This window comes from Methanolapillus africanus (assembly GCF_032714475.1).
Taxonomy (GTDB): Archaea; Halobacteriota; Methanosarcinia; order Methanosarcinales; family Methanosarcinaceae; genus Methanolapillus; species Methanolapillus africanus.
This window is the reverse complement of sequence record NZ_JAWDKD010000003.1, coordinates 115,343-163,211: the sequence shown is the minus strand read 5'-3', so window position 1 is coordinate 163,211 and position 47,869 is coordinate 115,343. Positions and strand designations below refer to the sequence as shown.

Genomic DNA, 47,869 nt, shown 5'->3' with positions numbered 1-47,869 from the left:
ATACATTTGGATCAAGGAAATCAAAACAATGCGGACAAATAATCGTTGACAGGGTAACGCATTAGGTTTGTATCAATCTGCTGAAAGACAAATCAACAAAAGAAATGATGGATAAAGCGCTTGAAAGCCTGAAACAGCTGCCGGCAGAATTCAGAAAAACAATAACATTCGATAATGGAACCGAGAATGCAGGACATGAATTGCTAATAAAGGAATTAGATATTGAAACTTATTTCTGCCACCCATATCATAGTTGGGAAAAGGGAACGGTTGAAAACACAATTTCATTAATTAGAAGATATTATCCGAAAACTACAAATTTCTCAAAGGTAAGTTGGGAAGAATTAAAAAATTTAGAAAATAGGCTGAATAATAGGCCAAGAAAGTGCTTAAATTTCATGACTTCTTACGAAGTCATGAAATTATGCACTTCTTGATTGAAGATAAGAAAGATAAAAAAGATGAATGATTTCATCTTTTTTCATTTCTATTTTTAGATTTGAATCTATTGACTCTGTTTTTAAATTACAGTTTGCACCTACAGTTAACTATTTTTAAATTTCAATTTGCACCTACAGTTCACTATTTTTAAATTCCAATTGCATCTGCAGTTCACTTTTTAAGTTACAGTTTGCACCTACAGGTGACTGTTTTTAGGTTGCAGTTTGCACCTTCTGTTTCCAACAATACAGTTGTTTACTTGTTCCGGTTCTGCATCTGCCGTTTCTGACAAGATACATATCACTTTGCTCAGTTTTCCGGTTCTGTTTCCAACTGTACCTTCCCATCCGGCGATATCCGCTTAAACAGACGCTTTGCGTCTGTTTAAGCGGAATGGCTTACATGATAAGAAGAAAACAAACGGACGGTTACAATTGAAAATATAAAAAGAAAATATTGGATGGCTTATTTGAAAAAACGAAAAGAAAAAATGATCGCCATAACGCGCGCGCATGCCGCCCGCAATAACAAAAAAGGAAAAAAGAGGTTTTGAAAAAGATTCAAAACCGTCTGTTTCTGTTTTAGTACAAATCCTTCATGGCTTCCGCCGCAAAGTCGTCGACGGCGCCGGTGGCTTCGACAATGCCCAACGTGAACAACACGAATTCGAGTTCGGTCATCGTGTTCATGATGTTGAGCGGTGTGGTGGAACCCATGGATCCGACTCTGAAAATCTTGCCTTTCAAGTGGTCCTGGCCGCCGGTAATGACGATGCCGCGTTTGCCGAGCGCTTTTTTGATTTCTTCGCCGTCGACGCCGGCCGGGGCCTTCATGGCGGAAACGGTGTTGGAGTACGCGCTGTATTGGTTGAGCGTCGGGAACATTTCAATGCCGATCGCAGTCATCGAGTCGCGGACGGCTTTGGTCATCAAGTAGTGGCGGTTGATTCTGTTTTCAATGCCTTCTTCTTTGACCATGCGCAGAGCCTCTTGGAGTGCGTAGAACAAAGAAACGGCCGGCGTGTACGGGGTTTCTTTGAGTTCTTTGTTGGCGCTGTTGCGGTAGGCCAAAAGGTCCAGATAATACGGACGGGTGGTGATATTTTTCATTTCCTCGGCCGCGCGTTCGCTGACGGCGGCAATGGAGAGCCCCGGCGGTGCCGCCAGACATTTTTGAGAACCGGTCACGGCCACGTCGACGCCCCACTCATCCATAAGAACGGTGTCGCCGCCAAGCGAGGACACGACGTCTAAAATGAAGTAAGCGCCGTATTTCTTGGCCAACTTTCCGATTTCAGGCGCCGGGTTGCGGATGGCGGTTGAGGATTCGTTGTGAATCATGGCGATGGATTTGATGTCGCCGGCTTCCAATGCCTCTTCGACTTTGCCCAAGTCGACGGATTGTCCCCACTCGAATTCGAGCGGAACAAGGGTGCCGTATTTGCCGGCCAATTTCTTAAAGCGCTGGCCGAACTTTCCGTTTTCGATCGCCAAGATCTTGTCGGATTTGTTGTTCAAAGAACCGATGGCGGCTTCCATGCCGGCGGTTCCGGAACCGGAAATAACGGAAATGTTGTCCGCTTTCGTGTTGAAAAGTTCGGCGGAAACGGATTGAATCTCGCCGTACATGGCGGAAAAATCTTTGCCGCGGTGGTTGATCATCGGCTTTGCCATCGCAAGCAAAACGCGGGAAGGAACGGTAACGGGGCCGGGCATCATTAAAAGCTTTTCATCTGTTCGAATCGTCATAAAAAACAACCTGATTGATTTTATTTGAATTTGAGAGTTGGTTATACCATTTCAAATCTGAATAGAAATTTAAGAGAAGGAATAAAATGTTTTTCGTTGCTTTGTCAATTTTGAACAATTTTAGAACATACGTCAAAAAATAATTGTCAACAAAATTGAAAGCATGAAATTAAATTGTAAAATTAAAATTAAAATTTATAAAATAAAACACTCACCCGTTAATAATTTTCATAATATCGCTTTTGGTAATCACGCCGGTCACGACGCCTTTTTCCATCACCAAAACCGCCGGGCTGCGTTCCAAAATGTGGGAAACGGTTAAAACAGAAGCCGTTTGCGGAACCGTCGGGAACGACTCTTCCATCAAATCCGACACAATCATGCCGGTCAGCGATTTTTTGACCGCGATTGTCCGAACGACCGCACCTTCCGACAAACTGCCGACCGGAACGCCGTTTTCAATCACCGGCAATTGAGAAATGCCGTGCGCGTTCATGGTCATGACCGCTTCTTCCAGCGGCTGGTTGGGACGCACCTGAATCACCGGGAAACTGATGATGTCCTTGGCAACGATTTGCTGCTCCTTTTTGGCTTCTTCAAAAGCCGCCAATATTTTCGCAACGGTCGACAACCTCGGATCGACGTCGCTCATTTCAATCCGCGCAATCAAAGGCTGGCTGACCCCGGCGCGCTTGGCCAAATCGCTTTGCGTCAAACCGAGTTCAATCCGCTTCTTTTTCAAATCTTCCGGCGTAGGAATCTGCATAATCTGTTATTACTTCAAGTAATAGTATATAAGAATAATTCAATAAATTAAACATGAATAATCAACCGGCTTGAAACCAGTCAATTACTCAAATACAAATATGTTTTTAAATTAACAGTTTTATTTTTGTTTTTTCTGATTGTTCCGTTCGTTCTCTTTTTTGGCGTCTTCGTCCTTTTGTTTCTGAACAATTCCGTCAATGAAACTTTGATCGGCATAGGCAATCTTCGTCCCGAATTTAATGACTTTGTCATAATCATCCCAATTGGAGACCAAAAAGAACTGCCCGTTCTTTGATTGAACCTTAACGACACCGTCTTTTTTATCGATGACTTTCACAGATTCATCTGTAAATTTTTTAGGGATTGCAGTTATTTTTCCTTCAATCTTTTTATATTTGATTTTGCTGTCATTTGGAAGGCTTTTCTTTACGAATTCATCTCTGTTGGAATCATTGTCTCTGATTTTTCGGAGTTCGGAGAGGTCTAACTCTTTTTCATTTGTGATCTCAATCCGGTCTTCGACTTGAAGAGGTTCTTCTTTGAAACCAATTTTTATTTTTGGATCGAATTGAATCAACTTATGATTTCCAGCCGGAATTTTTTGAAGTTCTATGTTTGATTTGAATTCACCCATCCTTTGGGAAATTAGGTTCTCAACAAGCCTCTTAAATTGCTTCGTCTCATTTTCATTCAGCAAAATGCCGACTTCAAATCCGGAATCTAATCCCAAATTTGAATAATTCGACGTCATGATCATTGATTTCACCGAATCCGAAATAATGAACTTACAATGCACCCTCGTTGAAAAATTGTACAACTCGGCACCTGCTAAAGACAAGTCCATTAAGGAATCAAAGGATTTTTCTCGGCACAAAATCTTGACATGAACGCCTCTTTGAATAGCTGTTTTTATTTCACTCATACAAGCGTGGTCTTTATCAAAACTCCATGAAGACAAGATGATTTCTCTTTGAGAGGATTGAATCAAACGAATCAAGTTTTCCCGAAGAGTATTCTTTCCTTTGCAAGTGCATGGATGTGTAATTTTTTGAACATCAATTTCTTTAAAGGGAGAGGATGAAATCAAGTGAAGCGTCTTATCATCGCGAATCATTTCATGTCCTGCTTCATTCCAAAAACCTTCCACGAACTGAGTGAAAAAGGATTGAAGGTCCCTGGCATCATTCATAGTTAACGCTAATTCAATATTTTTTCCACTCATGGCATCTTTTGTAAAATTACAAGTTGCAAAAACTCCTTTTGGATTGGAACCCTTCGGATCGAAAAGAGCGAACTTTGCGTGGAAATGAGGGGAAGTGCGAACCAAAACTTTGCCAGCCAATTTGTCCAACAACTTTTTGTGTGATTCAATGATTTCCTTTTTATTTGTCCCATCTTCAAATTCATCTTCCTTTTCCACGCTTAACTCTTCTTCTCGGGCCGTCAACAGGTAGACCCGAACACCTCTTTTTGATGCTTCAAGGAGAGCGTCCATAAATATTCCGTCTTCGATTAAATAAGATGAAACACAAATGATGTCTTTCGCTTCTTTTGCATTATCTGCCAGTGATTTATCCAAATTTAATGCCGTCGACGTTACGAACAAATTCCGAGATTCCATTGTTAGAGATGGAAAAGCCGACAAGTCTAGACTTGTCGAATTGACCGACATCAAGATGTTATTGATTTTTTCATTTACATTCTCTTTTTCAACATCAATAATAATCGGCATAATTTCTGTAACCATATTTCATCCCCCCGTTTACTCCAAACTTAAATCTGATACTGCAATCACATGCCAGAAAACATCATCTCTTTTCGAAACATCTTCCCGTTTATGGAATTCGATGTAACCTTCATAATCCCAAATGGAATCTCGGAGAGTTTTAGGATCCATATTTTTTGAACATTTGCAAATAACGTCAATTTTTTGTTCAGTAATTTTTTTGAATAATTCACGTGTCACATACCCATTTTTAACTTCGTTTTGAATTTCACGGATAATCCAAGCAACGGCTACATTATGGTTCTTTGGAACAACTTGAATTTTATTAACTTCTGAAATGCGATATGTTCCATATTCATCAAAAAATATGTCACCGCCTTTTAATTTCATAGTCAATGAACCCGAAACACGATCCAAAAGCTCTGCAGTAAAACAAACAGACTGATCTTTAGAGGAATAAGTCAATCCGTTTAATTTTGCCAATTCTTCAACAACCATGCTGTATTCGATTGGAAAATTGGCGTGGAAGGAACTCTCAATCTTATCGCTTTCCTTCTTCCCCTTCCCTTTCTTCTTTTGAAGAAGAATTGACTTATTCCCGTTTTCTCCAACCATTATTTTGACAGTGATTGGTTCACCTTCGGTTTCTTTACATCCATTCTCAAAGACTTCTTGGACCTCCACGACTTTTCCATCTTGAAGAGGAAGATAAATTTTTTTCTTGACCCATTGGTCGGTATTTGGAACGATAACGGTTTCATTCATTTTCCCTTTGAACAACTCTTTGTCCTTGCTCCTCTGTGCCATTTCTTGAAAACCACTCTGTACATTTGCTTCATCAGGAACGCAACCGATAAGGGAATTTTCAAAGATAGGGTCCTCGGAGACAATGATTTCGTAAATTCCCTGATGTGGAAGCATCACGTTTCCGGTTTCCACCATTTCCTTTGAAAACGGAGTTAAACAGAACCCGGAAGATTCTTTTGTGATGAGTTTGTATTCTTCCATCATTGCCAACAGTCTCTTACCAAAAGGGTGACTTGCCGGTTTCTCAGCCTTGAAGTATTCCGAATTGACTGTATGCCAATCAACGTTGTATCTGCTGTCAACAAACATTAAAAATGGCAATATGTCTTTATTCCGGTCTTCTGCCAACTCATTAATAATCATATTCACCCGATAGATTTCGTGTTCAACTTTGTGAGTTAATGTAAATTCAGTCATGATTCATCCTCCTTATATCGAATATCTTCCCCTAATGATTGCATAAAATTTCCTAAAATATCGCGACGCCCTTTGTAAAAATCTTTATCGGCGTAAACAATTAAATAGTGCCTGGCACGAGTGATAGCAACATTTAACCGGTTCCTGTTGTCCAAGAATCCGACTCCACCGTGTTTTCTGGAACGGACAAAAGATAATAAAACAATGTCTGCTTCATGTCCTTGAAATCGGTCGACATTTGCAACGACGACTTCGAGATTGAAATCTTTCAAATCGAAAAATTTACGGCCACCGGGCTGCTCCTTTCTCATTAAGTTTGCCAAATGCATCTCCTGCTTTCTGTAAAATGTTAAAATGGCAACACTCCATGGACCATCCTCTTTCGGATGCTCTTTTGTCCATTTTTTAATCTTCTGCAGCTCCTTCATGATTGCGTCAGCTTCGTTCATATTGATATTTCCGCTTCGTTCTTTGCACACGCAATTTCGAATGAAGGAATGCGAACCATATCCGATCTCACAAATTTTTCTGTGTTTCATTTCTCCGCCATCAATGAGCGCTTTATTATCATAGACATGTTCTCGCGGGAATTCGGAGATTTGAGGATTCATCCGATGTTGATAACTCAACTCAACCATTCGATTTTTTAGAGTTTTTTCAGGCAGACCTGTATACAAAATAATATCTTTTTTATTTCCATCATTGTTTCCAAATCCGTGAATCAACAAATCAATAATAGAGGGAATTTCTATTTTTTGAAGATTGTTGATCGATTTATCCAATTCCTTTCTGCAATATTCTATATCAGTGAGATTAAATCCCGGGAAGAGCATTTTTATATCCTTTTTCAGATAATCGTGTTTTTTGTCATTTCCGGAACTGGACATCTCATACATTCTGGAAAGCCTCCAAACAATCTCCCCTTCCCAGTCCCGATCCGACATACCAAAGACCTGATTCCTTCCTTTTTCAGCAAAGAAATTTCGCTGGTAGGTCCATGAATTCGAGAGGATGAGTTCTTTTTCTCCGACGATTTCGGAGAGAGGAGGTAAGAGATTTTTGATTTGATCGAATAAACTCTGCTTAACAAAAACAGCTTTTGAAACCATAATTTGCCGAAGAACATCTTCCGGAATAGGGTGGCTATCAACAACAGTTGTTAACGGGAATGCGTTCTCATCTTCCAATTGTTGACTCAAATATTGTATTTGTTCCCGAATTTGATCAAAATAAGGGCAGTCATCGTCCAACACAATCACTTTGCAATAAAGATCGGGCTTTGATCCGTCTTTTGATCTGTTTTCAGATTTTTCTTTTGAATTGAAAACGTTTAAACAAACGTCTCTTAACTCCGGAGAAAAACGGAGATCATCACATCTGAATCCTAAGCTGCTTATCAAAAAATCACTGTTGACATAAGGCGCCAGCTGTTTCGGATCCCCTGAAATGACCCATTTTTTTGCATGTAAAGCCGGAATCAAAAACTCTTGAAACGTCGTTTTTGAAGCTTCGTCCAAGATCATGACATCAAACGGCGGCAAATAACTGTTCTTCTCCTTAATCATAGGAGCCTGTAAAATACCAAAGGTTGTCCCGCAAACAAGATTTGATGTATCTAATATCACATTTTTGATAACATCATTACCATCTTTACTCTTCAAACTTTGATGCAGCTCTTCCTCAAAAGGTTCAAATGTTCTCTGAGAAGAAATGGTTTCTAATTTCTTCAACCACCGGTCTTTTGTAGAATGGACCACAGAATCCAAGCGGTAACCGGAAACTTTTTCTGAAACGACTTCTTCCCGGCCAATCCGGATCGGGACAATACCCAATTCTTCGTTTAAATTATTTTCAACAATTCTTTCTAAAACATTGTCAACGGCAACGTGAGTCGACGCAACGAGCAAGATGCGCTTTCCCTCGGCAATCAGTTGAGAGATTAATTCGATCAACGTTGCTGTTTTTCCACTTCCGGGAGGACCAACCAATATTGAAAAATCCGGAGAATTCAAAGCTTTCTCAACGAATTCTTTTTGTTCATTTGAACCATCTAAATCCTTCAAAAAGTTCCACTTTTGAACCCGGTCACTTGAAACGTCTCCCCAATGAGCATGTTTTTCATCCAAAAGCAAATTAATAAGGGGTAAATGGTATGGATGCGGCATCCCCACTAACCTTTGAATAGATTCTTTTTGCTTCTTAAGCTGGTAAACATCTGTTCTAATATCCAAAATCTGTCTTTTTGGACTGCCTTTTATGGTCATGGTTTCTTTCTTTTCATCTGTTCCCCGGATGATGACTTTATCGTCACCATCATAAACAGAACCGGAAGACGAATATAACATAGCCAATATTTTTTCGGTAATGTCATCTGAAGATTTATTTTCCACCAGGCCGGCATGAACTTTCAAATCACCCATTTCTGCCTGTTTATTTTCTTCAGGCCTTACATAAGCTTCCAAATTTTCCAATGTTGTTTCAAGAACTTCGAAATTTTTAAATGAAACCATCTCGCTGGATTCATTCAGACATTTCAATTCAGCCGGCAGCCGTCCCTTTATATGGACAATATGAGACTCCGATTCATATTTTATAACTTTCAGCTCTTTGTTTGCTTTTTCCAATTTCTGGATCGTCGGTTTCACCTTGGATTCATCAAAAGTAATCCGAAACTTAACGGATTCAACCGCATATGTAAATTGATACTGCTCATTTTGTCTTTTGTCAATCGCTTTTTTCAAATACCATTCATGGTCTCTCAATGTCAAGAAAGCACCATCTTTCATATGTGAAGCTTCACGATCACTCACGCCGAACCCGGCATAATACAAGGCATCTACCATCAAAATCCCTCTTTAAAATAAAATTCAACATCTTTCAACGTCATTTCCGGACTCAGTTTCTCAAAAGTGTCAATAGGAATAATAAAATCTGCATCCTTATTGAGAACATAATTGCATCTCAGTCCTTTGATAAAAGCAACAATGCCGAGAGAAATCGCCATCAAGTTCGTCCCGCCCGTCAAACCGGCGATGATTTCAATATCATCCGACGGATACTCATCAACAATTCTCAACATCGACTGAATCATCTCGTTCACAGACGTTTCCGTGAATGGATCGACAAAAACCATATCCAAAACATTGACACCGGTTTCTTTTAAATGGCCGGCATAGGAAATCGTGTCTTCTTTCATTTGAACGGATGAAAAAAGAATGACATTTTCAATATTAAGTGACATTATTGCCTTTTCAATGTGTTCTTTGGAAATGCCGACATTGAGCAAATAAATTTTAGAAATATTGGAATATTGTTCAGACATTCCAGTCATATATTCCACCCCTCCTAAAATATTTTTTTATATCCATAAAATTAAATTTATTTTCATTTATTATATGTAAAAAATCTAAATATTCCAAGCGTCCGTTGATATTCGTCTGGATTTTTCCATCCGGACTGATCATCAAATAACTGCCGATCATGTCCTCATTGTCTTCAAAAACCGGACGGTCGCCGTTTCGAAGAACGAGATCCAAATGTTTTTGAACAAATGTGCGGAACTCATCATCTGTCGGACAAAGATATTTTGCATCAGCGTTTGCATTTTCCAGAATAAGCATCCGGAAAACTTTCCATCTTTGAGGAGACAACTCGCCGATCAAGCCATGCATGTTTTCATCCCAATTCAGAGACGTAATCGTGCTGTTAATTTTCAGATTCAAGCCGGTCGAATGAATCCAAGAACAACATTTTTTGACGCGTTGAACGTGGTTTCCAAATCCTCTTCCCAATTGAAGTTCCGTTTTTTCACATCCGGAATCAATAGAAAGACCGATCCAATCCAAGTATTTAGCCATCAAAGGCACGTTTTTTTCCGTCAAAAACGAACCATTGGTCTGAAGCGTTGTCGTAAACCCATAGTCCTTAGACAGTTTGAGAATTCGGTCAAAATCCGGATGCATTTGCGGTTCCCCGCCGACAATATTGAGTTTCTCAATTCCGATCTCACAAAGCGTTTGAAGAATTTCCTCCTGCATTTTATGATCTCTCAAGTCTGTGCGCACCTCTTTGGCAAAGCAGAATTGGCACTTGTAATTACATTTAGAGGTGATGTGCCAATTTGCTGAACGTATTGTCGAGTTCATAATCCCTAATAGAATTAAAGAATAGATTATAATTTTTATAAATAATTTAGTAAAAATATAAATTATTTAATGAAAAAATATATAATATACAAAGAAAGTAAACAATAAATACAAAAAAGACATACAATATGAACATGACTGAAATTAAAAAAAAATATATTCATATCATGTGCGCCGGAAACGCCCTTCCGACAACATATCGAGAAGCTCAAAAAGAATATCCGATTCACCGCGTTGTTATTTTCAATGATTCTACATTCAAAAACAAAAACGAAGATATTGAAAAAAATATTCTTGAAACCATGGATTTGTGTAAAGGTAACAGAATAGAAGTGGAAAGAGTAGATTTGGGAAAAATAACAATTGATGATGTAATGGCTGAATTTTTGAAGATCTATTCGAAATACAATGATTACAAATTCATGTTTAATATAACCCCCGGAGCAAAACCTCTCGCCCTATGTTTATTTTATGCTTCAATTTGGATTGAAGGAGACTGTTATTATATTAGCGAAGGAAAAAAAGATACAGCTCCTGAAATCTTAAAGTTTGAAAGACCACAAATTCACTTAAAAGAGATAGAAAAAAATCCGAACTATGTGACAATTTTATCATTTTTAAACGAGAAAAAAGATAAAGAAGCAGATATGCAAGAAATATTGAGATACATCGGATACAAACATGGAGATAAAATTGTAGAAGGGCAATATCAACCAGTCAAAAGTGGAGACAAAACAAAAAGATATGTTTCAATAAAAATGATTACGGATTGGACTAAAAATTTAGAATTATGGGGACTCGTCACAAAAGAGAATATAGATGGAAGAACTAAAAAAGTTTGTTTAACCAGAGATGGGCGATTTACAATCAACTTTTTAAAAAATACAAATAATAAAGAGGAAAAATAATTCAACCTCATTTATAATTTATATCTCATAATCTATAATTCAACCTACCAATAAATTAATATTAAATCAAAAGACATTATTAAACCTCTTTGAATACATTCTGTTTAAACCCACCATCATCTTTTTTGAACCGTGAAAATCCATGCCCGAACCGAAAAACGCATCGAAATTCGATATCAATGACATCCCGAGCCGTGCTTCCAATTATTTCAAAAAATCATTTACCTTCGATTTAAAATCCGGATTCATCACAGCCATTGTGGCGCTTCCGCTGGCCATCGGTTTTGCGATCGCGTCGGGCGTCGAGCCGTACATGGGCGTTTACACGGCGATCGTCGCCGGATTTTTAGGTTCGCTTTTGGGCGGTTCTCAATTTTCCATTACCGGGCCGACCGGCGCCATGGGCGTCGTCGTGTTGGCCGCCATGACCAAATACGGCATGGAAGGACTCTTTTTAGCAACACTTTTGGCCGGCTTGATTCAAATTCTGCTCGGCATCTTCAAAGTCGGCAAATTGGCAAAGTTTATGCCGCTGCCGATTATGTCCGGATTTACCGGCGGCATCGGCCTATTGATCGTCTTCGGTCAAATACCAAATGCGCTCGGACTAACGATTCCGGTGCATGAATATTCATACCAAACTCTTTTTGACGTTTTGCAGCACATCGACGGCGTCAGTATCGTTGCGATTCTCATCACCATCGGAACCGCCATCATTATGCTTTACATGACTCGGTTTACGAAAAACCGGAAATACCTCTCCTCCGTGCCGCCAACCATCGTCGCTTTGATTATTTCTCTCTGCCTGGTTTATTTCTTCGGCTTGGATATTCCGACAATCGGCGCCATTCCGACCAAGCTGCCCACCTTTTCCTTCTTTAATATCACCTTCGGTTTGGCGATGAACGTTCTGCCCTATGCGGTCACGCTCGCTCTTTTGGGAACGATTGAATCCCTCATGTGCGCCGTTGTCTGCGACGGCATGACGGCGACCAAACACAACAGCGACCGCGAACTGATGGCGCAGGGCGTCACCAAAATCATCACGCCATTTTTCGGCGGACTGCCGTCGACAGCTGCCGTTTCCCGCAGCGTCGTCAATATCCGCGAAGGCGCAAAAACACGTGCCAGCGGAATGATGCACGCCTTTTTCATTTTAATATTCATGGTTTTTTTCGGGTCGCTCGCCCTTTATTTGCCTAAAGCGTTCGTCGCCGGCATTTTGATTTGCATCGGCGCCCGCATGGTCAATCTTCACGAACTCAAACTGATTTACAAAAACGACCGGTTTGAGGCGGCGATTTTCATCATCACGATGTTTTTGACCGTGTTCACCGACTTGATTTTTGCCATGGAAGTCGGCATTCTCCTCACCATGGTGAACTTCCTCTACGACATGACAAAAGCCACCAGTATTGAAACCGTTGAAGAACACGACTCTGACGACCGTATTCATGAAATCATGAACCTCAACGAGCAATACAAAGAAAAATTGGCTATTTACACCATCAACGGACCGTTCTTCTTCGGCGCCATGAACGTTTTCGACCACAAGGTCAACGCCATCCTGCCGACCAAAAAAGACGTGATCATTATCCGAATGCGTTTTGTTCCGTACGTGGATTCAACCGCCACCATGCGCCTCAACGATTTCATCGAAAGCCGTCACAAGGAGAAACGGTATGTGATTATTACCGGACTTCGGACGGTTGTGAAAAAGAACCTGCTCCGGAATGAAACATTTGAAAAACACGTCCGGCAAAAAGAAGTTTACTTGTTCGACAGCACGGAAAAAGCCGTCGAATACGCCAAAGCCGAATTGTTCCCGCTTTTGGACAAACGCGAACCGAAGAAGATTCAAGTGACCGAAGAGACTGAGAAAACAGAATCGGACGCAATAGAAAGTGAAACCGCAGGCAGCAAAGAAACCGGCGCCGAATACAGCGGAAAAACAGCCGCGGAAATAAAAAATTCGGAAAACGTTCAGGAAGCTGAAACCGAAGCAGTCGACGGAACAAAACCAAAAGTCAAAATCGAATACGACCCCGAAGCGGAAATGTCGAAAAAGAGTGAAAACCCGGCCGGCCTTTCCGAAGATGATTTGGAAGACTTGTTGGACCGGCATTAACAGTCATAAACCCTGAATTTAAAAATAAAGCCCGGTTAAAATAAAGCCCGATTAAAATAAGTCCGATTAAAATAAATCCGATTAAAATAAATCCGGAATTTAAAATAAGAGTTGACGGGATTATTTTTATATAACATGAACAAAATTTGAGTATCCGTAATCTTATTTTAAGATAATTAATTTTTTAATTTTGAACATTTTTAAATTTTCGTCTTATCATTTCAAAAAAGATGTTGGTCGATTCTTTTGCCTGAGCATGCCGGTTCGGTCTTTGATGAAAAAAAAACCATGGCAGACCGCCTTTTTGCGCTGCGGAAATCTTCCAAAAAATATTTCGCTAAAATATACACGCCGAATGTCAAAACCGCACTTATCGCAATCGTCATTGGCGTCGTGACCGGTGTTCTGATCGGCATTTACTCTCTTTTGCTGCACGACCTCACCAACACGTTTTTTGGCGTGAACTCCATTTTTGAACTCTTCGGAATACCCGTCTGGTGCATCATTTTTATTCCGATGCTCGGCGGACTCGCGGTCGGCCTTCTCAACAAATATTTCCTCAAAACACGGTACGGCGTCGACAGCGTGATTGAAGCGGCGGCGCTGCACGGCGGAAAACTCAAAGCGAAATACGCAATCGTTGAAGCATTCGCCTCCGTGATCACCATCGGAACGGGCGGTTCGGCCGGCAAGGAAGCGCCCGGCGTTTTGATGGGCGCCGGCGTCGGTTCTTTGGCGGCGAAAGTCTTTAATTTGCGCGGCAAAAGCCTCCGGACTTACTTGGGCTGCGGCGCCGCTGCCGGTATTTCGGCCGCATTTAACGCCCCGCTGGCCGGAATCGTTTTCGTCGTCGAAGTCATTTACGGAGAACTCGAAGCCAAAACATTTATCCCGATTGTGATTTCGGCCATATTCTCCACCTTCGTTTTTAACGTTTTTTTCGGAACGGACACCATGAGTTTTCCGAATTACGTCATGCTGAATCCGTTTAAAGAAATCTGGCTGTTTCCGATTCTCGGCATTGTCGCCGGCGTTGTTTCCATCTTTTTTATCAAATGCTTCTATTTTATTCGGGAGCGGTTCACCGACTTGAAAGTTCCGGTCTACTTGAAACCGGCCATAGGAGGATTGATGGTTGGCATCGTCGGCCTTTTTTACCCGCAAGTTTTCGGTCTCGGACACACATTCATCGTCGAAGTCGTCAATGACCCGTTCTCGTTTACCATCGGACTCCTGCTGGCGCTCGTCGTTTTAAAAACGCTGGCCTTCTCCTTCACAATCGGTTCCCGCGGCGCCGGCGGTTCGATCGTTCCGTCTATGTTCGTCGGCGCGATGCTCGGCGCTGCTTTCGGTCTCGTTTGCGAGCAATTCATTCCCGGACTGACCGTTCAGCCGGGCGCCTACGCGCTCGCCGGCATGGGCGCCGTTTTTGCCGGAACATCCAATTCCACATTTACCGCCATCATTCTGCTGATTGAAATGACGCAGGATTACAGCATGATTTTGCCGTTTATGTTCGCCTGCGTTCTCAGCAACGCCATTGCACGCACCGCCAATCCGGATTCCATCTTTACGGAAATGCTTAAAAGAAAAGGATACACCATCCGCGGCGGCCGCGAAGTCGACGTTATGGAATCCATTGTGGTCAAAGACGCCATGCGGTCATCTGTTCAGACGGTTTCCGAAGACAACACCATCGAAGGACTGTACGCCGTGATCCAAAGCAGCACACACACCGGATTTCCGGTCGTGAACAAAGGCGGCGAGCTGACCGGCATCATCACCGTCAAAGACATGCAGGACCGGATCAAGCCCGGCAACCCCGACAACAAACAATTCATCAAAGAAATCATGACGACAGACGTTTTGGTCGCCTATCCGTTTGAAACGCTGGACGTTATTTCCGACCGCATCGTCGTCAACGACGTCGCCCGTCTGCCGGTTGTCATGAAATCCAACCCGAAAAAGATGGTCGGCATTATTACCCGAAAAGACGTGATGAACGCCTACAACAAGAGCGTTTTGACGAAAGTACACCGCGTCGGCGAGGAACAGGCCAAATTGGAAACGGAAGAAGAAACGGCCGGTGAAGAGATGGCGGAAGAAGTGACTGAAAAGATAGAAGAAAAAGTCAACGAAATTAAAAAATAAGACCGTCGTCGTTTTTATTGAATTTTTTAAAAAAATAACGCCATAACGCGCGCGTGCCGCCCACTCAAAAAAAAAAAAAAAAAAAAAAAAAAAAAAAAAAAAAAAAAAAAAAATGGCAAATGAACATGAAAATTGGCATGCCGCCTTATTCATACATTTTTTTCAAATCGATTAAGATGACGTTTTCCGGACTTGTTTTTTTCAATTTGTTTGAAAAACCGGATTTTGAAAACAAGATATAGTATTTCTGCTCATAATTGAGAAGCAGACTGTTTTCCATCAAGCGTTCCAAAACATCCGTGTCCACCGGCTCGTTTTTGAATTTGCATTCCCCGAAAAGGGCTTTACTCTCCGGCCGGGAAACGGCAACGATATCCATTTCAACTTCTTCTTTTCGTTTCGGGTTGGTTCCCCACCAACGGCCGATTTCGGAAAATAGGAACGGAAGCTGATCTGAACCGTTCATTCGGTTCAAATATTCAACGCCCATTTGCTCAAAAACGCCGCCCATGTAATCACTCAAATACGGATCAACCATTTTTTCAAAGACCAAATTCCCGTTTCCGCTAACAATAGCGTTCATATTGGACGGAACAAACCGATACCAAAATCGAAACATGTTGTCAGCAATCTTGTAAATGCTTTTTTTGGATTTGGCTTCTCCGACCGGTTTTTCTTTCTCTAAAATACCAAGAGAAATCAGAGACGACAGATAAATCGAACAAAGGGATGTTTCAATTCCGGCCGCCGTCGCAATTTCATTCATTTTAGAAGCGCCGTTGGCAATCGCTGCAATGATCGTATTGTAGAGTTGAGGTTCCCGAAGCTCTTGTTTTAAAAGGTTGGACGGCTCTTCGAAAAAATAACCGGACGGATCTAAGAATTCGGAAATAATATTTTCACGCAGACTTTTGGACGTGTCGATTCGTTCTAAATATTGCGGGACGCCCCCTGTAATGCCGTAAACAAGCGCTTTTTCCGTGTGGCTGTAATTTCGGCAAAATTGAGCCGACGTCCGGTAATCAAACGGATTAATTTTGAATTGAGCCGTCCGCCTACCGTAAAGCGGGCTTTGATAACCCAAAACTTGGTTTTCCATAAAGGACATGGAGGAGCCGCAAAGAATCAACATCATGTTTGTATTTTTGAATTTTTGGTCAATATAAGCTTGAAGGATGCTTGAAACCGAGCGGTCTGCATGTGCAAGGTACGGATATTCATCAATAACAAAAACCAAATGTTCCTTTTGAGCGAGGCCGTACAGATAATCGAAAACTTTTTCCAATTTTTCAAATACCGGCGTTCCATCAACTCCAGGCATCGTGACGGAGAATATACTGTCTGACAGATTGCTCAAATTGTTTTGAAGAGCAGCCTCAATCGCCACGAAATAAATTGATTTTTTGTTTTTACAAAATTCCTGAATCAGAGATGTTTTGCCGACGCGACGGCGCCCGTAAATAACAGCACATTCAAATTTGCCGCTGCGGTACATCTCTTCAAGTTTTTTCAATTCATTTTCACGACCGATAAACATACTTATTCACCCGGTTCCTAAATATTAAAAATGGTATAACATAATATAGGATATCACGATTTAGTATATTAAAGTTTATCAAATTAATAAACAGGCAAATGAAATTCAAATAATGAAACGGCCGTTTGGTTTTAAATTCTAAACTCACAGCAAATATGAATCAGATATCTTAAATTAAAATAAACTATATCACGATATACTATATTACGATATACTACAATAAATGTGTGGAATTAGAAATGTTTTGTGAAAAGGTAATCGACCCATATGTTTTCATCAACCACTTAAAATATGAAAAATAATTCTATGAAGAACGTCATGATTGACTCTAAATGCTTTTATATGTCGGTTTATATTTACATTTTTTATTAATGACATTGTGATTTGTTTTATTGCTTAATTTTCTATTAAATTTCAATTTTGAGAATCATCTCTTGGTGGACAAAATGATCAGCGACAACATGAAAAAAGGACCGGAACGCTTGCCGAACCGGTCTCTCCTCAAAGCGCTCGGCGTGACGGATTCCGAAATGAACCGGCCGTTTATCGCCGTGGTGAACTCTAAAAACGATATCGTCCCGGGACATATCCATTTGGATAAAATCGCCGACGCCGTGAAAGCCGGTATCCGAAACGCCGGCGGCGTTCCGTTTGAATTCCATACGATCGGCGTCTGCGACGGCATCGCGATGGGACACAGCGGCATGAAATACTCTCTGCCGAGCCGGGAACTGATTCAAGACACGATTGAAGTGATGGTCAAAGCCCACCAGTTCGACGGCATGGTCATGATTCCGTCCTGCGACAAAGTGGTTCCGGCACATTTGATGGCGGCCGGCAGTTTGAATATTCCGGCGATTGTGGTGACCGGCGGTCCCATGATGCCCGGATATTCCGACGACGAACCCAAAGACTTGATTTCCACGTTCGAATTCGTGGGCGCGTCCAAAGTCAGCAAATATTCGGCGGCGCAAGTGAAAAACATTGAAGATTGCGCCTGCCCGGGATGCGGCTCCTGCTCCGGCATGTTTACCGCCAACACCATGGCCTGTATGGCCGAAGCGATGGGAATGTCCCTGCCGGGCTGCGCGACCGCGCCGGCTGTCGACGCCAAAAAGATCCGGATTGCCAAAGAATCGGGCGAACGGATCGTCGAGCTGGCGAAAGCCGGCGTCACGCCCCGCCAAATTGTGACCAAAGATTCTTTTGAAAACGCCATCATGACCGACATGGCGATCGGCGGCAGCACCAACACGGCGCTTCATTTGCCGGCGATTGCCCATGCTTTTGAAATCGACTCCGGTCTCGACGACTTTGACCGCCTCAGTAAAACCACGCCGCACTTGATTTATTTGCGTCCGGCCGGCCCGCATTTCATGGTCGATTTTGACCGGGCGGGCGGTATTTACGCGATTTTGGAACGACTCGGCGGCCGCGTCAAAAAGAATGCGGCGACGGTTTCCGGAAAAACCGTCGGCGAAAACATTGACGGCATGGTTTTGGTGAACCCGAAATTGAACCAGCGGATAATTCAAACCGTTGACAATCCGGTGCATGCCGAAGGCGGTATTGCCGTTCTCAAAGGAACGCTGGCGCCCGACGGATGCGTCGTCAAACAAGCCGCCGTCAGCGAAAAAATGATGAAGCACACCGGTCCGGCCCGCGTCTTTGACGGCGAAGAAGAAGCCATGACCGCGATTATGTCCGGAAAAATCAAAGACGGCGACGTTGTGGTCATTCGTTACGAGGGACCGAGAGGCGGCCCCGGCATGCGTGAAATGTTGTCCCCGACCGCCGCGATTGCCGGCCTTGGTTTGATTGAAACCGTCGCCTTAATCACCGACGGACGGTTCTCCGGCGGCACCCGCGGCCCGTGCATCGGCCACGTTTCCCCGGAAGCGTCAGACGGCGGCCCGATTGCGTTTGTCGAAGACGGCGATATCATTGAAATCGACATCAAAAACCGGGTTTTGAATCTCAAAGTCGATGAAAAAACACTCAACGAACGGCGAAAAACGCCCGACATCGTCGAAAAACCGGCCACCGGTTATCTGAGAAAATACAGGAGAATGGTGCGCTCGGCCAATACCGGCGCCATCGTCGAATAATCAAAATCTAAATCAAACGCCAATGATGACAAGCTTTTCTGATTGGTGATGAACCCTATGAGTCCTGAGGCGGTTTGATTTCTTTATTCTTCTCTTTTTTCTTTTTTCATTCGCGACCGGCATGCGCGCGTTACGGCATTCATTTTTAAAAACGAGCAAACAAAAACCATGTGTTCGTTCTTATTTTTGCCGTTTGCATCTGCAGGTTCTGTTTTAAAGTTACAGTTTGCACCAGCCGTTTCCAAAAATACAGTTGATTCTTGATCCGTTTTATGCAGCAGGTTCCAACAATACACATACCGCTTTGCTCAGTTTGTACTCGCTGCCGATTGCATCTTCCAAACAGAGATATCCGCTTAAACAGACGCTTTGCGTCTGTTTAAGCGGGATGATTTGCGAAAAATGAGAATGGAGGGGCAGTTTTATTAAACACGTAAAAATGTGTCGCTATAACGCGCGCGCCTGCTGCCCGCCAAAAAAGAAAAGAAAAAAGGAAAGAAAGAAGGAAAAAAGAACGATTGGTTTAGACGGCCTCAGCCGAAGTAAACCAAATCATCGTCGGCGGTCGGCTCGTATGGGCCGCTGCCTTCATCGTAATCCCCATCGTCGCCGACGGCGGAATCTTTGAGTTTTTCAACGAGTTTTTCCATTTCCGTTATTTTTGCGTCCAAAGCGCCCGAATCAATATCGACTTCAAGGACGTCGGACAGCTTTTCAAGGAGGGCTTTGGAACTTTTCGGGTCGGCAATGTAGCCGGACGTCGTTCCCATCAAACAGGCGGCGTCAATGCCGCAGAACTGCGAGAAGGCCAAAATCAAACCGGAAGCGCCGACGATGCCGCCCGGCGGCTCCGACGGCTTAAATTCAATGCCTTTTTGAGAAAGCTTTTCAATCATCAGCGGGTTGTTGACGGCGCCGATGACGAAATCTTCGGCGTTGACCATACCGGTCGGATATCCGCCGAGTGTGAAAATCCGTTTGACGCCGAATTTGGCGGCAATGTTGATGTAAAGTTCACACAAATTGTAGTGGCCGGACGTGTCCGAACTCTGGGAGTCGCCGACCAAAATGAGAAGATCTAAATCGCCTGCGCGGGCCACATAAATCTGGTTGCCGACCAATTTGATGGTGCTGTCTTTTTCCACCATCACTTGCGGCGGGAAGTGCGCCGAATAAATATCCACGATTTTTTTGGAATCTAAAACCTCAACGAGATGATCGGCAACGAATTTGCCGACGTGCCCGACGCCGGGGAGACCGACGATCATAACGGGATCCGTTAAATTCAAAACATCTTGTTCATAGTGATAAACCACAATATTTTCCTTCATAGAATAATCCCCCGAATGTTTCAACCTGGCGCCGATATGTGTTTTTCCGAAGACACAAATCCAACGCTTTTCATTCAGTTACTGAACGTGCGTATTAACCGTACAATATATTAAACATTATTAAAATAATTTTTGATCAAATAAATATAGGAAACCAATCAGATTAACGATTCACGTCCTCTTTTCGATTCCTTTGATACGCACGGTAAAGGCGCCGGTATTTCCCATAACGGTCAGTCGGAGAATAAGTCGCCGGTTTCGGACTCAAACAAACAAACCCGCAATCCGGACAGCTGTTCAGGAGCGTATATCTCCCGCAATTGAAACATTTTTGAATTTTTTTTCCCACAACGATCACATCCTTCGGAAGTGGATCGGACATTTAGATGTCATTATTTTCATTTAATTTTTGCACGCAGTTGCCGACGCCGATTCGAAAATATATTAATCCAATATCAATTTATGAATCATAGTTTATTAGAGATAACATATAATCTTCAATCGATTTTATAACTACTTAATATATAAATATATCTCAACTTCACGCCAAAAAATAAAATTAAAAAATTAAGACTTCACCGACTCGATATGCCGGTTAAAAACACCGGTTCCGCCGTTTTCCATCATGTATTTGATTGAAACCGTCGACGCTTTTTTCAGCACGGCTTCCGCTTTTTTGTAATCCGGCGCAACGACGCGGATTCTGTAACGGGGGGAGCCGACATAAGTCACTTCCACGGTCGTTTCGGATTCTTCGATTTCGGCAGCCGCCTTTAAAGCGCCCCGAATCATTTCAATGCCGTCCGGCGCTGTTGACGTCAAATCCACATAACCGGCAATTTCCACAAACGCGTCTTTGATGTTTTCACGGGCGACGTTGACGATGGATTCCGTCATCTTTTTGTCAATGCCCATGCCTTCGAAAACAGATTCTCCGCTGACGGCGGCTTCCTCAAAAGCCGAATACGCGCTTCCGAATTCGGAAACAAAGAAATAATAGAGATCTTCGATGCTGTCGTTGCCAAAACCGGCCGATTCCGCCGAGATCTGGAGCCATTTTTCAGCTTTCTGTTCATTTTTCCACAATTGGATTTTGGTCCGCTTTTGGTGTTCGTTGACGTCTTTTAAAGACAAATCAATATGGCCGCGGTTTTTGTCGATGTTTAAAACCTTACACACCACTTTTTGTCCTTCGCGAATGTAATCGCGGACGTATTTCACCCAGCCGGCCTTGATTTCGGAAATGTGGATAAAACCTTCCTTGTTTTTATACTCTTCAAGCTCGACGTAAGCGCCAAAATCCGTCACGTTCATGACGTTACAAACCACATAATCGCCGGCTTCCGGCCAATCGTTACTTTTCATGGAAATCACCTTAAATCATTTTCAGATGAAGCATATAAGAAATTAATCAGATATAAAAGGTTCCCAAAAGAAAGCATGAACCTCATTTTCAAAAACGGATAACAACAAAATAATGCAAATAAAAGCTGCGAACAGATTGAACGAACGCTCCCGACCCGGAAAAATGAATGAACCGAGCGAGAAATCGAATAAAATCAACGGCAAACGAATTAAAAGAAAAAAGAAAGGAAAAGAAGGAAAGATCATTTACAGATATTGCCGAACAACATCTAAAATGGCGTCCAATTCTTCTTCTTTAAGCGTGAATTTTTCTTTGGCGTAAATTGATCTGAGTTCGTCGCGCGACTGCGGCAAAATGTCCGTGATTCGAACGGCGATGACCGGTTTCATTTTCTCGAATTCGAGCAATTGACCGACCAATTCTTTCGCATCATCCGCGCTCAACTTCGCAAAGACTTCGGCATGGGACAGCGCTTTTCTGAACTCGTAAACTTGTTCTTCATCGCTTTCTTCCCGCCGCTCTTCCATAATTTGGGTGAGCATTTCCTTGACTTCCGCCAAGGTCAACAGCTCCTCATCAAGAACTTCTTTGACAATCATTTAAGCGCTCCGGAATTTTTGATTTATTTTGAATCAATTCAATCAGTATTTTTGCGGTTTTAAGTGCTGCGGGAGGGAAATAACTTGTTTCATGGAATTTCCGTCTCTCACGCTTAAAACGTATGCGCGGCCTCTTTGACCGATGACTTTGCCGGTCGAACCTTGGAACTTCGGGTTCGGGTGGCCTTTTTGAAGGCTGGCGTCGATATCGATGTGAACCATTTGACCGTCTTCAAATTCCTGAATGGCGCGGCTGGGTGCAGACATGCCTCTTTCACGAATCGAATTCTTTAACTTATATCTTGTACAGCGTCTTTCGCCGCTTGATTTTGATGACATTTAATTTTCCTCCAATAATTGGGTAAATGTGAACGTTGAATATGATTTTAAATTATGATTTTGATAAATTTAAAGGTTTCAATTATTTCGAAATCGAAATTCTTCAATATATTCGATAAGAATCGCCGAACATTATTTCGAGAAACGAACATAATGATTCGACAAATATTGATTTTGAATAAATTTAATTTAAATTGCGCATCAAATTAATTCATTTTAATTCGTCATTTAAATTGGAACTTTACCCATGAATAAATATTTTGATATATTAAGTTTATCGATGAGAAGGAATGAACAATAGCATCCAACATTAATAAACATACCGTTTTTAAAGATTTTTGAATATTTCAAAAATCTATCACTCAGAAAGTTAAAGGATTGGTGAATAACCAACATTGACTTTCTAAAATTATGAAACTTAAATTGAAACTCAGATTTAGATGTGTTTAGATTTGTGTTTAGATTTATGTTTAGATTTATGTTTCAATTTAAGTTGTCGGCATTCTTTTTGAATTATTCCGCCGCGTCCAATTCCACGTCGATCACATCTAATTCTTCCACTTTCGCGCCGACGCCCATCAGTCCCGCAATGCTCGGGCTGGTCCGCCCTTCGTCGCTGGACGTCAATTCTTTGACGTAAAGCCCGCCGTCGCAAAAGACCCGAACGTAAGCCACGCAGCTTTCCACCACGTTGTGTTCCGACGGACCCGGACCGGTACTGTTCTTTTCGCCCATTTGTTCCAAGATTGCGGTGTGGACGGTCCGGTTGCGGCACAAATCCGCCCGGCGGTGGAGCACGCGGTTGGGCGTGTCCTGATTGATTTCCGTACCGTGAAGCTGCAAAAGCGCATGGTTCAAATTCTCCTCCGTGACCGGCGATTCAAACCGGATCTTGAGGCGGTAAGTCTTTTTGGCTTTTTCACCTTTTAACCGCTCGACCAGATCTTTGCCGCAAAAGGTGAGTCCGTGAACTTCAATTTTGCCGACGTTTGCCGCATTGATTTCTTTTTCCAGCGCCGCCAAATCGAATGTCCGGCGCTTGGGCGCTTTGGCTTCCAAGACGAACGGGCGGCCGGTGCCGAGCATCAGCGCGTCGATGTCTTCCCGGCCGGCGCCGTGGAAAACGACGTCGTACGCTTCCGCGTAATTCGGGCTCAAAAGCGGGAGTCCGGCCAGTTCGCCGACCGATTCCTGATATTGTTTGCCGGTGCCGCCGCAGCTGTCGCAGCCGCGTCCGCCGCACTTACGGCACGGCCATTTGGTTTGCGGAATGCCGCGCACTAATTTCAAGTAGCGGCCGTAAATGTAAACGGAACGGATATCGATTTGCGCTTCTTTTTTGGCAATATCGAACGTAATCATAATGTCCGGATTGGAAAAGGCGACGTCTTTGCCGGTTTTCCCGGAAATGAGTTTACCGATCTCGCGGTTGAGTTCGCTTTTCAGTTGTTCGGCGTAGGCGGTACCGCACGCTTCCCACAAAATTTCCTCGTTTTCGCTGAGAAGACCGCTTAATTTGGTGCCGACCAAGAATGACGAATAATCAATCCCGGAAAGTTTGGAAACAGCCATGTCCGCCCAAAAATCCAAATTTTTAAAAATATCGCCGCAAACCCAGCATTTTTCTTCTGCGGGCGCGTCCGATCCGGCGGCAGCCAATGTTTTGCCGGCGTTGACGTTGGACGGCGCCAGCGCATCCAAAAGATCGGCGTCTCCCGTTTCTTTAAAGAGGCGGTCGCCTTCCATTGCCAAAACCAACTTCACAGCCCGTCCGCGCGCGTCGTTGGAGAGTCCGGTCGACAATTTCGCAAACTGCCGGCCCATGCAGTGGTCGCAAACCGGACCTTCCGCTAAAATTAACTTTGAAATGTCAAAAATATCTGCCATTTTTATGTTTTCCCTTTTTGATTTTACCGTTATTTGATTATCTTAAATACTTAAACAAGTCGTCCCGTTTCATTTTATGGAATTCGTTCTTCAATGCGGACGTCAGCGGACGAATTTGTCCGTCGCGCGCCGCCACCGGCGCGACCAGCAGACCGCACTCTTTCCACGGCCCTTCGTAGCCGAATTTTTCAACGATTTGATCCAGCATGCCATCCATGTCGTCTTCCTTGACTTTGTCCATCTTATTGACGGCGACCACCGGCAAAATATTCATTTCCAGCAGGAAGGAATGAAGTTCCAAGTCGATCGGAATTTCATCGCGCGCGTCCCAGCGCTCCACAATTTCCAAGAAGGCAGGACCATCGATCACTTGAACCGCGATTTTGATCCGGTCGGCGTGGTCTTCGATATAATTGACAATGTTGTCTTTGACGTCTTCCGCTTTTTCTTTGGTGACGCCGGACATAAAGCCGAATCCCGGCATGTCGGTGATGAGGAAGTCGCCGAAATAAAGGTGAATCGGCTTTAACGTCACGCCCGGGCGCTTGCCGACGCGAACGTTTTGACCGGTCAGTTTGTTGAGCAGCGTCGATTTGCCGACGTTGGAGCGGCCGGCGAAAATAACCTCAAAGGTCACGGCGTCGTTTCGCTGCTTGATTTTTTCAACAGACTTTTGCTGTTCGCGGGCGCGCATTTTCGCCAAATTTTTTCTTTTCTTGACGTTGTGCTGAACTTTCTGAGAGGTGGACGGCGGCGGCGACATAAGGATTCCTGAAATAAATGATGATGAATAGAATGGAAATAGAATTTGAAATAGTGGAGAATAGAAGATAAACATAATTGTTGAAATTGAAATGAATTATGAATTGAATCAATTTGGTGTTGAATATTGTCATCTTCTATTTAAAGGATGCAGACATTTTTTCGGATATGGATCAAAAAGACTTTATCGACATTTTAGAAAACATCGCGCCGCCGGAATTAGCACACGACTTTGACGCCGGACGCATCGGTCTCGTCATTGATTTGCTGCATGAAAAAAACCGTCAAATCCGCCGTGTGGCGGTTGCATTGGACGTCACCAAACCCATTCTCCAAAGAGCAGCGGAGTTTGAAGCGGATATTTTGGTTTGCCACCACACCCCGATTTTTCATGCGATTAACATCATCAACCAACCGATGGCGGAAAAATTAAAAATTATTTTCGACAACAACCTCTCCGTTTATGCGATGCACACCAATTACGATGACGCTGACGGCGGCATTAATACCGTTTTGGCGAACCGCCTCGGACTCCAAGAGTGCGAACGCTGCGACGCCGGAATAATTGGAACGGTTCCCAAGCAACCGGCCGACGCCTTTGCGAAATTTGTCGCGGCGCAGCTGAAAACGCACCTCGTATACGCCGGCGACAACACCATTCAGAAAGTTCTCATTTGCGGCGGCAGCTGTTTTAACCGGTCGTCTCTGGAAATTGCCAAACAATACGGCGTTGACGCGTTTATTTCATCCGAATTGAAACACAGCGACGTTCTGCGTGAACGCGGCGGCATGACTTTGATTGACGCCGGACATTACGCGACTGAAAATCCGGGTATGGAAGAGCTGGGCGCTCAAATTCAAAAATTAGCGGCCGAGCGGTTTAATGAATATTTGGAAATTTTATTCATTGCGGACGACCCGGAAATAAAATCGGTGTGAAAACAAATGATGGGTCAAATGACCGGCAAAAGTTTCACATTAAAATTGAGTTGACCGTTTCATAATGCCGTCCCTTTTTTCGGAACGAAAAAAGCGGACGTGTCTGTTTTTTCCAGATTCAGCAGACTTATTTTTTTCGAGATGCCGCCGGCGTATCCCGTCAAACTGCCGTTTGTTCCGACCACCCGGTGACAGGGAACGATGATGGAAATCGAATTATGCCCGACCGCGCCGCCAACAGCCTGAGCGGACATTTTGGACAGTCCTTTTTGCTTCGCCATAACGTCAGCAATTTCGCCGTAAGTCATCGTCTGCCCGTATGGAATCGACAACATGATTTCACACACCGCCTGCCGGAAAGGAGTGGTTAAAAACAAGAGCGGCGGCGTGAAATCCGGTTCAATCCCTTGAAAATAAATATCCAGCCACCGCTTCGTTTCCTCAAAAACGGGCAGTGATTTCTCTTCATACGACTCCGGCAAAGTATCGCCGAAATATTTTTGTTCATCAAACCATAATCCGGTCAGAAATTCGCCATCGCTTGCGATCGTTATACGACCCAACGGCGACGCATAATGATTGATATACTGCATATTCTTGCCTCGTGTGTTTCCTGCTTATTCTTTTTCAAATTATAGTCTCACAGCTCGAAAATCAAAAGCGCAGGATGCCGCCATATCAACGCATTGCCGTTGAAATGGAGACATTTGCTGCACTCAATGTCAAGACATTGTGGATGAAAATTATTGGCCTCTTTTAGCCGGGGCGATTTTTTCATCCACGATGTTTCCGTACGGGCAGGAAAGATTGCAGATGGTGCATTCCATAAAGCCGCGCTCCGTAATTTGGCGAATGTATTTTTGCCACTTTTCGTCCGCCACGGGGTCAAATTCATGCGCGACGACGCATTTATCGTAGATGACTTTCTTTCCGGGTTCGACGCCTTGAGACGGTCCCGGAATAATGGCGCGGTACGGACACTTTTTGACGCAAAGCGATCCGTCTTTGCAAAGAGGTTGTTCCGCACAAAGATCTCTTGTGAATGGGGTTCCTTTTTCAAGCGGCGCCGTTGTGAACAAAGCAATCCAGCGGACACGCGGACCGTATTCCGGTGTGATGACTTGCGTGTTGTGGCCGATAAAACCCAGCCCGGCCAGGTGCGCCGCGACTTTCAGATGAATGGTTGGAGACGGCACTGTTTTGAAACCGAGTTCCCGGAAAATCAAGTCCCCGACCCGCCAGCCGCGCGTTTCAATCGCTTCATAATACAAGTTGTAATATTCACTGCCGCCGCCGCTGAAATCGCCGCCGACGGCGTTGATGGCCATGTTCATGCCTTCGTCCCAAATGACCATTCCGAGAATGATGATCGATTTCGCGTCTTCAATGCCGGCCCGTTTCATAAATTCGGACGGTTTTTCAAGACCGCGGCCTTCCGGAAATTCAACTTCCTCCAGGTCCGAAATACCCGCAACGCCAAACAGCTGAAAACCGTTCACGGTTGCAAACTCTTTAATTTGATTTTCAAGATTCATTCTATCATTCCTCCACCATATGAAAAACCATTGAAACGCTTGAAAAATCACGCATTTTCAAACATGTCAACAAAATAAAATCGGCGGTCATATTTATTAAATAAATGATGTCGAATTTAAAGAGGGGGGAGCATATTTTGAGAATATTGACATTTTTAAAACTTTACTGTGATATGAACAAACCAATATATATGTCCGAAAATGGCTCATTTTTGAGGAGACAATGTTATTAATTGAATTGTGCCATTCATTGAATTATGTCATTGAGATCAGGTGAGGGAATAATGCCGGAGAACGTCAGCAGCTATTATGCGGCCTTTATATCAAAGGATCCGCGTTTTGACGGACGTTTTTTTGTCGCGATATCATCGACAGGCATTTATTGCCGTCCCATATGCCGAGCCAGGCAACCCAAAATTGAAAACTGTACGTTTTACCACACGGCGGCCGAGGCCGAACAAGCCGGATATCGCCCCTGTCTTTTATGTCGGCCGGAGATTGCGCCCGGCAACTCAATCAGCGATTCGACCGCTAAATTGGTTTATCGGGCGGCAAGAATGTTGGAAGAAAATTGCGGAAACGGAAAAAGTTTGAGCGAGATTGCCAACCATCTGGGCTATACGGACCGGCACTTAAGGCGCGTATTTGCGGCGGAATACAATGTGCCGCCGGTACAGTATCTGCAGACTTGCAGATTATTGCTTGCGAAAAACCTGCTCACAGAAACGAATTTGCCTGTGCGGGAGGTTGCGGCAGCTTCCGGATTCGGCAGTTCACGCCGCTTTAACGATCTTTTCAAAAAACACTATAACCTTTCACCCACGGATTTGCGAAAGCGGATGACGGAAGAAAAAAAACGTAACGGCAATGTGACTTTAGCGTTAGGATACCGGCCGCCTTACCCGTGGGACGACATGTTAAACTTTCTCGCCGACCGTGCCGTCCCCGGCATTGATGTTGTTAAAAACGGCGAATACATGCGGACCGCTCATTTCATAACACCGGACGGAAAGCATGTCTATGGCTGGGTGCGCGTGGGTCACCGACCGCAAAAAAATGCGTTGACCGTCACCATGAGTGAAACGCTGCTGCCGGTCTTGTCGCAAGTTGTAGCGCGGGTGCGCCATTTGTTTGATTTATATTGCAATCCGGACGCGGTGTACCAAACGCTTTCATCGATGAATGACATTCGTCCCGGCCTTTGCGTTTTAGGAACACGTTTACCGGGCAGCTTTAACGCTTTTGAAATGGCTGTGCGTGCGGTGCTGGGACAACAAATTACCGTCAAAGCGGCAAGCACATTGGCGGCCAGAATTGTTGACCGTTACGGAACGCCGATTCAAACAGACATAGAAGGATTGACCCATGTTTTCCCCGCGCCGGAAGATATTTTAGCATTGGACGGACCCATCGAAAATCACTTTGGTCCGCTGGGCGTGATTGCGGCGCGGTCAAAAACCATTTATGAGCTGGCACAAGCAATCGTTCAAGAGAAAATTGATTTTGATTATTATACCCAACCGGAAGAGGAAATGAAAAAACTGATGGAAATTCGCGGCATCGGACATTGGACGGCGCAATATATCGCCATGCGCGCAATGGAGTGGCCGGATGCTTTTCTTGAAACGGACGCCGGCGTCAAAAAGGCGCTTCCGGGCTATACGCCAAAAGAGTTATTGGTATTGGCGGAATCGTGGAGACCATGGCGCAGCTATGCGACAATCAATCTTTGGAATTCATTGTGATTGTTGTGAAAACGGAACCGTATTAAAGACAAAAACGGTTCCGCTTCACTGATTTTTGGAGTTTACTTATAGATATCGTTTTTCAACTTTTCACTTGTTTTTGAGTTTACTTTCGTTCATTTTTTATTTTTATTTTTTTTACTTTTAAGGGAAAATGGCTCACGGAACAGAGATCAAATCTGTTTTAAGATTTGTCAGATCAGCAGGCTTCAATCCACATAATCAATGTGCCCTCCCGGCTTCCGGTATTCTCGTAATTTTCCGGAACCTTCAAAACAACGGAACAGGTTTCATCGGTGCCTTTCACAACCGTTTTCTCAAAGTCGGGCCAGAATGCGTCGTCGATCCAAATGCCGTCTTTGTAAAGAGAATCGGAAGATTCGGTCACTTCGGCCGTCACCATGACATTGCAGTTTCCGTTGTTGGTCATGACCATCTCTTTGGGTGCGCTGTCTTGCCCAACGGACAAGTCGCCGAAATCCAAAGAATCAATGGAAAACGACACGGAAAGAGACGGAAGGATGTTGGCGTCCAAGGGGATGGAACTGTTTGTTTTTTGACCGGTTCCGGTTCCGGATTCATTTCCTGTTTCATTTCCCGTTTCATTGCCGGTTTCATTTCCCGTTTCATTGCCGGTTTCATTGCCGGTTTCATTGCCGGTTTCATTGCCGGTTTCATTGCCGGTTTCATTGCCGGTTTCATTGCCGGTTTCATTGCCGGTTTCATTGCCGGTTTCATTGCCGGTTTCGTTCTCGGATTCATTTCCTGTTTCGTTACCGGATCCGTTTGCGGAATAGGATGCGAACGAATGCATCAGCGGACTTTGGTCGCTGTATTTCGTCAAAAGGGCGTGCGCCGAATCGCCGATGCCGTCGCTGTTTGCGTCCGCACCGGAATAGCCGGCGCCCCAGTGGTTACCGGATTTTCCGGTCCAGTTTTGGCTGCCGTAAGACAGCGTCACCTGTTCCGGGGAATTGAAATTGACAACGTCCGGAGCGGTTCCGGAAACGTCCATATCTTTGTTGTTCCCGAAAATGTCATTGAAGAAAATGGTGTTGTTTTCACCGGCATTGTACAGGTAGATTCCTTTTTGGGAATTTCCGGAGATGATGTTTTGGGTGATCACGGCATCATGCGTGTCGACGCGCCAAAGGCGAACGGCCTCACCGGTGTTGTTTTGAATTTTGTTGTCCCTGATGAGAACGTTGCTTGAGTTTTCAACGCAAAGAACGCGCGATGTGTTTCCGGCGCCTGAGAGTTCTGAAATCGTGTTGTTGAGAATCTTGGCGTCGTTGCTCTTCACGTAAACGGCGTTGTTAAAACCGCTCATGTTTCGGACGATGTTGTTTTGGAACGTGGCGTTGTCTTTGAACAGTTTGATGCCGTCGGCATGCGTCATGCCATCGAAAATACAATCTTCGATGACGGCGCCGGTGGCGTTGCCCTGCAAATTGAGGCCGTTTGAACCGTTAGAGATGGTGACGTTTTGGAGAACGAAACCTTCTTTTTTCGGCAAAACGGAGAAGCCGCCGAGATCCAAAATAACGGATTCTTTGTCGTCGCCGGAAATTGTAATGGATTTTCCGACGCTGATGTTTGCGGTTGACGCATATGTTCCGGCGCGAACGGAAAGAACGTCACCGTCAACGACGCTTGTGTTGGAAACGGCGGCGCTCAAATTGTCAAAGTCCGGTGCATCTCCGCCGACGGTCCATGTTTTGGCGGCCGCGGTTCCGGTCAGGGCAAACAACACAAGAAAAGCAATCAATAGTGCTTTTCCGAATGAATTTTTTGACTTTTTCATCATTTTTTCCTCCTGTAAAAACGAAACTCTGCGATGCAAAATTCGTTTTGCAGCTGAACAAGCCGGCTTTTGCTGCAAAAAAGAGAATAATGGAGGAGGTTTATATGACTACGTTTTTTGACAAAATCGACAAGTATAAATGGTGCATAATTGAAAAACGATAAAAATGGAAGAAATAAAAATAAAAACGATAGCGGAGATAAGAATAAAAGAAAAAATAAAAAAGGAAAAAATAGAAAAGGGAAAAATAAAAGAAGAGAAAAGAAAAAACCGAACCGGAAATCCGATTCGGCTGAAATATATTATATTTTGAGTTTTAGGATTACAGTTCGCTGCGCTCTTTTTCAAGATTGCCTTCCAATTCCGGCCACTTGAGGATTTTGCCGTCCGAATCCGTCAGCGGAAGCGGCGGATGGGATTTTTGCGTCAGCAGGGAAACGGCAAACATAGCGATTCCTGAGAAAATCCAGGGCACGAATGTGAAATAGATTTCCCAGGTGGAATCTTCCGGAACAATCATGAGGGTGCCGGATTGAATGGAAAGGTAAATGCAGCCCAAAATCGAGAATGAGATGCCGACCAGCATGGACGCGACGCCGCCCGGAATGTTCGCCTTTTTCCAAAAGAGGCCGCAGACGACGACCCAGAAGAGGCAGGCGAAGAGGAGTGTGAAGCCGAAAATCATCAAATCATAAAGGTTGACGGCTAAAAAGCTGATACCGATACAGAAAACGCCGATGACGACCACGAGGAATTTCGTCATCCGGATGGCTTTTTTGTCGTTGAGGATGGATTCGGACGAATCTTTGTTGCCGACGGAACCGGGGAAAAGAACGGTCGAAATCACGGCGGCGGATGCGAAAATTGTGGAACTGGACGTGGACATGATGGCGGCCATCAGGGAGCCGACGAAGATAGCCATCGGAATCGGGTGAAGCAATTTTTGAGCCAGGAGCGGGACCAAAACTTCGGCGTCGTTGGACAAGATGCCGATTTCAACACCGGAAAGAATACCGAGCTGCGTCATGACGATGCCCAAAAGACCGATAAAAATCGGACCGAGGCCGGCCACCCAGTAAAGCGCCGTTCCGGTCAAAAGACCGCCGCGCGCCGCATTTTCGTCGCGGGCGCAAAGAACGCGTTGGGTGATGTCAAGCGAGGCGAGACTGCCCAGACCCATGCCGCACCAAGCGGCCATCCAAACGAGATAGCCTTTGAGGTTGCGCGTGATGCCGCTCGGATGATCGGGATCCGACGATGGGAAAAGCGTCCAAAAGTCGTTGGGCGTGTTGTCTTTGACGATCGAAAATCCGGAAACGAGATTGTCTAAATTGACGACGAAATCCGTGTTGCCAACGGCAATATAACAGATGGCGGACGGGATTAAAACCATCAATCCCAAAATAATGATGGCGGCTTGGATGTTGTCGGTCCAGATGACCGCAAGCATGCCGCCCATATAGGTGTAGATGATCACGATGCCGCCGGCCAAGATCATGCTGACGGCCGGAGACATGCCGATGAAAAGAGAGAGCATTTTGCCGATGGCGACCATTTGGACGGCCGTCCAGGCAATCAGGGTGGGGACGGAAAGAATGGAGGCGACGTAGGCGCCGCGTTTTCCGAATCGGATGCGGTACATTTCACCGAGCGTTCCGATTTTCATTTTTAAAAGAAGCGGGACCATGAAAATGGCCATAATGATGAGCGTAATGCCGGACGCCCAGGGATCGGCAACGGTGCCGATGTTGTAGGACGTGTAGGCTGCGCCGGCGCCGCCCATGACGGTGCCGCCGCCCCAGAATGTTGCAAAGATCGTTCCGCCGATAAGGAGCGCGCCGACGTTTCTGTTCGCGACCAAATAGCCTTTTGATGAAGAAGATCCGATTTTTTGCGTCAAAAATCCGACAACCAACATCAGAATCAAATAAAGGGCAATCACAATGACTTCTATACCGATTTCCATAATTCTCATGGATAACAGTGAATTTATCGTTTTAAAGTTAACGTTTCAATTATATTATTTTTTTGGAAATATAAAAGTAAGAAGATGACGAATTTTTCAAATTGAACAGGAAATCGACTCGAAAATAAAAACCGCCGAGTCACTGAGACGAAATTGAAGAAAATGTGTCGCCATAACGCGCGCGCAGCCGCTCGCCGCAAAAAAAGAAAAATGAAAATAAAAAAAGAAAAAAAGAAACGAACGGCGTTCGTTACTTCTTTTTGTTCAAAAAGTCTTCCAGCCGGTTCAGCGCTTCTTTAATGTCGTCGCGGGAAGCGGCGTAAGCGCATCTCATGTGCCCGGCACCGGTTTCTCCGAAAATGTTTCCGGGGATTGTGATGACGTGCTTGGCGGCAAAGAATTGATCGGCGAACTCTTCGGATGTGAGTCCGGTTGACCGGATTGATGGGAACGAGTAAAAAGCGCCTTTGGGTTCGAAACAGTCCAAGCCGAGTTTGTTGAATCCGTCGACGATTAAAACGCGGCGGCGGTCAAATTCCCGGATCATGGAAAGCATTTCTTCGCGGCCGTTTTTGAGCGCTTCAACGGCGCCGATTTGAGCGGTCACCGGGGCGCAAAGCATGCAATATTGGTGAATCAGCATCATGGCGGAAATGATTTCCGGGGGAGCAAGGGCGTAGCCGAGGCGGAAACCGGTCATGGAGTAGGATTTTGAAAATCCGTTGACCAAGATCGTTCGCTCTTTCATGCCTTCCAGCGCGGTAAATGGGACGTGGGTGCCTTCGTAGGTCATGCATTCGTAAACTTCGTCCGAAATCACGAACAAATCGTGTTCGATGATGACGTCGGCGATGGCTTCAAAGTCCTTGCGCGTCATGATGGCGCCGGTCGGGTTGTTCGGGTAATTGAAAACGATGGCTTTCGTCTTTTTAGTGATTTTAGGGCGCAGGTCTTCGGGCGTCACACGGAAATCATTTTCAAGTTTCGTGTCGACAGCCACCGGAACGCCGCCGGCCAAATAAATGAGCGGCACGTAAGAGACGTAGGCCGGCTGAACGACCAAAACTTCGTCGCCGGGATTGATCAGGCAGCGTATAGCGATATCGGCGGCTTCACTGACGCCGGTCGTCACTAAGATTTCGGATTTCGGGTCGTAATAAATGCCGTAATCGCTGACGTAGCGCTTGGAAATTTCTTCCCGAAGCTCTAAAAGACCGAAGTTGGACGTGTAAGCCGTTTCTCCTTTTTCGATGGAGTGGATGCACATTTCGCGGATATGCCAGGGCGTGACGAAATCCGGCTCGCCGACGCCTAAGGAAATGACGTCTTCGATGCCTTCGGCGATGTCGAAATACTTTCGGATGCCGGACCGCGGCACTTTGGCCATGCCGTGCGTAATAAATTTGGAATAATCCATTTTGGATGATGGGTTAGATGATTGATTGGATAAAGGTTGATTCTGTTTCATAGAAAATCCCCTCAAAAGGAAACATGGAGGCGTTTGAATTCTTCCGGCTCTTCCATGACGATGCCGTCTTCTTTGTAAGTCTTGAGAATGAAGTGCGTGGATGTATTTTGAACTTGCCCGAGCGTTGCGATTTTGTCGGAGACGAAAAAGGCGACGTCTTTCATAGAGCGTCCCCTCACCATGAATTCAAGGTCATAGTCTTCTCCGGACAAAAGGCGAAGCGAGCGCACTTCCGGGAATTTGCAGATCCGGTCCGCGATTTTTTGGTAGCCGTGTCCGCGTTCCAATGAAACTTTGATTTGGACAAACGCGTAGACATACGGATTTTCAACAAGGTCCCAATCAATAATGGCTTTGTAGTATCGTATGACGCCCGCCGCTTCCAAAGATTCGATCATCTTTGTCACATCTTCGGGCGGGATCCGGGTCATTTCTGAAATGTCCTCCGGCGTTAATTTTGCATTTTGTTCAAGAAGTTCTAAGACATCTTGCATTTGTTTGTCCATAATCTCACCTGGTTTTTGCGTGATAATTATCTGTCAAAAAACGTTGACGGACAGAAATTATCCTTGTTTTTAATTAAAAATAATCCTATATAAATGAAACGAAATAAAAACGATGTTCTTTGAATAAAATTTAGAATTATAATTATGTTCAATTGAAAAAAGAAAGGATTAAATATTTTAGGGGGAGACGGAAACTGTATGAATTTTATAATCATGAGGATGAATTTATTGATGAAACGAGGAAGAAAAAATGATCAAAACTGAAAATAAATCTCAGCAAAAAGAGAATTATGGGACGATTGGAAAAGAACTCCATGAAAAAATCATGGAGTGGATCGACGGTTTGACGGAAGAAGATTTAAAAAGGATGATTCAAGAACAGGAGCATTCAAATGTTTCAGATACGTCGATGCATGACGAATATATGAGAAGAAAAACCTTGGAAAAATTTGGAGATTTTGAACAAGTAACAATAGATTTTCCTGAAAATATTATCGGTTGGCTCAACGAGCTGACAGAGGAAGAGATCGATTTTTTTAAATCAAAATATGGCAATGAATATGGATTTCCAATTATGACCCGTTCCATGTACTATGAATTTATGAAATGGAAAGAATCAAAAACAGAATAAAACGAGAACAAATATTTGAATATTAAAAATAAAAAAAAGAGGCGGCGAAAATTCCTTCGGAATTTTTCGCGCCTCAATCACTTTTTTTCAAAAATGAATTGTGTTTAAAGTTTGGATGCGTTCGCCAAGGATTCCATGGCGGTCAAGTCGCTCATCGGTCCGTTCACGAGGACAACCAAGTTGTCTTTGGCCCAGAAAATGTCATAGCGGGTCGGGTTTGCGGAGTCGGTCACGGTGCGGGTAATCAATGTTGCGTTGTGGCCGTTGACGGTGATGGTGGTGACGTTGCTGTCATTGCCGTATTTAGCGTTGTTGTCGTCGATCATTTCTTGGACATAGCCGTTTGCGGCGGTTGCATTGGCGCATTCAAAGACGGTCAAGTAAGCACCGGTTGTGCTGTTGTTGTATTGGTAATAGGCTTGGTAACCGATCAGTTTGTCGTTGATGCTGGTTTCTTCATTAGAATAGACAACGCGGCCTTCGGATTGTAAAGTGAATCCGGCCGGGACCGGGTCGACGACGACGATGCTTTGGTTGATCGTCATGTTGGTTGTGTTGTTGGTGCCATTGGTACCGTTGGGTGTTGTGTTGTTATCGGTGTCGGTACAGCCTGCTGCGGAAACAGCGACGGCCAACGCCAATAAAACCAACAAAATGCTGAATATGTTTCTTTTGTTCATTTTCATGTGTCTCAACTCGTGAGTTGCGTAATAAAAATATTGTCAGTTCAATAAAATAAAGAGATAGAAGCTTTATTTTGGAATCTCAAATCAAAAACTTAAGTTCCAACAATCGTCTAATTTTATATATCTAAAATATATAAATTTAATCGTCGAAATCGTTTTTAAGAATTTGATTGGGCATGCGTTTGTTTCAATCGATTTTAATCAAGATCTCAATCTCATTTTCTCACGAAATAAACAACCAAAAGCAATCCCGTTGCCGCCAGAAGCATTTCAAATCCGCCCGCGACATTATTCGTCGGAACGGTTTTTGCTGCAGCGCCGGCCGGACTGGCCATGACTGAAACATCGGAGACATCTGAGACGTCAGAAACGCCGGTATTGTTTGACCCGACAAAGACCACATTCAGCTCTTTAATATTATCGCGCGCAATCCCGTTTTCAACAGCCATCGCTGTCGCGATGAGTGCGAAAATCAGAACGGACGCTATTAAAAGGCTTTTTGTGTTCATCGTTTAATTCCCCCTGCCGCCTAAAAGGCGAAGCTTGCCGGCCTTTTTCCAAATCTTTTTTTCACAGCGATAAAAACCGCCGATTCAAAAACATTTACGAAAAACCCGAATGCCAAGCTTAATTAGTTGCAATTCACGGGATTCTCTATATTAAGTTTTGCGGTCAAAAAAACGAAAAAACGCTATTTGTTTCACTTCTAAACGATGAAAAAGTCGATAATTGACGACAGAAAATTGAAACAAAAACCAACACGGCAAGCATAATAATTTAATTTGAAATATAAAAATAGGAGAAGCCTGAAAAGAAGAATCATGTCTAAAAAGATCCAAATTCAAAACGATAGAATGACAAATTTGAGAATTGGAATATTAAGTTAATTATCATTTTTCACAAATTTACCATCAAGCAATCACGATGCAATGATCATTGATTTGAAAAAGCAAAACAGAAAAGAGTAAACAAAAAATCACAGAAAAAAAAAGAAAAGTAGAAAGGATTTGAAAAATCCTTTCACTTAAACGAAGTCAGCTTAATTAGCTGTTCTTCGGCTTGTAGACTTTGAAGTAGTAGTATCCACCAGCAGCTGCGATGATGATGATCACAACGATGGCGATGATGTACCACATGTATTTAGACCAGAAGGATTCCGGTTCAGGTTCCGGTGTCGGAGTCTGGTTGGAGTCGTTCGGCTTCGGTGTGTCGTTAGACGGTGTGTCGTTGGACGGCGGTGTCACCGGGGTGTCGTTAGACGTGTTGTTGTCCGGAGTCGGACCGCTTCCATCAACTTCTGCGAGGACGTAGAAGTAGAAGTTCTTGTAGGTGTCGCTGTCAGCAGATCTGAGCCAGAAGTTGTTGACAAGGTTGGTGTTGGTGTCTTGTGAAACAGTGATGTCCTTGTTGGATGTGAAGGTCAAAACTGCCGGAGCATTTCCAACAACGCCGTCAAAGTCAAAGGAACCGAAGTTGTCATCGGTCTTAAGTTCTTTGGCGGTGCTGGCGTCCATGAGCCAGATACCCTTAATTTCAACAAGGCTGCTTTCAGTTCCCTGGAAGACCTGGCTGACGTGGAGTCTCATGACTTGGACATCCTTTTCATTGAGGAGTGTCACAGTGTAGAACCATGTCTTGGCATCTTCGTCGTCTGTGTCGGTGTTGATGATTGCGGTGTCAACGGATTTGCCGTCCTTGAAGAATTCAAGGTAGACTTTGTTACCGTTAACGTCGATCTGGTTTGCAACCACTGTGTAACCGTTTCCGAGGTCAAGGGATTGACCGGTGGACAAGGTGTATTTGTCGTTGCTGTCAAGGATGAGTTTGCTCATCTTGTCGGCTTTAAGGGTAGCATCCTCAGAGGAGTTCTTCAAGATGTTGAACGGAACATAAGATTCACCAAAGAGACCCATGACCCAGTAGTCGCTAGAGGACCAGTTAGAGTACTCGTAACCGACTTGGTCCGGAGTTGTGGTGTAAATTAAGTCGCCTTCAAGAATCTTTCCGTCAGTGCCTAAGAATTCTGCAGACAAGTTTTCTGTGGAAACATCAGCGTCAACGTTGTAGTAGAAGGCAGCGAAGTTTGTGAAATCATAGTCGTATGTAGCAATGACATTGTACGCGTTAACGGTACTTCTAATTTCGTATTTGCCCGGTGTGGTGTAGGTTTTGACGAAGTAGAACTTTGCGTCGCCGGCAGTACCATCGTAGTCTTTCTCAGTCTTCAAGACAATGCCTCTTCCGAGGTCGGTAGACATGTCAGCAGAGAGAGTTGTGTTGTTTGCATTGTAGGTAAGTTTGTCAGCACCGATTGCATCAGCTTCGAACTTTCCGTAGTCAACATCGCTCTTCACTTCGAAAGCTTGGTCGATGTCAGCAAGCCAGATACCTTTAATTTCGACAAGGCTGCTGGAGGTTCCTTGGAACACTTGGTTGATCTGAACTCTGAAGAATTGAAGGTCTTTTTCTCCGAGAGCATCTTTGTCAAGGACCCATGTCTTGGTGGTGTTGTTGGTGGTGTTGGTGTTGATAATTGCTGTGTCAACGGATTTGCCGTCTTTGAAGAGTTCAAGGTAGGCTTTGTTTCCGTTCACGTCAATTTGGCTGGCAACCAATGAGTAACCGTTTCCAAGGTCCAAGGATTGGCCGGTGGTTAAGGTGTATTTGTCATTGCTGTCTTGAACGAGCGGAGCAATTTTGTTTGCTTTAACGCCTTGTTGTGCAAGAGTTCCTGCCGGGTCATTTGCATCCGGGTCAGAGGTGTTGGCTTTGCTCAGAGCAACGTAGGGTTCTGCGAAGAAACCGATGATTGCATAGCCGTATTTGGCATCGACAGTAAGAGCGTTTGCCGGACCTTCTGTGTAGTTGCCCCAGCCGGTGTAGTCATATTGAACGAACACGGGGTGTGTTTCGTAAGAAATGTTGACTTCGTTGTTTTTTGCAGTTTTCTGAATAACGAGGGTTTCAGTAGATCTGTTGTTGTCAAGGTCGTAGTAAAGACCTGCCCAGTTTGAGGCATCGATGCCCCATGCATTACCAGCACCCGGAGCAACGAAGCCCGGAACGGTAGTATCATAGTTATATACTGCTAATTGGTAGTCAAGAATTGTACTTCTAACATCGACAGAGGTCGCCGCAGATGCGGTTCCTGCGAGGGCGAGAAGAACAACTAATGCAACCAATAAGTGTTTCATTTGCATTGTATTTTTCCTCCATAATTGATATGGTAAGCACCGGAACGAGGTCTTTTGAGATCGGTTTGATTCAAAAGATGTTATCGGGCTTGGACAGGAACGCCCAAAGCACGATACTCCACGGTACCCGAGCTTATACAGATGGTAGAACTGATAAATGAGGTATTAAACTTTTGCGGTCATTTATATAGAAAAGGGGCGAGAATTACACTTTGAAACGATGGTTAAGTCGATAATCGACGACAGAACTTTTGACGTTTGGGCGTGTGATTTGAAGCATGAAATGACCGATATGAAAGGATTATAATTTTTGAGAGGGGGACCGATTGCGAATTTTGAAATGATTTTGGAGATTTTTCGACGAAATTGCCCAAAAATCATAATTTTTGTCGAAAAAATGTCGACAATTTGTTTTCGACGAATTTTTTCTGTTTTTGAATTAATAAGTTGATTTTTTAATTATTTGTTTATTTTTGGAATTATTTTGATTCACTTTTAAATTTTTGAAGAATATGAATTTGAACCCGACCATTTGTTTTCATCCGCAATACCGGGAAGCAGAGAATATTTGAACTCGGCAATTTGTTGGCGTCCGCCGGATCGAGAGGCGGAGAATATTTGATCGGCAGGAGTAAATTGCCAATTAAAATGAAAAGGTTTTGACACTATATATTATTTGGGAGCAAGCCGTTGGAGGCGGAGAAATAAAAATATCTAACGACATTTGAGAAGTGTTTTCAGGAACATGAGATGGAATGAAAATTCAGTTGTGCGGAAATTCCGCACAACTGATCCTGATGGCGAAAATGAAATTTATTTATTAAAATGAAAACTGAAAATAAAAATATCTAACGACATTTGAGAAGTATTTTCAACAAGAGAAGAGGGGATGAAAATTCAGTTGTTCGGAATTTCCGAACAACTGAATTCGATAGCGAAATTTAGAACGAGATAGAGAACAAAAGATGTGACCCCGGCAATTTATTTTCATCCGCGTACCGGGAAGCGGAGAATATTTGGCCACGACATTTTGTTTGCGTCCGCCGGATCGTGAAGCGGAGAATATTTGAGTAAAAAACAACCAAACCCGGTTGTAATTTTACTGCAAAATAAATTAACATGGCCGGATTATAAATACTTAACTTTATTTCAAAGTTAAAATTTAATTGAAATATATTTAATTCGAATCACTTTTTTCATCCGTCCGCGTCACAATCACTTTGTCGATCCGGGCCAAATCCATGTCCACGACTTCAATTTCATAATTGAGCCAAGGGAATTTGTCGCCGGCGCGCGGCATCTTTCCAAGTTTGTCGAGAATAAAACCGCTCAGCGTGTTGTATGGATATGTATTATAATAATCCTGCAAGTCAAAGTAGTCCAAAAATTCATAGAATGGGTATTGGCCGTCGATGATCCAGGAGTTGTCGTCGCGCTGAACAATTTCGAAGTCATCCAAAGACGGACCGGCGGACACGTCGCCGACGAGGGCTTCAAAAATGTCGTTGATGGTTGCAATGCCTTGGATGGAACCGAATTCGTCCGTGATGAGCGCATATTGAATCTTTTGTTCCTTGAAGTTGTCCAAAACCGACAGAATCGTCATGTTTTCCGGCAAAAAATGGGCGGGGCGAATGCTGTCCGACAATTTGAAATTTGAATTTTTGAGCTTGCCGACCAAATCTTTCAGAAGGACGACGCCGACAATATTTTCAATATCGCCGTCCGCCACCGGATACACCGTGTACGGCGTTTTCTTGATGATGTCAAACAGTTGATTGGCGTTTGTGGACAAATCGATCCAAATGATATCGTTTTTGTGCGTGATGAGCGAACTGATTTTCCGGTCGTTGAGACTGAAAACACGCTCGACCAAATCCTGTTCGGTTTCATCGATCACGCCGACCTCAAACCCTTCTTGGAGAACGGCTTTGACGTCTTCTTCCGTGGCGCCCGAACTGCGCGGCTTGATGCCCAAAATCCGGGAAACAAATCCGGAAGACGCGGAAAGCAGCCACACAAACGGCGACATAATTTTCGACAGCGCGATCATCGGCGCCGCAATGATTCCCGATATTTTTTCAGGACTCGAGAGACCGAGACGCTTGGGCACGAGCTCGCCGAGAACCAATGTGAAATACGTGATCAAGAGAACGATGACCAACGACGAAATCGGTGCGGCGTAAGGCGCAAGACCCGGAATCATCGCCACATAAACGGCCAAGTCGGCGGAAATCGTCTCGCCGCCGAAAAGACCGGCAAAGATCCCGACGAAAGTGATGCCGATTTGGACGGTCGACAAAAAGCGGTCCGGGTTGTTGGAGAGAGAAAGCGCGCGTTTAGCGCCGGCATTTCCTTTTTTCGCTTCGGTTTCCAAGCGGGATTTACGGGCCGAAATGACCGAAATTTCCGACATGGACAAAAAACCGTTGATCACAATCAAAACAAAAATGATGATAATCTCAAAGAACATAGGACTTGAACTCCAAAACCGAACCGGAACGGAATGTGATGATATGATGAAAGGAATAAAATTGTTGGCCGTGATTTAAAAATAACAAACGATATCAATAAAGTGTCATAAAGTATAATCGTAAAGATAGTTAAGATTGATAAGTTAAATAGTTTATTAAAAACACACTCATTTTTTACAAATTCACCGGCACAACATCTTTTTTTAAAAAACAACAATCTTTTAAAAAATAAATTTTTCCGTAATACCAAATTTCTGACATATTTTTTGCAAAAAAACAAAAAATATATAAATCAAAAAAACAGATTTAAGCCTATGTCAGAAAACGAAACAAATAACGGTTTTCAAATAACCGGCTTGGAGCTCAGCCCCCGAAAAGCCGCTTATCTCAAATACTTACTCACCCGAACCGATGCCGTCCGGACATCCGAGATTTCGGAAAATTTCGACGTTGAACCGTCAACCGTGACCAAATTGATCAACGAGTTGGCCGAAGAAGGGTATATCGACCACATCCCGTACAGAGGCGTCCGCCTGACGGAAACCGGAAAAATTTACGCCGAATTCTGCCTCAAACGCCATCAAATCTTAGGACTTGTCTTCTCCCACTACGGATTATCCCCGGACGCCGCCTGCGAAGAAATCACCCGGTTTGAGACTTTTGTCTCCAAAAGCGCAATCGATACCATTTGCGCGTCCATGGGGCACCCGACAACCGCCTCCTGCACCGCCCCCGGCGAAATCAAACAAATCAAACACATTTCATGTTTGGACGACTGTAAACTTCACAATCATCTCTGAAAACAGAAATTTTTGGCATAATACCAAAAAAATTAGATATAATCTAAATTTAAGAATTTGAAAATCACAATAATCAAATAAAAAATAACGGAGGACTCATTTTGAAAAAAACATCTCAGCTTTTATGCTTGCTTCTTATTTTACTGATTCCGCTTGCCGCTGTTTCCGGCTGCCTGGACAATGCGGACGACGACCACGGCCACGGCGGAAATGCCACATACACCGCCCTCAATGAATCCGCCCTGACCCAAATCAAATCCGGTGAAAAAATACTGGTCGCCGTCAGCGTTGTCCCGCAAACCGAATTTGTGGAAAAAGTCGGCGGCGATAAAGTCATTGCCGTATCTATGATTCCGCAAGGCGCCGGGCACCACTACGACCCTTCCCCGCGTCAAATTCAAGATTTGTCCAACGCCGACATGTATGTGACGCTCGGTTCCGGAGAAGTTTTTGAAACCACGCACATGAGCTCGTTTACGCAACTCAATCCGAACATGACGATCGTCAATTCATCCGTCGGCGTCGACCTCATCGTCAGCGGAAACAGTACCGATCCGCACATCTGGACGTCGCCGAAAAACGCGCAGATTATGGTGAAAAACATTTGCGACGGACTGGTGGCATTAGATCCGGAAAACGCGGCTTATTATGAACAAAACCGGGACAGCTATTTGAAAGAACTGGAAACGCTGGACACGGAAGTCACAACTGAACTTTCCGACCTCAACAACCGGAATTTCATGGTTTACCACCCGGCCTGGAGTTATTTCGCCAAAGATTACAACTTGAATCAAATTGCCGCCGAGATTGACGGAAAGGAACCGACGCCGAAAACGTTGTCAAAGTTCATTGACCTGGCGAAAGAAAACAACATCACAGTTATTTTTGTCCAAGAACAAGTCAGCAAAACCAGCGCGGAATCCATCGCACAAAGCGTTGGCGCCGAAGTTTTCGTCGTTGACCCGCTGGCAAAAGACTACGTGAACAACACAAAATACGTTGCGCACGCCTTAGCTGAAAATCTATCATAAAAAAAGAGATAGGAATAAGTATGCAGCCTGCAGCTTCTCAAACAAATCCCCCGGCAAAACCAATCCTGGACGTCAAAAATCTATGGGTCCGCTACGATTCCCAAATCGTTTTGGAAGACGTCGGCCTGACCATCGGCGGTCCCGGCGAAATTTTAGGAATCATCGGCCCGAACGGCGGCGGAAAGACGACGTTTTTGAAAACAATCCTGGGGCTCGTTAAGCCATCCAAAGGAACTGTTGCCGTTTTCGGCGACGCGCCCGAAAAAGCCCGAAAATATATCGGCTACGTGCCCCAATACAGTAAATTTGATTACGAGTTTCCGATCAGCGTTCTTGAAGTTGTTCTCATGGGACGGCTCAAACATGCCGGGCTTTTTCGCCGTTATTCAAAAGAAGATAAAGAGGCTGCATACGAAGCCCTTAAAACCGTCGGCATGCTGGATTTCAAAGACAAGCAAATCGGCGAGATTTCAGGCGGCCAGCGCCAGCGTGTTTTTATCGCGCGCGCCTTGTCAAACCGTCCGAAATTCCTATTGATGGACGAACCTAACACCGGTCTCGACACATTCATGCAAGAAGAATTATACAAAATTCTGGAAGAACTCAAAAAAGAGATGGCAATTATCGTCATCAGTCACGACATCGGCGCCGTTTCCGCCCACATGGACAAAATCGCGTGCCTCAACAAAAAACTGTTTTTCCACGACAGCAAAGAGATGTCCAAAGACGACTTCGTCGCCGCCTACGGCTGTTCCATTGATTTGGTGGCGCACGGCGTCCCACACCGTGTTTTTGACAGCCACGCTTACGCGCACGGCAGCCACACGCATTCAGAATGCGGATGCAGCACACCGATCCAACTGAATAAAACAGATCAATCAAATAATACGGACCAAAAGAAGCCGGAGGAGAAATAATGTTCGAAATATTCGGATACGAATTCATGCAGCGCGCCGTTTTGGCCACCATTTTAACATCCCTCGCTTGCGGCGTGATCGGCGTCTACATCGTCACCAAAAAAATCGTGTTCATCGCCGGCGGCATCTCACACTCTTGTTTCGGCGGCCTCGGCCTCAGCTTTTATTTGGGACTCAACCCATTGATCGGTCTTTTGCCGTTCAGCGTTATTTCCGCCCTAACGCTCGGGATTCTCAGCAAAAAAACAAAAGTATCAGAGGATACTGCTATCGGTATCTTGTGGTCCCTCGGCGTCGCCGTCGGTATTATTCTCATCTACCTGACACCCGGATACGCCCCCGATTTAATGACATATTTATTCGGAAATATCTTGACCGTTCCGGCTTCCGACATTTGGCTGATGGTCGGCATCGACATTGTCATTCTGCTGACGGTTGTTTTGTTTTACAAAGAATTCTTAGCCATGTGTTTTGATGAGGAATTTACCAAAGTCACCGGCGTTTCCGCAGACGCTCTGTATTTGATTCTCTTGGCGTTGATTGCGTTGGCCGTCGTTGCCATGATCAAAGTAGTCGGCATCATCCTCATCATCGCCATGTTGTCCATTCCGGCCTCTATCAGCCGAAAATTCTCCCACAACATGAAAACGATGATGATTTATTCAAGCGTGATCGGCGCAATTCTCAGTTTCGCCGGCCTGTATTTGTCCTATGCCTTTGATTTGCCGTCGGGCGCCGTCATCATTATGGTGATGGGAACCGTGTATTTGGTGATTTCCGGCGTTTCATACCTGCGCCAAAAAGTAAATCAGAAGAAGTTTGCGGCAGACTTCTGATGTAAAATATTGAGCCGGCGCTGCGCGAGGGCGTGTCCCACGCGCGCGTTACGACAATCATTTTTGAAAAACGAAAAGAAAAACGACCGGTTTAAAAAAAGAAAAGAAAAAGGTTACAAGTAACCTTTTTTGTGCAGAAGTTCAGCGTTTAAAACACTGGCGCCGGCAGCGCCGCGGATGGTGTTGTGACCAAGCGCAACGTAGCGGATTCCTTCACGGATCCGGCCGACGGAAACACTCATGCCCTTGCCCATGTCACGGTCAAGGCGCGGCTGCGGGCGGTCTTTTTCATCCCGGACGATAATCGGATGTTTGGGTTCGGTCGGCAAGTGCGACAATCCCGGATCGAATTTTAAGAAAGCGTCGCGGACTTCTTCCGGTTTGGGTTTGGATTTGAGGTCGGCCCAAACTGATTCGGTGTGCCCGTCAATGACCGGCACACGGTGGCAGGCAGCGCTGACTTTGAAGTTGGCGTTGTTGACTTTTTGGCCGTCGAAGCTGCCGAAAATTTTCAAAGTTTCGGTTTCAATTTTTTCTTCTTCGCCGCCGATGAACGGAACAACGTTATCGTAAATGGACATCGCGTAAACGCCATTGTATCCGGCGCCGGAAATGGCCTGCAGGGTGGCGACGTTGATGTTTTGAATACCGAATTGGAGAAGCGGTTTTAAGGTGACCGACATCATAATGGTCGAACAGTTCGGATTGGTGATGATGCAGCCGTCCCATTTGCGGTTTTTCTTCTGAACGTCGATCAAGCCGAGGTGTTCGGGATTGACTTCCGGAATCACGAGCGGAATATCTTGTTCCATCCGGAAAGACGACGCGTTGCTGGCCACGACAAAGCCTTCTTTGGCAAAAGCCGGCTCGATCGTCATCGCCAAATCGGCAGGGAGAGCGGAGAAAACAATGTCCGCGTCAATATTTTTCGGGTCGATCGGAACCACGGTCAGGTCGGAGACGCTGTCCGGAATTTCGGTGCCGACCTTCCAGTCCGCAACATCCGCATACGCTTTTCCGGCGCTTCTTTCGGAAGCGGCCAGCGCCGAGATTTCAAACCAGGGGTGGTTGTTCAAAACTTGAATGAAGCGCTGTCCGACGTTGCCGGTTGCGCCTAAAATGCCCACTTTAATTTTTGCCATAACGAAGCCTCAAAAATATCATTTTCCTAAAAAGGTATTTAATTAAAAATAATGGACAATATAACGGTTTCGCTGATTCAGAAAAAATGGGGCGTCCAAAAAAGCAGAAGAAAAATGAAGAGCATAAACGAGATGAACAACGATATATAATAATAGATTCAATCTAATTAAATACAATACTAATATTTTTATAAAAATGAAAATCAATAAAAAAGCGCGCCCGACGCCGGGAAAGATTTAATGATTGCTGTGAAGAATATCTTTTATTTTTTGGATTTTCGCAATGGATTCCTGGGAATTGTGATAAATAATTTCTTCATAATATTCAAAAATCCGTTCCAAGGGAACACAGAGGGAATAGACATGAAGCGGACGTCCCCTTCTGTTTAATTTCATCAGCTTTCCGGTGATCCAGGAATGTGATTTCATAAATGAAATCGCCAAACTGATTTCCGGTTGCCGGAGTCCTGTCCCGATTTCAATATCCCGGGAGGACGCTTCTTTGACGTTTAAGAGAAATGTCAAGGTCAACGCAACACTTTTTTGTATGCCGAGCGTTTTCAAGTGGTCAACAAACAACAGGTCTTCTTCATCCAATATCTTAACTTCGCACTCTTTCAAAGAGATCACCCCACCGGTATCTTATTTAAATCACTCAAATATTATTTTTTTATACATAAATTATAATAATGAATTAGATTTATTAAATTCATATTATAATTAATGAAAAATATAGAATTCCAATTTATTTATAATTAGCCTAAAAATCTGAATAAAATCGAATTATTTTAGGCAGAAATATCAAGAACCGCTATTGCATTTAAACGATTCGAAATTATCAAAATCGAAATATTTAAATAGAAGATTCGAAAAAAGTTATTTTTTATTAAAGAGATAATGAAATTGAAAAAAGCCATAAAAACAAAAGAGAGAAATCAAATCGAGCGGCTCAGACATTATCCGGTTTACTATTTTCATCCGAAACGGATTGACCGGCTTCTGTTTGATCAGCTTCGGTTCGAGAGAG

Annotated in this window: 41 protein-coding genes (1 of these 41 only partly in view); 13 read left to right on the top strand and 28 right to left on the bottom strand. The window is 44.2% G+C overall.

All coding sequences use genetic code 11. The features are described from left to right. Positions 1–71 precede the first annotated feature (71 nt). On the top strand, positions 72–437 hold the full coding sequence (locus MsAg5_RS01260; protein WP_338098803.1) for an IS30 family transposase: 366 nt from the start codon (positions 72–74) through the stop codon (positions 435–437). Between the two features lie 585 nt (positions 438–1,022). Here the strand turns inward: MsAg5_RS01260 and MsAg5_RS01255 are convergent. The 7 genes from MsAg5_RS01255 to MsAg5_RS01225 form a co-directional block, all read right to left on the bottom strand. After that, complete coding sequence (locus MsAg5_RS01255) at positions 1,023–2,189, bottom strand: pyridoxal-phosphate-dependent aminotransferase family protein (protein ID WP_338098795.1); 1,167 nt, start codon at positions 2,187–2,189, stop codon at positions 1,023–1,025. 211 nt (positions 2,190–2,400) lie between these two features. Next, complete coding sequence (locus MsAg5_RS01250; RefSeq protein WP_338098794.1) at positions 2,401–2,955, bottom strand: CBS domain-containing protein; 555 nt, start codon at positions 2,953–2,955, stop codon at positions 2,401–2,403. A gap of 120 nt (positions 2,956–3,075) precedes the next feature. After that, the gene (locus MsAg5_RS01245; RefSeq protein WP_338098793.1) at positions 3,076–4,704 is read right to left on the bottom strand and encodes a phospholipase D-like domain-containing protein; all 1,629 of its coding nucleotides are present in this window, start codon (positions 4,702–4,704) and stop codon (positions 3,076–3,078) included. A 15-nt stretch (positions 4,705–4,719) separates the two neighbouring features. Then, positions 4,720–5,907: a hypothetical protein gene (locus tag MsAg5_RS01240; RefSeq protein WP_338098792.1), complete on the bottom strand. Its 1,188-nt coding sequence runs from the start codon at positions 5,905–5,907 to the stop codon at positions 4,720–4,722. Then, entirely contained in the window at positions 5,904–8,750 is a 2,847-nt protein-coding gene (locus MsAg5_RS01235; protein WP_338098791.1) for an AAA domain-containing protein, read from the bottom strand. Before MsAg5_RS01235 ends, MsAg5_RS01240 begins: the two co-directional genes overlap by 4 nt. Beyond that, complete coding sequence (locus MsAg5_RS01230; protein WP_338098790.1) at positions 8,750–9,238, bottom strand: hypothetical protein; 489 nt, start codon at positions 9,236–9,238, stop codon at positions 8,750–8,752. Before MsAg5_RS01230 ends, MsAg5_RS01235 begins: the two co-directional genes overlap by 1 nt. Next, positions 9,222–10,052 (bottom strand): viperin family antiviral radical SAM protein, encoded by an 831-nt coding sequence (locus MsAg5_RS01225; RefSeq protein ID WP_338098789.1) that lies wholly within the window; start codon positions 10,050–10,052, stop codon positions 9,222–9,224. Before MsAg5_RS01225 ends, MsAg5_RS01230 begins: the two co-directional genes overlap by 17 nt. Before the next feature lie 128 nt (positions 10,053–10,180). Between MsAg5_RS01225 and MsAg5_RS01220 the strand changes: the two genes are divergently transcribed. From MsAg5_RS01220 to MsAg5_RS01210, 3 genes are all read left to right on the top strand, one after another. After that, the gene (locus tag MsAg5_RS01220; RefSeq protein WP_338098788.1) at positions 10,181–10,960 is read left to right on the top strand and encodes a hypothetical protein; all 780 of its coding nucleotides are present in this window, start codon (positions 10,181–10,183) and stop codon (positions 10,958–10,960) included. Positions 10,961–11,102: 142 nt separating this feature from the next. Next, on the top strand, positions 11,103–13,088 hold the full coding sequence (locus MsAg5_RS01215) for a SulP family inorganic anion transporter (protein ID WP_338098787.1): 1,986 nt from the start codon (positions 11,103–11,105) through the stop codon (positions 13,086–13,088). Positions 13,089–13,376: 288 nt separating this feature from the next. Next, positions 13,377–15,239: a chloride channel protein gene (locus tag MsAg5_RS01210; RefSeq protein ID WP_338098786.1), complete on the top strand. Its 1,863-nt coding sequence runs from the start codon at positions 13,377–13,379 to the stop codon at positions 15,237–15,239. A 145-nt stretch (positions 15,240–15,384) separates the two neighbouring features. Here MsAg5_RS01210 and MsAg5_RS01205 read toward each other — a convergent pair whose 3' ends face one another. Beyond that, the gene (locus MsAg5_RS01205; RefSeq protein ID WP_338098785.1) at positions 15,385–16,776 is read right to left on the bottom strand and encodes an ATP-binding protein; all 1,392 of its coding nucleotides are present in this window, start codon (positions 16,774–16,776) and stop codon (positions 15,385–15,387) included. Positions 16,777–17,222: 446 nt separating this feature from the next. Here MsAg5_RS01205 and ilvD point away from each other — a divergent pair, with 446 nt between their 5' ends. Further along, positions 17,223–18,884, top strand: coding sequence for a dihydroxy-acid dehydratase (gene ilvD / locus MsAg5_RS01200; RefSeq protein ID WP_338098784.1), 1,662 nt, complete (start codon positions 17,223–17,225; stop codon positions 18,882–18,884). 533 nt (positions 18,885–19,417) lie between these two features. On the opposite strand, the gene MsAg5_RS01195 is transcribed toward ilvD, so the two are convergent. From MsAg5_RS01195 to engB, 7 genes are all read right to left on the bottom strand, one after another. Further along, positions 19,418–20,215, bottom strand: coding sequence for a proteasome assembly chaperone family protein (locus MsAg5_RS01195; protein ID WP_338098783.1), 798 nt, complete (start codon positions 20,213–20,215; stop codon positions 19,418–19,420). 163 nt (positions 20,216–20,378) lie between these two features. Next, positions 20,379–20,597 (bottom strand): nucleolar RNA-binding Nop10p family protein, encoded by a 219-nt coding sequence (locus MsAg5_RS01190; RefSeq protein WP_338098782.1) that lies wholly within the window; start codon positions 20,595–20,597, stop codon positions 20,379–20,381. 185 nt (positions 20,598–20,782) lie between these two features. Further along, on the bottom strand, positions 20,783–21,580 hold the full coding sequence (locus MsAg5_RS01185) for a translation initiation factor IF-2 subunit alpha (protein WP_338098781.1): 798 nt from the start codon (positions 21,578–21,580) through the stop codon (positions 20,783–20,785). A 246-nt stretch (positions 21,581–21,826) separates the two neighbouring features. Then, complete coding sequence (locus tag MsAg5_RS01180; protein WP_338098780.1) at positions 21,827–22,180, bottom strand: RNA polymerase Rpb4 family protein; 354 nt, start codon at positions 22,178–22,180, stop codon at positions 21,827–21,829. A gap of 42 nt (positions 22,181–22,222) precedes the next feature. Further along, positions 22,223–22,519 carry a 50S ribosomal protein L21e gene (locus MsAg5_RS01175; RefSeq protein ID WP_338098779.1) on the bottom strand — a complete coding sequence of 99 codons (297 nt, stop codon included), beginning with the start codon at positions 22,517–22,519 and terminating at the stop codon, positions 22,223–22,225. Positions 22,520–23,032: 513 nt separating this feature from the next. Beyond that, positions 23,033–24,406 (bottom strand): tRNA pseudouridine(54/55) synthase Pus10, encoded by a 1,374-nt coding sequence (locus MsAg5_RS01170; protein WP_338098778.1) that lies wholly within the window; start codon positions 24,404–24,406, stop codon positions 23,033–23,035. 37 nt (positions 24,407–24,443) lie between these two features. Beyond that, a complete protein-coding gene (engB, locus tag MsAg5_RS01165; protein ID WP_338098802.1) occupies positions 24,444–25,100 on the bottom strand; it encodes a GTP-binding protein EngB in 657 nt (218 codons plus the stop codon). Between the two features lie 236 nt (positions 25,101–25,336). Between engB and MsAg5_RS01160 the strand changes: the two genes are divergently transcribed. Further along, on the top strand, positions 25,337–26,107 hold the full coding sequence (locus tag MsAg5_RS01160) for a Nif3-like dinuclear metal center hexameric protein (RefSeq protein WP_338098777.1): 771 nt from the start codon (positions 25,337–25,339) through the stop codon (positions 26,105–26,107). Positions 26,108–26,166: 59 nt separating this feature from the next. On the opposite strand, the gene MsAg5_RS01155 is transcribed toward MsAg5_RS01160, so the two are convergent. Beyond that, entirely contained in the window at positions 26,167–26,700 is a 534-nt protein-coding gene (locus tag MsAg5_RS01155; protein ID WP_338098776.1) for a methylated-DNA--[protein]-cysteine S-methyltransferase, read from the bottom strand. 150 nt (positions 26,701–26,850) lie between these two features. After that, entirely contained in the window at positions 26,851–27,642 is a 792-nt protein-coding gene (locus MsAg5_RS01150; RefSeq protein ID WP_338098775.1) for an epoxyqueuosine reductase, read from the bottom strand. A 284-nt stretch (positions 27,643–27,926) separates the two neighbouring features. On the opposite strand from MsAg5_RS01150, the gene MsAg5_RS01145 reads away from it, so the two are divergent. Further along, positions 27,927–29,387, top strand: a complete 1,461-nt coding sequence (locus MsAg5_RS01145; protein ID WP_338098774.1) for an AlkA N-terminal domain-containing protein — start codon at positions 27,927–27,929, stop codon at positions 29,385–29,387. A gap of 199 nt (positions 29,388–29,586) precedes the next feature. On the opposite strand, the gene MsAg5_RS01140 is transcribed toward MsAg5_RS01145, so the two are convergent. After that, positions 29,587–31,194: a right-handed parallel beta-helix repeat-containing protein gene (locus MsAg5_RS01140; RefSeq protein WP_338098773.1), complete on the bottom strand. Its 1,608-nt coding sequence runs from the start codon at positions 31,192–31,194 to the stop codon at positions 29,587–29,589. Between the two features lie 163 nt (positions 31,195–31,357). On the opposite strand from MsAg5_RS01140, the gene MsAg5_RS01135 reads away from it, so the two are divergent. Beyond that, entirely contained in the window at positions 31,358–31,504 is a 147-nt protein-coding gene (locus MsAg5_RS01135) for a hypothetical protein (protein ID WP_338098772.1), read from the top strand. A 9-nt stretch (positions 31,505–31,513) separates the two neighbouring features. Here the strand turns inward: MsAg5_RS01135 and MsAg5_RS01130 are convergent, their stop codons facing one another. The 3 genes from MsAg5_RS01130 to MsAg5_RS01120 all read right to left on the bottom strand — a co-directional run bounded on the left by MsAg5_RS01130 (position 31,514) and on the right by MsAg5_RS01120 (position 35,131). Next, positions 31,514–33,166: a sodium:solute symporter family transporter gene (locus tag MsAg5_RS01130; RefSeq protein ID WP_338098771.1), complete on the bottom strand. Its 1,653-nt coding sequence runs from the start codon at positions 33,164–33,166 to the stop codon at positions 31,514–31,516. 241 nt (positions 33,167–33,407) lie between these two features. Further along, the gene (locus MsAg5_RS01125) at positions 33,408–34,625 is read right to left on the bottom strand and encodes an aminotransferase class I/II-fold pyridoxal phosphate-dependent enzyme (protein ID WP_420846989.1); all 1,218 of its coding nucleotides are present in this window, start codon (positions 34,623–34,625) and stop codon (positions 33,408–33,410) included. Positions 34,626–34,636: 11 nt separating this feature from the next. Beyond that, the gene (locus tag MsAg5_RS01120) at positions 34,637–35,131 is read right to left on the bottom strand and encodes an Lrp/AsnC family transcriptional regulator (protein ID WP_338098770.1); all 495 of its coding nucleotides are present in this window, start codon (positions 35,129–35,131) and stop codon (positions 34,637–34,639) included. Positions 35,132–35,381: 250 nt separating this feature from the next. On the opposite strand from MsAg5_RS01120, the gene MsAg5_RS01115 reads away from it, so the two are divergent. After that, positions 35,382–35,762 (top strand): hypothetical protein, encoded by a 381-nt coding sequence (locus MsAg5_RS01115; protein WP_338098769.1) that lies wholly within the window; start codon positions 35,382–35,384, stop codon positions 35,760–35,762. A gap of 104 nt (positions 35,763–35,866) precedes the next feature. On the opposite strand, the gene MsAg5_RS01110 is transcribed toward MsAg5_RS01115, so the two are convergent. The 4 genes from MsAg5_RS01110 to MsAg5_RS01095 form a co-directional block, all read right to left on the bottom strand. Next, the gene (locus tag MsAg5_RS01110; RefSeq protein WP_338098768.1) at positions 35,867–36,448 is read right to left on the bottom strand and encodes a hypothetical protein; all 582 of its coding nucleotides are present in this window, start codon (positions 36,446–36,448) and stop codon (positions 35,867–35,869) included. 215 nt (positions 36,449–36,663) lie between these two features. Then, a complete protein-coding gene (locus MsAg5_RS01105; RefSeq protein WP_338098767.1) occupies positions 36,664–36,957 on the bottom strand; it encodes a PGF-CTERM sorting domain-containing protein in 294 nt (97 codons plus the stop codon). 534 nt (positions 36,958–37,491) lie between these two features. After that, complete coding sequence (locus tag MsAg5_RS01100) at positions 37,492–39,642, bottom strand: S-layer protein domain-containing protein (RefSeq protein WP_338098800.1); 2,151 nt, start codon at positions 39,640–39,642, stop codon at positions 37,492–37,494. Positions 39,643–40,819: 1,177 nt separating this feature from the next. Next, on the bottom strand, positions 40,820–42,115 hold the full coding sequence (locus MsAg5_RS01095; RefSeq protein ID WP_338098766.1) for a hemolysin family protein: 1,296 nt from the start codon (positions 42,113–42,115) through the stop codon (positions 40,820–40,822). A gap of 315 nt (positions 42,116–42,430) precedes the next feature. Here MsAg5_RS01095 and MsAg5_RS01090 point away from each other — a divergent pair, with 315 nt between their 5' ends. From MsAg5_RS01090 to MsAg5_RS01075, 4 genes are all read left to right on the top strand, one after another. After that, positions 42,431–42,916: a metal-dependent transcriptional regulator gene (locus MsAg5_RS01090; RefSeq protein WP_338098765.1), complete on the top strand. Its 486-nt coding sequence runs from the start codon at positions 42,431–42,433 to the stop codon at positions 42,914–42,916. Positions 42,917–43,017: 101 nt separating this feature from the next. Next, complete coding sequence (locus MsAg5_RS01085; protein WP_338098764.1) at positions 43,018–43,947, top strand: metal ABC transporter solute-binding protein, Zn/Mn family; 930 nt, start codon at positions 43,018–43,020, stop codon at positions 43,945–43,947. Between the two features lie 20 nt (positions 43,948–43,967). After that, on the top strand, positions 43,968–44,864 hold the full coding sequence (locus MsAg5_RS01080) for a metal ABC transporter ATP-binding protein (RefSeq protein ID WP_338098763.1): 897 nt from the start codon (positions 43,968–43,970) through the stop codon (positions 44,862–44,864). Further along, on the top strand, positions 44,864–45,700 hold the full coding sequence (locus tag MsAg5_RS01075; RefSeq protein ID WP_338098762.1) for a metal ABC transporter permease: 837 nt from the start codon (positions 44,864–44,866) through the stop codon (positions 45,698–45,700). The genes MsAg5_RS01080 and MsAg5_RS01075 overlap by 1 nt, the downstream gene beginning before the upstream one ends. Positions 45,701–45,813: 113 nt before the next feature. Here the strand turns inward: MsAg5_RS01075 and asd are convergent, their stop codons facing one another. The 3 genes from asd to priL all read right to left on the bottom strand — a co-directional run. Beyond that, entirely contained in the window at positions 45,814–46,842 is a 1,029-nt protein-coding gene (asd, locus tag MsAg5_RS01070; RefSeq protein WP_338098761.1) for an aspartate-semialdehyde dehydrogenase, read from the bottom strand. Between the two features lie 237 nt (positions 46,843–47,079). Further along, positions 47,080–47,472: an MreA family transcriptional regulator gene (locus MsAg5_RS01065; protein ID WP_338098760.1), complete on the bottom strand. Its 393-nt coding sequence runs from the start codon at positions 47,470–47,472 to the stop codon at positions 47,080–47,082. A 319-nt stretch (positions 47,473–47,791) separates the two neighbouring features. Further along, positions 47,792–47,869: the end of a DNA primase regulatory subunit PriL gene (gene priL / locus MsAg5_RS01060; RefSeq protein WP_338098759.1), read on the bottom strand. Its footprint extends 1,032 nt past the window's final position; the window shows 78 of its 1,110 coding nt (coding positions 1,033–1,110); the start codon falls outside the window, past its right edge; the stop codon is at positions 47,792–47,794.

What these genes read in the sequence shown, in the direction of transcription:
- MsAg5_RS01255 (WP_338098795.1), bottom strand. Translation starts at nt 2,189, where the DNA reads ATGACGATTCGAACAGATGAAAAGCTTTTAATGATGCCCGGCCCCGTT.
- MsAg5_RS01250 (WP_338098794.1), bottom strand. Translation starts at nt 2,955, where the DNA reads ATGCAGATTCCTACGCCGGAAGATTTGAAAAAGAAGCGGATTGAACTC.
- MsAg5_RS01245 (WP_338098793.1), bottom strand. Translation starts at nt 4,704, where the DNA reads ATGGTTACAGAAATTATGCCGATTATTATTGATGTTGAAAAAGAGAAT.
- MsAg5_RS01240 (WP_338098792.1), bottom strand. Translation starts at nt 5,907, where the DNA reads ATGACTGAATTTACATTAACTCACAAAGTTGAACACGAAATCTATCGG.
- MsAg5_RS01235 (WP_338098791.1), bottom strand. Translation starts at nt 8,750, where the DNA reads ATGGTAGATGCCTTGTATTATGCCGGGTTCGGCGTGAGTGATCGTGAA.
- MsAg5_RS01230 (WP_338098790.1), bottom strand. Translation starts at nt 9,238, where the DNA reads ATGACTGGAATGTCTGAACAATATTCCAATATTTCTAAAATTTATTTG.
- MsAg5_RS01225 (WP_338098789.1), bottom strand. Translation starts at nt 10,052, where the DNA reads ATGAACTCGACAATACGTTCAGCAAATTGGCACATCACCTCTAAATGT.
- MsAg5_RS01220 (WP_338098788.1), top strand. Translation starts at nt 10,181, where the DNA reads ATGAACATGACTGAAATTAAAAAAAAATATATTCATATCATGTGCGCC.
- MsAg5_RS01215 (WP_338098787.1), top strand. Translation starts at nt 11,103, where the DNA reads ATGCCCGAACCGAAAAACGCATCGAAATTCGATATCAATGACATCCCG.
- MsAg5_RS01210 (WP_338098786.1), top strand. Translation starts at nt 13,377, where the DNA reads ATGGCAGACCGCCTTTTTGCGCTGCGGAAATCTTCCAAAAAATATTTC.
- MsAg5_RS01205 (WP_338098785.1), bottom strand. Translation starts at nt 16,776, where the DNA reads ATGTTTATCGGTCGTGAAAATGAATTGAAAAAACTTGAAGAGATGTAC.
- ilvD (WP_338098784.1), top strand. Translation starts at nt 17,223, where the DNA reads ATGATCAGCGACAACATGAAAAAAGGACCGGAACGCTTGCCGAACCGG.
- MsAg5_RS01195 (WP_338098783.1), bottom strand. Translation starts at nt 20,215, where the DNA reads ATGAAGGAAAATATTGTGGTTTATCACTATGAACAAGATGTTTTGAAT.
- MsAg5_RS01190 (WP_338098782.1), bottom strand. Translation starts at nt 20,597, where the DNA reads ATGTCCGATCCACTTCCGAAGGATGTGATCGTTGTGGGAAAAAAAATT.
- MsAg5_RS01185 (WP_338098781.1), bottom strand. Translation starts at nt 21,580, where the DNA reads ATGAAAAGTAACGATTGGCCGGAAGCCGGCGATTATGTGGTTTGTAAC.
- MsAg5_RS01180 (WP_338098780.1), bottom strand. Translation starts at nt 22,180, where the DNA reads ATGATTGTCAAAGAAGTTCTTGATGAGGAGCTGTTGACCTTGGCGGAA.
- MsAg5_RS01175 (WP_338098779.1), bottom strand. Translation starts at nt 22,519, where the DNA reads ATGTCATCAAAATCAAGCGGCGAAAGACGCTGTACAAGATATAAGTTA.
- MsAg5_RS01170 (WP_338098778.1), bottom strand. Translation starts at nt 24,406, where the DNA reads ATGGCAGATATTTTTGACATTTCAAAGTTAATTTTAGCGGAAGGTCCG.
- engB (WP_338098802.1), bottom strand. Translation starts at nt 25,100, where the DNA reads ATGCGCGCCCGCGAACAGCAAAAGTCTGTTGAAAAAATCAAGCAGCGA.
- MsAg5_RS01160 (WP_338098777.1), top strand. Translation starts at nt 25,337, where the DNA reads ATGGATCAAAAAGACTTTATCGACATTTTAGAAAACATCGCGCCGCCG.
- MsAg5_RS01155 (WP_338098776.1), bottom strand. Translation starts at nt 26,700, where the DNA reads ATGCAGTATATCAATCATTATGCGTCGCCGTTGGGTCGTATAACGATC.
- MsAg5_RS01150 (WP_338098775.1), bottom strand. Translation starts at nt 27,642, where the DNA reads ATGAATCTTGAAAATCAAATTAAAGAGTTTGCAACCGTGAACGGTTTT.
- MsAg5_RS01145 (WP_338098774.1), top strand. Translation starts at nt 27,927, where the DNA reads ATGCCGGAGAACGTCAGCAGCTATTATGCGGCCTTTATATCAAAGGAT.
- MsAg5_RS01140 (WP_338098773.1), bottom strand. Translation starts at nt 31,194, where the DNA reads ATGATGAAAAAGTCAAAAAATTCATTCGGAAAAGCACTATTGATTGCT.
- MsAg5_RS01135 (WP_338098772.1), top strand. Translation starts at nt 31,358, where the DNA reads ATGGAAGAAATAAAAATAAAAACGATAGCGGAGATAAGAATAAAAGAA.
- MsAg5_RS01130 (WP_338098771.1), bottom strand. Translation starts at nt 33,166, where the DNA reads ATGAGAATTATGGAAATCGGTATAGAAGTCATTGTGATTGCCCTTTAT.
- MsAg5_RS01125 (WP_420846989.1), bottom strand. Translation starts at nt 34,625, where the DNA reads ATGAAACAGAATCAACCTTTATCCAATCAATCATCTAACCCATCATCC.
- MsAg5_RS01120 (WP_338098770.1), bottom strand. Translation starts at nt 35,131, where the DNA reads ATGGACAAACAAATGCAAGATGTCTTAGAACTTCTTGAACAAAATGCA.
- MsAg5_RS01115 (WP_338098769.1), top strand. Translation starts at nt 35,382, where the DNA reads ATGATCAAAACTGAAAATAAATCTCAGCAAAAAGAGAATTATGGGACG.
- MsAg5_RS01110 (WP_338098768.1), bottom strand. Translation starts at nt 36,448, where the DNA reads ATGAAAATGAACAAAAGAAACATATTCAGCATTTTGTTGGTTTTATTG.
- MsAg5_RS01105 (WP_338098767.1), bottom strand. Translation starts at nt 36,957, where the DNA reads ATGAACACAAAAAGCCTTTTAATAGCGTCCGTTCTGATTTTCGCACTC.
- MsAg5_RS01100 (WP_338098800.1), bottom strand. Translation starts at nt 39,642, where the DNA reads ATGAAACACTTATTGGTTGCATTAGTTGTTCTTCTCGCCCTCGCAGGA.
- MsAg5_RS01095 (WP_338098766.1), bottom strand. Translation starts at nt 42,115, where the DNA reads ATGTTCTTTGAGATTATCATCATTTTTGTTTTGATTGTGATCAACGGT.
- MsAg5_RS01090 (WP_338098765.1), top strand. Translation starts at nt 42,431, where the DNA reads ATGTCAGAAAACGAAACAAATAACGGTTTTCAAATAACCGGCTTGGAG.
- MsAg5_RS01080 (WP_338098763.1), top strand. Translation starts at nt 43,968, where the DNA reads ATGCAGCCTGCAGCTTCTCAAACAAATCCCCCGGCAAAACCAATCCTG.
- MsAg5_RS01075 (WP_338098762.1), top strand. Translation starts at nt 44,864, where the DNA reads ATGTTCGAAATATTCGGATACGAATTCATGCAGCGCGCCGTTTTGGCC.
- asd (WP_338098761.1), bottom strand. Translation starts at nt 46,842, where the DNA reads ATGGCAAAAATTAAAGTGGGCATTTTAGGCGCAACCGGCAACGTCGGA.